The organism is Pseudomonas sp. RGM2987 (genome assembly GCF_022952855.1).
Classification (GTDB): Bacteria; Pseudomonadota; Gammaproteobacteria; order Pseudomonadales; family Pseudomonadaceae; genus Aquipseudomonas.
This window is the reverse complement of record NZ_JALJDX010000187.1, coordinates 1-51,296: the sequence shown is the minus strand read 5'-3', so window position 1 is coordinate 51,296 and position 51,296 is coordinate 1. Positions and strand designations below refer to the sequence as shown.

Annotated in this window: 52 protein-coding genes, 1 tRNA gene and 1 pseudogene; 38 read left to right on the top strand and 16 right to left on the bottom strand. The window is 59.8% G+C overall.

Annotated elements, in window-relative coordinates:
- Positions 1–536 precede the first annotated feature (536 nt).
- Positions 537–917 carry a Rho termination factor N-terminal domain-containing protein gene (locus tag RGM2987_RS12510; protein ID WP_245141442.1) on the bottom strand — a complete coding sequence of 127 codons (381 nt, stop codon included), beginning with the start codon at positions 915–917 and terminating at the stop codon, positions 537–539.
- Between the two features lie 32 nt (positions 918–949).
- Positions 950–1,288, bottom strand: coding sequence for a hypothetical protein (locus RGM2987_RS12505; RefSeq protein WP_245141439.1), 339 nt, complete (start codon positions 1,286–1,288; stop codon positions 950–952).
- A 188-nt stretch (positions 1,289–1,476) separates the two neighbouring features.
- On the opposite strand from RGM2987_RS12505, the gene RGM2987_RS12500 reads away from it, so the two are divergent.
- Positions 1,477–1,959, top strand: coding sequence for a GNAT family N-acetyltransferase (locus RGM2987_RS12500; protein WP_053150223.1), 483 nt, complete (start codon positions 1,477–1,479; stop codon positions 1,957–1,959).
- 5 nt (positions 1,960–1,964) lie between these two features.
- Here RGM2987_RS12500 and RGM2987_RS12495 read toward each other — a convergent pair whose 3' ends face one another.
- Positions 1,965–2,597, bottom strand: coding sequence for a glutathione S-transferase (locus RGM2987_RS12495; RefSeq protein ID WP_245141436.1), 633 nt, complete (start codon positions 2,595–2,597; stop codon positions 1,965–1,967).
- Between the two features lie 188 nt (positions 2,598–2,785).
- Here RGM2987_RS12495 and RGM2987_RS12490 point away from each other — a divergent pair, with 188 nt between their 5' ends.
- The 5 genes from RGM2987_RS12490 (at position 2,786) to RGM2987_RS12470 (ending at position 7,973) form a co-directional block, all read left to right on the top strand.
- On the top strand, positions 2,786–3,757 hold the full coding sequence (locus RGM2987_RS12490) for a 2-dehydro-3-deoxygalactonokinase (protein WP_245141434.1): 972 nt from the start codon (positions 2,786–2,788) through the stop codon (positions 3,755–3,757).
- Positions 3,758–3,776: 19 nt separating this feature from the next.
- On the top strand, positions 3,777–4,397 hold the full coding sequence (locus RGM2987_RS12485; protein ID WP_245141432.1) for a 2-dehydro-3-deoxy-6-phosphogalactonate aldolase: 621 nt from the start codon (positions 3,777–3,779) through the stop codon (positions 4,395–4,397).
- Between the two features lie 49 nt (positions 4,398–4,446).
- Positions 4,447–5,595 (top strand): galactonate dehydratase, encoded by a 1,149-nt coding sequence (gene dgoD / locus RGM2987_RS12480; protein ID WP_245141428.1) that lies wholly within the window; start codon positions 4,447–4,449, stop codon positions 5,593–5,595.
- 204 nt (positions 5,596–5,799) lie between these two features.
- A complete protein-coding gene (locus RGM2987_RS12475) occupies positions 5,800–7,110 on the top strand; it encodes an MFS transporter (RefSeq protein WP_245141426.1) in 1,311 nt (436 codons plus the stop codon).
- A gap of 59 nt (positions 7,111–7,169) precedes the next feature.
- Positions 7,170–7,973, top strand: coding sequence for an IclR family transcriptional regulator (locus RGM2987_RS12470; RefSeq protein ID WP_245141423.1), 804 nt, complete (start codon positions 7,170–7,172; stop codon positions 7,971–7,973).
- A 55-nt stretch (positions 7,974–8,028) separates the two neighbouring features.
- On the opposite strand, the gene RGM2987_RS12465 is transcribed toward RGM2987_RS12470, so the two are convergent.
- Positions 8,029–9,081: an NAD(P)-dependent alcohol dehydrogenase gene (locus RGM2987_RS12465; RefSeq protein WP_245141420.1), complete on the bottom strand. Its 1,053-nt coding sequence runs from the start codon at positions 9,079–9,081 to the stop codon at positions 8,029–8,031.
- 179 nt (positions 9,082–9,260) lie between these two features.
- On the opposite strand from RGM2987_RS12465, the gene RGM2987_RS12460 reads away from it, so the two are divergent.
- Positions 9,261–10,151 (top strand): AraC family transcriptional regulator, encoded by an 891-nt coding sequence (locus RGM2987_RS12460; RefSeq protein ID WP_245141418.1) that lies wholly within the window; start codon positions 9,261–9,263, stop codon positions 10,149–10,151.
- Between the two features lie 184 nt (positions 10,152–10,335).
- Here the strand turns inward: RGM2987_RS12460 and RGM2987_RS12455 are convergent, their stop codons facing one another.
- Positions 10,336–12,000 (bottom strand): electron transfer flavoprotein-ubiquinone oxidoreductase, encoded by a 1,665-nt coding sequence (locus RGM2987_RS12455; RefSeq protein ID WP_245141415.1) that lies wholly within the window; start codon positions 11,998–12,000, stop codon positions 10,336–10,338.
- Between the two features lie 544 nt (positions 12,001–12,544).
- Here RGM2987_RS12455 and RGM2987_RS12450 point away from each other — a divergent pair.
- The 14 genes from RGM2987_RS12450 (at position 12,545) to RGM2987_RS12385 (ending at position 23,984) form a co-directional block, all read left to right on the top strand.
- The gene (locus tag RGM2987_RS12450; RefSeq protein ID WP_007908338.1) at positions 12,545–13,294 is read left to right on the top strand and encodes an electron transfer flavoprotein subunit beta/FixA family protein; all 750 of its coding nucleotides are present in this window, start codon (positions 12,545–12,547) and stop codon (positions 13,292–13,294) included.
- A 2-nt stretch (positions 13,295–13,296) separates the two neighbouring features.
- Positions 13,297–14,226 carry an FAD-binding protein gene (locus RGM2987_RS12445; protein ID WP_245141413.1) on the top strand — a complete coding sequence of 310 codons (930 nt, stop codon included), beginning with the start codon at positions 13,297–13,299 and terminating at the stop codon, positions 14,224–14,226.
- 91 nt (positions 14,227–14,317) lie between these two features.
- Positions 14,318–15,142 (top strand): transporter substrate-binding domain-containing protein, encoded by an 825-nt coding sequence (locus tag RGM2987_RS12440; protein ID WP_245141411.1) that lies wholly within the window; start codon positions 14,318–14,320, stop codon positions 15,140–15,142.
- Positions 15,143–15,151: 9 nt separating this feature from the next.
- Positions 15,152–15,511, top strand: coding sequence for a DUF4398 domain-containing protein (locus RGM2987_RS12435; RefSeq protein ID WP_042732091.1), 360 nt, complete (start codon positions 15,152–15,154; stop codon positions 15,509–15,511).
- Positions 15,508–16,317 (top strand): OmpA family protein, encoded by an 810-nt coding sequence (locus RGM2987_RS12430; protein ID WP_245141408.1) that lies wholly within the window; start codon positions 15,508–15,510, stop codon positions 16,315–16,317. The genes RGM2987_RS12435 and RGM2987_RS12430 overlap by 4 nt, the downstream gene beginning before the upstream one ends.
- 197 nt (positions 16,318–16,514) lie before the next feature.
- Complete coding sequence (locus RGM2987_RS12425) at positions 16,515–17,957, top strand: PLP-dependent aminotransferase family protein (protein WP_245141405.1); 1,443 nt, start codon at positions 16,515–16,517, stop codon at positions 17,955–17,957.
- Between the two features lie 85 nt (positions 17,958–18,042).
- On the top strand, positions 18,043–18,516 hold the full coding sequence (locus tag RGM2987_RS12420) for a translation initiation factor 2 (RefSeq protein ID WP_245141445.1): 474 nt from the start codon (positions 18,043–18,045) through the stop codon (positions 18,514–18,516).
- 147 nt (positions 18,517–18,663) lie between these two features.
- A complete protein-coding gene (locus RGM2987_RS12415) occupies positions 18,664–18,918 on the top strand; it encodes a YkgJ family cysteine cluster protein (protein ID WP_245141403.1) in 255 nt (84 codons plus the stop codon).
- Positions 18,919–18,970: 52 nt separating this feature from the next.
- Positions 18,971–19,579, top strand: coding sequence for an START domain-containing protein (locus RGM2987_RS12410; RefSeq protein WP_245141401.1), 609 nt, complete (start codon positions 18,971–18,973; stop codon positions 19,577–19,579).
- A 138-nt stretch (positions 19,580–19,717) separates the two neighbouring features.
- Complete coding sequence (locus RGM2987_RS12405) at positions 19,718–19,954, top strand: hypothetical protein (protein ID WP_245141398.1); 237 nt, start codon at positions 19,718–19,720, stop codon at positions 19,952–19,954.
- Positions 19,955–20,158: 204 nt separating this feature from the next.
- The gene (locus RGM2987_RS12400) at positions 20,159–20,500 is read left to right on the top strand and encodes a ribonuclease E inhibitor RraB (protein WP_003179463.1); all 342 of its coding nucleotides are present in this window, start codon (positions 20,159–20,161) and stop codon (positions 20,498–20,500) included.
- 311 nt (positions 20,501–20,811) lie between these two features.
- Positions 20,812–22,221, top strand: coding sequence for a circularly permuted type 2 ATP-grasp protein (locus tag RGM2987_RS12395; RefSeq protein WP_245141395.1), 1,410 nt, complete (start codon positions 20,812–20,814; stop codon positions 22,219–22,221).
- A 12-nt stretch (positions 22,222–22,233) separates the two neighbouring features.
- Positions 22,234–23,184, top strand: coding sequence for an alpha-E domain-containing protein (locus RGM2987_RS12390; RefSeq protein WP_245141392.1), 951 nt, complete (start codon positions 22,234–22,236; stop codon positions 23,182–23,184).
- Positions 23,181–23,984 (top strand): transglutaminase family protein, encoded by an 804-nt coding sequence (locus RGM2987_RS12385; protein ID WP_245141390.1) that lies wholly within the window; start codon positions 23,181–23,183, stop codon positions 23,982–23,984. Before RGM2987_RS12390 ends, RGM2987_RS12385 begins: the two co-directional genes overlap by 4 nt.
- Positions 23,985–24,249: 265 nt before the next feature.
- Here the strand turns inward: RGM2987_RS12385 and RGM2987_RS12380 are convergent, their stop codons facing one another.
- Positions 24,250–25,062, bottom strand: coding sequence for a cytochrome c (locus tag RGM2987_RS12380; protein WP_245141388.1), 813 nt, complete (start codon positions 25,060–25,062; stop codon positions 24,250–24,252).
- Positions 25,063–25,661: 599 nt separating this feature from the next.
- On the opposite strand from RGM2987_RS12380, the gene RGM2987_RS12375 reads away from it, so the two are divergent.
- The 3 genes from RGM2987_RS12375 (at position 25,662) to RGM2987_RS12365 (ending at position 29,844) form a co-directional block, all read left to right on the top strand.
- Complete coding sequence (locus RGM2987_RS12375) at positions 25,662–26,867, top strand: acetyl-CoA C-acetyltransferase (RefSeq protein WP_245141385.1); 1,206 nt, start codon at positions 25,662–25,664, stop codon at positions 26,865–26,867.
- Positions 26,868–26,892: 25 nt separating this feature from the next.
- Positions 26,893–29,037 carry a 3-hydroxyacyl-CoA dehydrogenase NAD-binding domain-containing protein gene (locus tag RGM2987_RS12370; RefSeq protein WP_245141383.1) on the top strand — a complete coding sequence of 715 codons (2,145 nt, stop codon included), beginning with the start codon at positions 26,893–26,895 and terminating at the stop codon, positions 29,035–29,037.
- Between the two features lie 87 nt (positions 29,038–29,124).
- The gene (locus tag RGM2987_RS12365) at positions 29,125–29,844 is read left to right on the top strand and encodes an amidotransferase (RefSeq protein ID WP_245141381.1); all 720 of its coding nucleotides are present in this window, start codon (positions 29,125–29,127) and stop codon (positions 29,842–29,844) included.
- A 208-nt stretch (positions 29,845–30,052) separates the two neighbouring features.
- Here RGM2987_RS12365 and RGM2987_RS12360 read toward each other — a convergent pair whose 3' ends face one another.
- The 3 genes from RGM2987_RS12360 to RGM2987_RS12350 form a co-directional block, all read right to left on the bottom strand.
- Positions 30,053–31,024: a magnesium and cobalt transport protein CorA gene (locus tag RGM2987_RS12360; protein WP_245141379.1), complete on the bottom strand. Its 972-nt coding sequence runs from the start codon at positions 31,022–31,024 to the stop codon at positions 30,053–30,055.
- A 163-nt stretch (positions 31,025–31,187) separates the two neighbouring features.
- Positions 31,188–31,925 (bottom strand): 1-acylglycerol-3-phosphate O-acyltransferase, encoded by a 738-nt coding sequence (locus RGM2987_RS12355; RefSeq protein WP_245141376.1) that lies wholly within the window; start codon positions 31,923–31,925, stop codon positions 31,188–31,190.
- Positions 31,926–32,290: 365 nt separating this feature from the next.
- Positions 32,291–32,980 carry a crotonase/enoyl-CoA hydratase family protein gene (locus tag RGM2987_RS12350; protein ID WP_245141372.1) on the bottom strand — a complete coding sequence of 230 codons (690 nt, stop codon included), beginning with the start codon at positions 32,978–32,980 and terminating at the stop codon, positions 32,291–32,293.
- A 305-nt stretch (positions 32,981–33,285) separates the two neighbouring features.
- Between RGM2987_RS12350 and RGM2987_RS12345 the strand changes: the two genes are divergently transcribed.
- The 3 genes from RGM2987_RS12345 to uvsE all read left to right on the top strand — a co-directional run bounded on the left by RGM2987_RS12345 (position 33,286) and on the right by uvsE (position 35,162).
- A tRNA-Ser gene (locus RGM2987_RS12345) sits at positions 33,286–33,375 on the top strand.
- Between the two features lie 179 nt (positions 33,376–33,554).
- Complete coding sequence (locus RGM2987_RS12340; RefSeq protein ID WP_245141370.1) at positions 33,555–34,037, top strand: hypothetical protein; 483 nt, start codon at positions 33,555–33,557, stop codon at positions 34,035–34,037.
- 87 nt (positions 34,038–34,124) lie between these two features.
- Positions 34,125–35,162, top strand: coding sequence for a UV DNA damage repair endonuclease UvsE (gene uvsE / locus RGM2987_RS12335; RefSeq protein ID WP_245141368.1), 1,038 nt, complete (start codon positions 34,125–34,127; stop codon positions 35,160–35,162).
- Positions 35,163–35,222: 60 nt separating this feature from the next.
- Here uvsE and RGM2987_RS12330 read toward each other — a convergent pair whose 3' ends face one another.
- From RGM2987_RS12330 to RGM2987_RS12315, 4 genes are all read right to left on the bottom strand, one after another.
- Positions 35,223–36,038: a DUF1206 domain-containing protein gene (locus RGM2987_RS12330; RefSeq protein WP_245141366.1), complete on the bottom strand. Its 816-nt coding sequence runs from the start codon at positions 36,036–36,038 to the stop codon at positions 35,223–35,225.
- A 142-nt stretch (positions 36,039–36,180) separates the two neighbouring features.
- Entirely contained in the window at positions 36,181–37,257 is a 1,077-nt protein-coding gene (locus RGM2987_RS12325) for a hypothetical protein (RefSeq protein WP_245141363.1), read from the bottom strand.
- Between the two features lie 44 nt (positions 37,258–37,301).
- The gene (locus RGM2987_RS12320; RefSeq protein WP_245141361.1) at positions 37,302–38,528 is read right to left on the bottom strand and encodes a hypothetical protein; all 1,227 of its coding nucleotides are present in this window, start codon (positions 38,526–38,528) and stop codon (positions 37,302–37,304) included.
- A 96-nt stretch (positions 38,529–38,624) separates the two neighbouring features.
- The gene (locus RGM2987_RS12315; protein WP_245141358.1) at positions 38,625–39,557 is read right to left on the bottom strand and encodes an AraC family transcriptional regulator; all 933 of its coding nucleotides are present in this window, start codon (positions 39,555–39,557) and stop codon (positions 38,625–38,627) included.
- 561 nt (positions 39,558–40,118) lie between these two features.
- On the opposite strand from RGM2987_RS12315, the gene RGM2987_RS12310 reads away from it, so the two are divergent.
- The 6 genes and pseudogenes from RGM2987_RS12310 (at position 40,119) to RGM2987_RS12285 (ending at position 44,932) form a co-directional block, all read left to right on the top strand.
- Positions 40,119–41,468, top strand: coding sequence for an MFS transporter (locus RGM2987_RS12310; RefSeq protein ID WP_245141352.1), 1,350 nt, complete (start codon positions 40,119–40,121; stop codon positions 41,466–41,468).
- A gap of 111 nt (positions 41,469–41,579) precedes the next feature.
- Complete coding sequence (locus tag RGM2987_RS12305; RefSeq protein WP_245141350.1) at positions 41,580–42,272, top strand: fumarylacetoacetate hydrolase family protein; 693 nt, start codon at positions 41,580–41,582, stop codon at positions 42,270–42,272.
- 40 nt (positions 42,273–42,312) lie between these two features.
- Positions 42,313–43,071, top strand: a complete 759-nt coding sequence (locus RGM2987_RS12300) for an SDR family oxidoreductase (protein WP_245141346.1) — start codon at positions 42,313–42,315, stop codon at positions 43,069–43,071.
- A gap of 32 nt (positions 43,072–43,103) precedes the next feature.
- Positions 43,104–44,060 carry a 2-hydroxyacid dehydrogenase gene (locus RGM2987_RS12295; RefSeq protein WP_245141343.1) on the top strand — a complete coding sequence of 319 codons (957 nt, stop codon included), beginning with the start codon at positions 43,104–43,106 and terminating at the stop codon, positions 44,058–44,060.
- Positions 44,061–44,240: 180 nt separating this feature from the next.
- A complete protein-coding gene (locus RGM2987_RS12290) occupies positions 44,241–44,516 on the top strand; it encodes an antitoxin (protein WP_245141341.1) in 276 nt (91 codons plus the stop codon).
- Positions 44,506–44,932 (top strand): annotated as a pseudogene (locus RGM2987_RS12285) (XRE family transcriptional regulator). The gene RGM2987_RS12290 and the pseudogene RGM2987_RS12285 overlap by 11 nt, the downstream one beginning before the upstream one ends.
- Positions 44,933–44,969: 37 nt before the next feature.
- On the opposite strand, the gene RGM2987_RS12280 reads toward RGM2987_RS12285, so the two are convergent.
- Positions 44,970–45,395, bottom strand: a complete 426-nt coding sequence (locus RGM2987_RS12280; RefSeq protein WP_245141335.1) for a DUF3916 domain-containing protein — start codon at positions 45,393–45,395, stop codon at positions 44,970–44,972.
- Between the two features lie 282 nt (positions 45,396–45,677).
- On the opposite strand from RGM2987_RS12280, the gene RGM2987_RS12275 reads away from it, so the two are divergent.
- The 3 genes from RGM2987_RS12275 to dapF are packed head-to-tail and all read left to right on the top strand — an operon-like array spanning position 45,678 to position 47,673.
- Positions 45,678–46,253, top strand: a complete 576-nt coding sequence (locus tag RGM2987_RS12275; protein ID WP_245141333.1) for a hypothetical protein — start codon at positions 45,678–45,680, stop codon at positions 46,251–46,253.
- 47 nt (positions 46,254–46,300) lie between these two features.
- Positions 46,301–46,885: a GNAT family N-acetyltransferase gene (locus RGM2987_RS12270; RefSeq protein ID WP_245141331.1), complete on the top strand. Its 585-nt coding sequence runs from the start codon at positions 46,301–46,303 to the stop codon at positions 46,883–46,885.
- Positions 46,876–47,673 carry a diaminopimelate epimerase gene (gene dapF, locus RGM2987_RS12265; protein WP_245141328.1) on the top strand — a complete coding sequence of 266 codons (798 nt, stop codon included), beginning with the start codon at positions 46,876–46,878 and terminating at the stop codon, positions 47,671–47,673. The genes RGM2987_RS12270 and dapF overlap by 10 nt, the downstream gene beginning before the upstream one ends.
- An 81-nt stretch (positions 47,674–47,754) precedes the next feature.
- Here dapF and RGM2987_RS12260 read toward each other — a convergent pair whose 3' ends face one another.
- A complete protein-coding gene (locus RGM2987_RS12260; protein WP_245141326.1) occupies positions 47,755–48,276 on the bottom strand; it encodes an NUDIX domain-containing protein in 522 nt (173 codons plus the stop codon).
- 209 nt (positions 48,277–48,485) lie between these two features.
- Entirely contained in the window at positions 48,486–49,094 is a 609-nt protein-coding gene (locus RGM2987_RS12255; RefSeq protein WP_245141323.1) for a LysE family translocator, read from the bottom strand.
- Between the two features lie 111 nt (positions 49,095–49,205).
- Between RGM2987_RS12255 and RGM2987_RS12250 the strand changes: the two genes are divergently transcribed.
- Both RGM2987_RS12250 and RGM2987_RS12245 read left to right on the top strand, forming a co-directional pair.
- Entirely contained in the window at positions 49,206–50,069 is an 864-nt protein-coding gene (locus RGM2987_RS12250; protein WP_245141320.1) for a LysR family transcriptional regulator, read from the top strand.
- A 64-nt stretch (positions 50,070–50,133) separates the two neighbouring features.
- The gene (locus tag RGM2987_RS12245) at positions 50,134–51,159 is read left to right on the top strand and encodes a sterol desaturase family protein (RefSeq protein WP_245141318.1); all 1,026 of its coding nucleotides are present in this window, start codon (positions 50,134–50,136) and stop codon (positions 51,157–51,159) included.
- Positions 51,160–51,296: the final 137 nt, after the last annotated feature.

Here is a 51,296-nt window from a genome sequence, read left to right as displayed (position 1 = left end):
TTTGTCAGCTGACGCACCGCTTTCGCGAGCAAGCCCGCTCCCACAGGTTTTTTGTGCCAGCTACAGGACTGGCGTACACCGCCAATACACTGTGCGGGCTTGCCCGCGAAGGCGGCGGCACATCCGACATCTTTGCTGGCTGACCCACCGCAATCGCGAGCAGGCTCGCTCCCACAGGGTTTTGTGCCAGCTACAGGACTGGCGTACACCGCCAATCCACTGTGGGAGCGGGCTTGCCCGCGAAGGCGGCGGCACATCCGACATCTTTGCTGGCTGACCCACCGCAATCGCGAGCAGGCTCGCTCCCACAGGGTTTTTATGTCGGCTAGAGGACTGGCGTACACCGCCAATCCACTGTGGGAGCGGGCTTGCCCGCGAAGGCGGCGGCACATCCGACATCTTTGCTGGCTGACGCACCGCAATCGCGAGCAGGCTCGCTCCCACAGGGTTTTTATGTCGGCTAGAGGACTGGCGTACACCGCCAATCCATTGTGGGAGTGAGCCTGCTCGCGATTGCGTCCTTCCAAACGTCGACGTCACCCAGCCTTGCGCAGCGCCTCGACCAGTTCCTGCTTACGCATTTTCGAACGCCCGGGAATGTTCTTCGCTCGGGCTTCCTTCATGAGGTTATCCACAGTCTGGGCCCCATGGGACGCCTTGCTGCTGCGCGGATGACCTTCGCGGGTCTTGGCCGCGCGCCGGGCTGATTCCTTGCGATCGGTTTTCTTCTCGGCAGCCGGTTTTGCCTTCCCCGAGCCGCCGGAGCGTTCGCCGCCGCCGGACTGCTTGTTCACCGTCGCCCAAGCCCGCGCCTCGGCCTCGTCCTTTGACGCACCTTTGTCTTCGTAACTCTCTTCGATGTGCTCGGCCTTGCGCTTTTGCTCGGCGGCGTATTTGTCTTTGCTTCCACGAGGCATGGGACTTTCCTCCTCAGGTGTGTGAGCAGAGGCTATTGGCTGGCGCCACCTTCGGAACCCGAACCACCGGTGGTGGTTTTCGAGCCCACGCCGGTCTCGGCGTTATCGGGGGCGGTGGAGTCCGGAGTGGTCACGCCCTGGCGACCCGTGTCATTGCCTTGCACCCGCGGATCGGTGCCGGTAGCAGGCGGCTGCCCGTTGTTCAGCGTGCCGCCGGTGCCGTCAGTGTTCAGCTTGGGCAAGCCTTGGGTGGCTGGCGAGTTGGGCGCCTGCACCGGGTCGGTCGGGCCGGTGCCCGAGGTGGTTGCCGCCAAAGCCACTGAAGACAGCAGCGTGGCAAGAGTGAATGCAGTCAGCCTTGAAGTGATCATGGTGTCGCCTCCATTTTTCAGAATGCTTGCCTGATCTTGGGCCTTGTTCGCCTGGCGTTGGTGCCTCGGGGGCGACGAGCGGTGCTTTTGAGGGAATGGGCAGACACCCTCATCAATCTGAATTGAAATGTGACGAGCGCCCGTTCGCGGCTTAGTATGGCGCTTTCAATTGGCTACAAGGCCTGTTCATGTCGATCGAGATCCGTCCTGCGCAACCCAGCGATGCGCCGCAAATCCTTGCCTTTATCACCGAGCTGGCGGACTACGAGAAGGCCCGTCACGAAGTCATCGCCAGTGTGGCGGACATCGAGCGCAGTCTGTTCAGCGAGGGCGCGACCGCCCATGGGCTGATTTGCCTGCGTGACGGTGTGCCGATCGGTTTCGCGGTGTTTTTCTTCAGCTATTCCACTTGGCTGGGCAGCAACTGCCTGTACCTCGAAGACCTGTACATCACGCCCGAGCAACGCGGCGGCGGGGCGGGCAAGACCTTGTTGCGTCACCTGGCGAAGATCGCTTGTGACAACGATTGCGGTCGTTTCGAATGGAGCGTGCTGGACTGGAACACGCCGGCCATCGAATTCTACAAGTCCCTCGGCGCGCAGCCACAGGAAGAGTGGGTGCGCTACCGGATGGATGGCAAGGTGCTGCGGGATTTCGCCCAGGGCAACTGAGGGCCTCAGGAATACGCGGGCCCACCGTATTCGGCAAACCCCGGCCGTTGTTCGAGGCGTTTGCAATAAGCCGCCACGGCCGGGTAGTCAGGACGCTCCATGGGCGTCTGGCGCCAGCGGTGGACGGACAGGCCGATCAGCACATCGGCGAGGGAAAAATCCGCACCGGCCACGTAGGCGCCGGTGCGGCTCAACTGCTGCTCCAGCAAACCCATCTTCTCGTTCCAGCCCTTGACCCCGGCGGCGATGCGCTGCGGATCCTGGCAATCCGGATCCTTGCGCACCAGTGCGTAAAACGGATAACCCCATGACGGGTTGAGTTCGGTGGCCTGCCAATCCATCCACTGTTCGACCCGTGCCCGTGCAGCCGGCTCGGTGGGCAGTAGATCGCTGCGACCGTGTTTGCCTACCAGATAGCGGCAGATGGTGTTCGACTCCCAGAGCACACCGTTCTCGTCAATGATCACCGGCACCTGAGCATTGGGGTTTAGCGCCAGGAACGCCGGATCATGGGTGGAGGCAAAGCCGATGCCCCAGTCTTCGCGCTCGTAGGCGAGGTCCAGTTCCTGGCAGGTCCAAAGGACTTTTCTGACGTTGATCGAGGAAGTGCGACCGAGGATTTTCAGCAGTTGTCCCATTAACGTTTCCTTATGAGTTTCTTGACGTCCGGACAGGCAACTTAGCAGGCCTGCGATGCAATGACGATTAGCTTGCTGATTTTTGTTTTATCCCAATATATGGGAGTTATATTTATATATTGAGATTTTGCCGCGCTCAGGTTTATAGTCCGTTCCACTCACTGCCAAAAACAAAACAGGTGAAGCGGATGCAGGCGCAATTGATTGCGCTCGATTGGGGGACCACCTCATTACGGGCTTACAAACTCGCAGCCGATGGCGAGGTGCTCGAGCAGCGCTCGCTGTCGTCGGGAATCATGCAGTTGCCGTCGGGGCCACGCACCGTGGCCGGTCGGGTCTGTATCGACGGTTTCGAGCTGGCGTTCGATGAGGCCTGCGGCGACTGGCTCGACGCGCAGCCAGGCTTGCCGGTGATTGCCTGCGGCATGGTGGGCAGCGCCCAGGGCTGGCGCGAAGCGCCTTACTGCGACACGCCGGCCAACGTTGCCAATCTCGGTCATTCCCTACAAACCATTCGCAGTCTTCGCGGTGTCGACGTGCACATCGTGCCGGGCGTGATTCAGCGTTCTCGCTTACCCAACGTGATGCGCGGTGAAGAGACTCAGGTGCTCGGCGCCTTGCACAGCCTGCCGGACGAGACCGTGCTGATCGGCCTGCCCGGCAGCCACTCGAAATGGGTAGAAGTGGCCGACGGCTGCATCGTGCATTTCGATACCTTCATGACCGGTGAAATCTTCGCCGTGCTCAGCGATCACAGCATTCTTGGCCGGACCCAGCAGCGGGGCGCGACGTTCGACGGCGAGGCCTTCGACCGCGGTGTACACGTGGCGTTGTCCACAGACGGCGCGATCGGCCCGCTGTCCACAGTGTTCAGCGCCCGCAGCCTTGGCCTGACCGGCGCGCTCGGCGCCGCTGCCCAGGCCGATTACCTTTCCGGCCTGTTGATCGGCCACGAATTGACGGCGCTGGCCGTCGTGCAACGCCAGCGGCGCAACAGCGTCCACTTGCCGACGGTAGTGCTGATCGGCAATTCCCAACTTTGTGCCCGTTATCAACGGGCGCTCGACGCCTGCGGTTTCGCCCGGGTGACCTTGGCCGAACAGGCCACCGAACGCGGGTTATGGCAGCTGGCCCTGGCGGCCGGGCTGCTTGATCGCTGAATTTGACTGGAGGTCTGAAATGCTCACTCAAGCACTGGCGCAAAACGGTCTGGTCGCGATCCTGCGCGGTCTGCGTCCCGAAGAGGCGGCCGCCATCGGCGAAGTCCTTTATAGCGCTGGATTTCGCGTCATCGAAGTACCGCTCAATTCCCCCGAGCCGTACGAAAGTATCCGCATCCTGCGCAGTACCTTGCCCGCCGATTGCCTGATCGGGGCCGGCACCGTGCTCACGCCGGAGCAAGTGGAGCAGGTCAAGGCTGCCGGCGGCCAAGTGATTGTCATGCCCCACAGCGACCCGAAAGTCTTGCGTGCGGCGAAAGCGGCGGGGTTGTACCTGTCGCCGGGTGTCGCCACGCCTACCGAAGCGTTTGCCGCGCTGGCCGAAGGCGCCCATGTATTGAAGATGTTTCCTGCTGAGCAAATGGGCCCGGCAGTGGTCAAGGCCTGGCTGGCGGTGTTGCCGGCCGGGATTGTGCTGGTGCCGGTGGGCGGGATCACACCGGACAACATGGCGGCGTTTATCGAGGCCGGCGTCAAGGGTTTCGGCCTCGGCTCCGGGTTGTTCAAGCCTGGGCTGACCGCCGCTGAAGTGGCGGTGCGCGCCAAAGCCTACGTGGCCGCGTGGAATGCCTTGAACTGAAGATTTTTCCGGCGCTGCAGGCGCTGCATCCGATAAGAGAGACAACAAGATGAAAATCACCAAACTGACCACCTTTATCGTTCCGCCGCGCTGGTGCTTCCTCAAGGTCGAAACCGACGAAGGCGTGACCGGCTGGGGCGAGCCTGTAGTCGAAGGCCGTGCTCACACGGTGGCCGCTGCCGTTGATGAATTGTCCGACTACCTGATCGGCAAAGACCCACGCAACATCGAAGACATCTGGACCGTGCTCTATCGCGGCGGCTTCTATCGCGGTGGCGCGGTGCACATGAGCGCCCTGGCCGGCATCGATCAGGCGTTGTGGGACATCAAGGGCAAGGCTCTTGGCGTGTCGGTCAGCGATTTGCTCGGCGGCCAAGTGCGCGACAAGATCCGCGTGTATTCGTGGATCGGCGGCGACCGCCCGGCCGACACTGCCCGCGCGGCGAAAGAAGCAGTAGGGCGCGGGTTCACTGCGGTGAAAATGAACGGCACCGAAGAGCTGCAATTCCTCGACACCTTCGAGAAGGTCGACCTGGCCCTGGCCAACGTCGCGGCGGTGCGCGATGCAGTGGGACCGAACGTCGGCATTGGCGTGGACTTTCACGGTCGGGTCCACAAACCGATGGCCAAGGTGCTGATGAAGGAACTCGATCCCTTCAAGCTGATGTTTATCGAAGAGCCGGTGCTCAGTGAAAACTACGAAGCCCTCAAGGAGCTGGCGCCGCTGACCAGCACACCGATTGCCTTGGGCGAGCGGCTGTTCTCCCGTTGGGATTTCAAGCGCGTGCTCAGTGAAGGCTACGTGGACATCATCCAGCCGGATGCGTCCCACGCCGGCGGCATCACCGAAACCCGCAAGATCGCCAACATGGCCGAAGCCTACGACGTGGCCCTGGCGCTGCACTGCCCGTTGGGCCCGATTGCCCTGGCGGCCTGCCTGCAACTGGACGCCGCCTGCTACAACGCGTTCATCCAGGAGCAGAGCCTGGGCATCCACTACAACGAGAGCAACGACCTGCTGGACTACATCAAGGATCCGCAGGTGTTCGACTACGACAAAGGCTTCGTGAAGATCCCCAACGGCCCGGGCCTGGGCATCGAAATCAACGAGGAATACGTCATCGAGCGTGCGGCCATCGGACACCGTTGGCGCAACCCGATCTGGCGGCATGCCGATGGCAGTTTTGCCGAGTGGTGATTGCCTAGGCACCCCATTACCCCTGTGGCGAGGGAGCTTGCTCCCGCCCGACTGCGCAGCAGTCGCAGGTTGTTTGTCCATACATCGAAGGGCTGCTGCGCCCGAGGCGTCGGACCGTCCCAGCGGGAGCAAGCTCCCTCGCCACGACTCGGCTTGACTGCTCATTCGTTTCGCCCTCAATAACCATAAAAAGAGGCACCTCACATGCAAGCGCACACCTTGAGCGCGCAGGCGTCGTTGGTGACGCCCAGCCGCAAGCGTTTTTTCATCATGGTCCTGCTGTTCATCACCGTGGTGATCAACTACCTGGACCGCAGTAACCTCTCAATCGCAGCGCCCGCGCTGACTTCTGAACTGGGCATCGACCCAATCCACGTCGGGCTGATTTTCTCGGCGTTCGGCTGGACCTACGCGGCCATGCAGATCCCCGGCGGCTGGCTGGTGGACCGGGTGCCGCCGCGCATCCTGTACAGCGTGGCGCTGCTGTTGTGGTCGGCGGCGACGGTCATGCTCGGTTTCGCTGCCAGCTTCATCGCGCTGTTCATCCTGCGCATGGCAGTCGGGGCGCTGGAAGCCCCGGCGTATCCGATCAATAGCCGCGTGGTCACCACCTGGTTTCCCGAGCGCGAGCGGGCCACGGCCATCGGCTTCTACACCTCCGGGCAATTCGTCGGGCTGGCGTTCCTGACGCCGGTGCTGGCCTGGCTGCAACACGCGTTCGGCTGGCACATGGTGTTCGTGGTGACCGGTGCGGTGGGTATCCTCTGGGCGGTGATCTGGTACGCGGTGTATCGCGAGCCACGGGATTTCAAAGGCGCCAACGCCGCCGAAATCGAACTGATCCGCGCCGGTGGCGGGCTGGTGGATATCCAGGCCGACACGGCCAAGGCCAAGGCGAAATTCAGCTGGACCGACCTGGGCATCGTCCTGACCCAGCGCAAACTGTGGGGTATTTATCTGGGGCAGTTCTGCCTGAATTCCACGTTGTGGTTCTTCCTGACCTGGTTCCCGACCTACCTGGTGAAATACCGTGGCATGGACTTCATCAAGTCCGGTCTGCTGGCATCGCTGCCGTTCCTCGCGGCGTTTATCGGCGTGTTGTGTTCCGGGTTCTTCTCCGACTGGCTGATCCGGCGCGGCAGCAGCGTGGGCTTTGCACGCAAGCTGCCGATCATCGGCGGGTTGCTGATCTCCACTTCGATCATCGGCGCCAACTTTGTCGAATCGACGCCGCTGGTGATTGCATTCCTGGCCCTGGCGTTCTTCGGCAATGGCCTGGCTTCGATCACCTGGTCGCTGGTGTCCACCCTGGCGCCGGCTCGCTTGCTTGGACTGACGGGTGGAGTGTTCAACTTCATTGGTAACCTGGCCGCCATTGCTACGCCGATTGTGATTGGTTTCCTGGCCAACGGTGATTCGTTTGCCCCGGCTATCACCTACATCGCCGTTCTGGCGCTGGTTGGCGCGCTGTCCTACATCCTCCTGGTGGGGAAGGTCGAGCGCATCGAGTTGTAGTCCGACGGGGCGGGCGACCATAATGCCGCCCGTTCCCCGCTCACTGTTGAAGGCCGGATATGCAGCAAGACGATCCAAAAATCACCAAGGACGCGGCACCTACGGGCACGCAGACGTTGCTGCGTGGCCTGGGTGTTGTCCAGGCGGTTGCCAGTGGCGCCCGTGACTTGAAGGAAATCGCCCGGCTGATCGGCACTACTCGCAGCACCACACACCGGCTGGCCAGTTGCCTGGTGGACGAACGTTACCTGCGCGTGGTGCCGCAAGTGGGTTACCTGCTGGGGCCGAAGTTGATCGAGCTGGGTTTCCAGGCGCGGGAAGAGCTGCCGTTGGTGAGCCTGGCGGGGCCGTATCTGGACGAGTTGTCGGCGCTCACCGGGGATACCGTGCACCTGGCGATTCGCGAGGGCGACGAGGTCTTGTACCTGCTGAAGAATCCGGGACGCAATGGCCCGGAAATGCGTTCGCGGGTCGGCCATCGCATGCCGCTGGCGCGCACCGGGATCGGCAAGGCGCTGATGCTCGACGACACCCAGGAGCAATGGCAGCGACTGTACGAAATCAGCCTGCCAGCCGGTGGGAAGAATCAGTTCTGGCCCCAGCATCAGGAACAGTCCTGGGAGCAGTTCCAGCAGCGGATGGTGGAATATGTGGCCGGCGGCTATGCATTCGACCTGGAGGACAACGAGCCGTCGATTCGCTGCGTGGCGGCACCGATTCGTGACGCCGGCAAGCGGATCGTCGCCGGCATCAGCATCGCCAGCACCGTGCCGTACATGCCGCTGGAAAAAATGGCCGAGCTGATTCCTCTGGTCAAAGGGGTCACAGCCCGGCTGTCGGCGGAGTTGGGCGCCAAGGTCTGATTAGTGGCCTGTGTGGCTAATTCGTGTACTCGAATTAACCGTACAGGCCACTGCGTCAGGCCTTGAGCGTGGCCATGTCGATGACGAAGCGGTACTTCACGTCACCGGCGATCATGCGGCTGTAGGCCTCGTTGATCTGACGGATGTCGAGCATCTCGATGTCGCAGCTGATGTTGTGCTCGGCGCAGAAGTCCAGCACTTCCTGGGTTTCGGCGATCCCGCCGATCAACGAGCCCGCCAGGACCCGACGGCCCATGATCAGATTGGCCGCATGCACCGGCGGATCAATTGGCTCGACCAGACCCACCAGAATGTGCACGCCGTCGAAGCGCAGGGTGCTGAGGTAGGGATTGAGGTCGTGCTGCACCGGAATGGTGTCCAGCAGGAAGTGGAAGCGTCCGGCCGCGGCGGCCATCTGCTCGGCGTCGGTGGACACAATCACATGATCGGCACCCTGGCGACGAGCCTCTTCAGCCTTGCTGGCCGAGCGGGTGAACAGCGTGACTTCCGCGCCCATGGCCTTGGCGAACTTGATGCCCATGTGGCCGAGGCCGCCCATGCCCAGCACGCCGACCTTGTCGCCGGCTTTCACGCCGTAGTGCTTGAGGGGCGAGTAGGTGGTGATGCCGGCACAGAGAATCGGCGCGGCGCTGGCCGGGTCGAGTGCGGCGGGGATGCGCAACACGAAGTGCTCATTGACCACGATGCTGTTGGAGTAACCGCCCATGGTATGCCCGCCGCTGATACGGTCCGGGCTGGCGTAGGTCTGGGTCATGCCCTGGTAGCAATATTGCTCCAGATCAGCATGGCATGCTTCGCACTCGCGGCAGGAGTCGACCATGCAGCCAACACCCACCAGGTCGCCGATTTTATAACGGGTGACATTCGCACCAACGGCGGTAACCTTCCCTACGATCTCGTGGCCGGGCATCAGCGGGTAGACAGCGATGCCCCATTCGTTGCGAGCCTGGTGGATATCGGAGTGGCAGACGCCACAGTAGAGAATCTCGATGGCTACGTCGTCGGCCTGCGGGCTGCGGCGTTCGAACTTAATGGGAGCGAGAGGAGCGGTGGGCGATTGGGCGGCGTATCCGATGGCGGTGTACATGATGGACCTCGCTAAGCAGTGAACAGTGAGGCAATCTATTCTGGGAGCCATCGCGGCATCCGGCGATGGCGATTCCTACGGGTGTCATGCCTAATCCTCCGGCCTTGGCCTGGGATTGCTTCTATCTGACGCCAGACCTGCGATGATGTTCCCGTCCCTTTTTCCGTGAAGTTTTTCCCATGTTGCTGACCCGTCATCTCGATGCCAACGCGGCGCTGGTTTCGCTGATCGAACCCCTGGCGACCCGTGACGGTTTTATCCCTACACGCCTGCCGGGCGTGCAAGTGCTGCGGTGTAGCGAGGATATCGCCCGTGGTCCGCAGCTCTACGAGCCGAGCCTGGTGATCATCGCCCAGGGCAGCAAACTGGCGTACCTGGGACCGCGTACGCTGGAGTACGGCGCCGGGCATTATCTGATCCAGGCGCTGCCGGTGCCCTTCGAGTGCGAAACCTACGCCATGCCCGATGCTCCGCTGCTCGGGATTTCCGTGGCGATCGATCGGGCGCTGTTGGGCGAACTGGTGCTGGCGATGGGGTTGATGCCGGGGCGAAGCCTCGCAGCCCAGACGCCGGAATCCATGACCAGCGCCGTGCTCGATGGCGCCATGCGCGGATGCGTCGAACGTCTGTTGCAGTGCTTGCACGACCCGCTGGAATGCCAGGTCATGGGCCAGGCGCGACTGCGTGAGTTGCTCTTCGCTGCCTTGCGCGGGCCCCAGGCCGATGTGCTCCGGGCGCTGGTGGAACAGCACGGGCAGTTCGCCCGGATTGCCGCGGCCCTGAGCCATCTGCACGCGCATTTCACCGAGCCGCTGAACGTCGAGACGCTCGCCAGTTGCGCCAACATGAGCGCTTCGACCTTTCATGAACATTTCAAGCGCAGCACTTTGCTCTCGCCGGTGCAGTACCTCAAGCGCTTGCGTTTGCTCAAGGCTCAGCGGTTGTTGCTCGTCGACGGCATGGGTGTGGCGCAGGTGGCGCATCAGGTGGGGTACCAGAGCTCGTCGCAGTTCAGTCGGGAGTACAAGCGCTACTTCGAGCGCAACCCAGGGGAAGAGCGCGCCGCCTAATGTGTGACAGCCCCTTGTGGGAGCGGGCTTGCTCGCGAAAGCGGCGGCACATTCAATATTGATGCTGCCTGACACACCGCCTTCGCGAGCAAGCTCGCTCCCACATTTTGCACGGTGGAGTTCTTTAAATCGCAGGCAACAAAAAGGCCCCCATTGCGGGAGCCTCTTTTTTCAGCGAATCGGCTTACATGTTCGGGTAAGTCGGCCCACCGGCGCCTTCCGGCGTTACCCAGGTGATGTTCTGCGCCGGATCCTTGATGTCACAGGTCTTGCAGTGAACACAGTTCTGGGCGTTGATCTGGAAGCGCTTCTCACCGTCCTCCTTCGTCACCACTTCGTAAACGCCGGCCGGGCAGTAGCGTTGGGCCGGTTCGTCGTAGAGCGGCAGGTTCTTGCCGATCGGGATGCTCGGGTCGGTCAGCTTCAGGTGGCAGGGCTGTTCTTCTTCGTGGTTGGTGCCGGAGATGAACACCGAGCTGAGTTTGTCGAAGCTGAGCTTGCCGTCGGGTTTCGGGTAGTCGATCTTCTTGCAGTCGGCTGCCAGCTTCAGGCACGCATAGTCGGGCTTGTTGTCGTGCAGGGTGAACGGCAGCTTGCCGCCGAAGATGTTCTGGTCGAGCCAGTTGAAGCCGCCACCGATGATCGCGCCGTACTTGTGGATCGCCGCGCCGAAGTTGCGGCTGGCGAACAGCTCTTCATAGAGCCAGCTGGCCTTGAACGCGTCGACGTAGCTGGTCAGCTCGTCGGTGCCCTCGGAGCCGGCGAACAGCGCGTCGGCTACGGCATCGGCGGCGAGCATGCCGGACTTCATCGCGGTGTGGCTGCCCTTGATCTTGGCGAAGTTCAGGGTGCCGAGGTCGCAACCGATCAGCGCGCCGCCCTTGAACACCATCTTCGGCAGCGAGTTCAGGCCACCCTTGCAAATGGCGCGGGCGCCGTAGCTGACGCGCTTGCCGCCTTCCAGGTATTGCTTGAGCACCGGGTGGTGCTTGAGGCGCTGGAACTCGTCGAACGGCGACAGGTAGGTGTTGCTGTAGGACAGGTCGACGATCAGGCCGACCACCACCTGGTTGTTTTCCAGGTGATAGAGGAACGAGCCGCCGGTGTTCTCGGTGCCCATGATGTCCAGCGGCCAACCGGCGGTGTGGACCACCAGGCCCGGTTGATGCTTGGCCGGGTCGATTTCCCAGATTTCCTTCAGGCCGATGCCGTAGTGCTGGGCGTCGGCTTCGCTGTCCAGGTTGAAGCGCTTGATCAGTTGCTTGCCGATGTGGCCGCGGCAGCCTTCGGCGAACAGCGTGTACTTGGCGCGCAGTTCCATGCCGGGGGTGTAGAGGCCTTCTTTCGGGTGGCCTTCGCGGTCGACACCCAGGTCGCCGGTGATGATCCCGCGCACCACGCCGTTCTCGTCGAACAACGCTTCCTGGGCGGCGAAGCCGGGGTAGATTTCCACGCCCAGGTTCTCGGCCTGTTGGGCCAGCCAGCGGCACAGGTTGCCCAGGGAAATAATATAGTTGCCTTCGTTGTGCATGGTCTTGGGCACGAAGAAGTCAGGGATTTTGCTCGCGGTCTCGGCGTTTTTCAGGACATAAATGTCATCGCGCTTGACCGGGGTATTCAGCGGTGCGCCAAGTTCCTTCCAGTCGGGGAACAGTTCGTTCAGGGCACGGGGTTCGAACACCGCGCCGGAGAGAATGTGCGCACCGACCTCGGAGCCTTTTTCGACCACGCAGACGCTGATTTCGTTACCGGCTTCGGCGGCCTTCTGTTTCAGTCGGCAAGCGGCAGACAAACCAGCGGGGCCGGCACCGACGATGACCACGTCGAATTCCATGTATTCGCGTTCCACAGGCTATCTCCTACTCAAGGCTCACGATTTTTCTAATTGGAGGTTTGGCGTTGCATCCGTTGCTTCCTTCACGAAGCGGGCGAAAGCGACAATGGATGACACGCGGGTCTCTCTTGGCGGCGCATTATATCTACACCACTCTCAGGGTCCAATACAAACGTTTGTTTGAAATTGCCGCAGCCCAGATAAATCACTGACGTACGGCTTATGACTGACCATTTTGCCGTATTGACCGGAATAGGTGTTCCGGTCAAGATACGGGCGGTTTTGCGCTCGCCGTAGGCTGACTGTTGGTTTCAAGAGCACCTCTAAAGACAGGGCGAAGGCAGCACAAAGTGACGTAATGCGTGGTTTGGACGCGCAGTTTACACGCCGCGATAATGAATGACTCATCGGTCATCACTGACGAATGGTCTTCACTCCCGTGAGCAGGGTCATGTGTGGTTCATGCCGGCGTTTTTAGAGGTGCCCTTGCGCCCCATGAGCATCAACCGCCAGGTTCGCCTAGGCGACTTTCTTTTCACCGGAGAGTAACGAGGAATCCATGAAGGTTCTTGTAGCTGTCAAACGAGTGGTCGACTATAACGTCAAGGTTCGCGTCAAGGCGGACAACTCCGGCGTCGACCTCGCCAACGTCAAGATGTCGATGAACCCTTTCTGCGAAATCGCCGTAGAAGAAGCCGTACGCCTGAAAGAAAAAGGCGTGGCGACTGAGATCGTCGTCGTCTCCATCGGCCCGACCACCGCCCAGGAACAACTGCGCACCGCGCTGGCACTGGGTGCCGATCGCGCCATCCTCGTCGAATCCGCCGAAGACCTGACTTCCCTGGCGGTGGCCAAGCTGCTCAAGGCCGTCGTCGACAAGGAACAGCCTCAGCTGGTGATCCTTGGCAAGCAAGCCATCGACAGCGACAACAACCAGACCGGCCAGATGCTCGCTGCATTGAGCGGCTACGGTCAGGGCACGTTTGCCTCGAAAGTCGAAGTCAGCGGCGACAGCGTTGCCGTGACCCGCGAAATCGACGGCGGCGCGCAGACTGTCTCGCTGAAGCTGCCAGCCATCGTCACCACCGACCTGCGTTTGAACGAGCCGCGCTACGCGTCCCTGCCGAACATCATGAAAGCCAAGAAGAAGCCGCTTGAAGTGCTGACTCCTGATGCTTTGGGCGTTTCCACCGCCTCCACCAACAAGACCCTGAAAGTCGAAGCACCGGCTGCACGCAGCGCGGGCATCAAGGTCAAGTCGGTGGCTGAATTGGTCGAGAAACTGAAAAACGAAGCGAAGGTAATCTGAACATGACTATCTTGGTAATCGCTGAACACGACAACAAGGCCGTGGCCCCGGCCACGCTGAACACTGTTGCCGCCGCGGCCAAAATCGGCGGCGACGTTCACATCCTGGTTGCAGGCGCAGGCGTGGGTGCCGTGGCTGAAGCCGCTGCAAAAATCGCTGGCGTGGCCAAAGTGCTGTCGGCCGACAACGCCGCCTATGCGCATCAGTTGCCGGAAAACGTTGCACCGCTGGTGGCCGAGCTTGGCAAGGGCTACAGCCACATCCTGGCTGCCGCGACTTCCAACGGCAAGAATATCTTGCCGCGCGTGGCAGCTGCCCTGGATGTCGACCAGATCTCCGAGATCATCTCGGTAGAAAGCGCCGACACCTTCAAGCGTCCGATCTACGCTGGTAACGCCATTGCCACCGTGCAATCGACCGCTTCGGTCAAGGTCATCACCGTCCGCGCCACCGGTTTCGACCCGGTTGCCGCTGAAGGTGGTTCGGCTGCCGTGGAAGCTGTGGGCGCTGCTCACGACGCGGGTATCTCCAGCTTCGTCAACGAAGAACTGGCCAAGTCCGATCGTCCTGAACTGACCGCTGCCAAGATCGTCGTTTCCGGCGGTCGTGGCATGCAGAACGGCGATAACTTCAAGCACCTGTACGCCCTGGCCGACAAGCTGGGCGCCGCCGTCGGCGCTTCCCGCGCCGCAGTGGACGCAGGTTTCGTACCCAACGACATGCAGGTCGGCCAGACCGGCAAGATCGTTGCGCCACAGCTGTACATCGCCGTCGGTATCTCCGGCGCGATCCAGCACCTGGCCGGCATGAAAGACTCCAAGGTGATCGTTGCGATCAACAAGGACGAAGAAGCGCCGATCTTCCAGGTGGCCGATTATGGCCTGGTGGCGGATCTGTTCGAAGCGGTCCCTGAGTTGGAGAAGCTGGTCTAATCCGGCGTCTTCACTTATAAAGAGCCCGGCCTTTAGGCCGGGTTTTTTATTTCTGCACCACGGATATTTATCGCAAGGGGGGCGTATGGCCATGGATCTTCGCCGTTTGGCCGGTTGGTCATTGTTCTGGGTTTTGGCCGTTGTGCCAGGCCTGGCCGCCGCTGCCGGCAAATGTGAACGCCTGATCGCCACCGGCAGCCCGGACGCACCGCCGTACCTCTGGCAAGATCCCCAGGATCCCAAGCACCTGATTGGCGCTGGCGCCGATCTGCTGGAGAAAGTGGCAGGGGAGTTAGGGATCAAGATCGAACTGCTTTACGCCGGCAAGCGTGCCCAGGCCCTGGATGAAGTGCGCAGCGGGCGCATGGACCTGCTCACCGACGCGCCATTGACCAGCGCGGGTCTTGAGGCCCTGGACTACGTTCATCCGCCGCTGCTGGAAAATGATTACCTGGTCTGGACCCGCAAGGGTTCGACGCTGGTCATCAACCGACCCGAGGACCTTCACGGACATCCCGGCGCCTTGTCGGAAAAGTCTCGTATGACAGCAGAATTCGGCGTTTTTGCGGAGCAGCAATTGTCCCTTACCCGCACGCCCAACCTTACCCAGGCCTTTCAGAAATTGCTGCTGGGGGAGGTGGAATATGTCCTGGCCGGGCGCTATTCGGGCCTGGCGATGGCGCAAACGCTGGGGATGGCCAACGACCTGCAAGCCGCACCGCAACCGGTGGATAAACCGGGGCTGTTCCTCGCGGTTTCCCATAACTCCGCCTGCAATGACCCATGGTTACGCGGACAGCTGGCGCAAAAGATGACAGAATTGGCCGCGTCCGGCCTGACGGAGGCTGTGTTGCAGCGCAATCTGGAGCGTTGGAGAACACAGTTGCAGCCACCCGTCAGTGCCCCAAAACAGTAGGGAACATTAGTGACTATTCGACCTCTTTTCGCTGCCCTGGCCGTTCTGGCTCTGGCGGGCTGCGCAGCCGATCCGGCGCCGAATGAACAGATCCGCCTGACCGAACAGGCGCTGGAACAAGCCCGGGCCGTGGGCGCCAATGCCGACGAAGTGCCTGAATTGAAACTGGCCGAGGAAAAATTTGCGCGGGCCAAATCGAACATGGCTGACGAATCCTACAAAAAGGCCCGCATGCGCGCCGAACAGGCCGAGCTGGATGCACGCCTGGCGGAAGCCAAAGTGCTGACGCTCAAGAGCCAAGAGCAACTGAACGTGCTCGATACCCGTATCAAGCGCCTGCGCAAACAGCTGCGGGAGGATGCCCAATGAAGCACTCCCATGTACTGGGCGGCCTGGTCCTCGTTGGATTGAGCGGTTTGTATGGCTGCGCCGGCCAGCGTAGCGAAGCGGCGCTGGAGCAGGCCAGCGCAAGCTTCCAGAAGGTCAAGGAAGACGCCAATGTCTTGCGTGCCGCGCCCAAGGACGTGATTCGTGCCGGCGAATCCCTGGCCCGTGCCGATCGCTTGTCCACGTACTGGGGCAGCGGTGAGGATGTGCAGCACTACGCCTACCTGAGCCAGCGCTACAGTGAGATCGCCCGAGAGCACAGCAACCAGGTGCTCAACGAAGAGCGTGCGGCGAAGCTGGAGCTGGAGCGCCAGCGCTTGCAATTGGCCCTGCGTGAATCCAAATTGCTGAGCGTGCAGCAACAGGGCAAGTGGCTCGAAGAACAGATCATGGCGATGGCCACCACCCAGACCGATCGGGGTTTGGTGATGACCCTCGGCGACGTCCTGTTCGATACCGGCGAAGCCGAGTTGAAGAACTCGGCCAATCGGGTCGTGCTCAAGATCGTCCAGTTCCTGCAGCTCAATCCCAAGCGCGTCGTGCGCATCGAGGGCTACACCGACAGCACCGGCGGAAAGCAGGAAAACCTCAAACTGTCCCGCGACCGTGCTCAGGCGGTGGCGGATGTATTGGTGGACCTGGGGATTGACGAAAAGCGCATCCACGTCGAAGGCTACGGTGACGAATATCCGGTAGACGTCAACGCTAGCGAGCGTGGTCGGGCACAAAACCGCCGGGTTGAAATCGTGTTCTCCGACGAAAAAGGCCAGCTCGGCGCGGCCCGCTGAGGGGTGCGTCACTGGAAAACCCGGCCCTTTGAACGGCGCCGGGTTTTTTTTCGAACTGGCGTTGGACAATGGGTACAGTTGGGGCTGTCACTGCACTGTACGGTCGAGTAATCTGGCAACTGTCCCAGTACACTTCTAAACTGTTCCGGTATCGTTTCCGACAAGAATAATATGCCCGTGAAATCGAGTGCTGCGTCATGACCAACCTCCTGCTCTATCAACGTATTGCACAACAGCTGGCTGAAGATATCCGGCGCGGTGTGTATCAGCCCGGCGAACGCGTGCCTTCGGTGCGCAAGATGAGTTCGCAGCTCAACGTCAGCCATGCCACGGTGTTGCAGGCCTATGCGAACCTTGAAGACCAGGGGCTGATTCGCGCACGACCGCAATCGGGCTACTACGTGCACCAGACACCGGCCCTCACGGCGCCGACACCGGACATCGCACGGGTCGAGCGCCCGGGGCTGGTGACGCGCAGCAGCATCATTCAGCAGGTACTGGTCGAGTCGCGGCGCGAAGGGGTGTTCCCCCTGGGAGCGGCGGTGCCGAGCGTTGACTATCTGCCGGTGCGGGCATTGCATCAGCAGTTGGCCAAGGTCACTCGTTTCCACAGCCCTCGGGCATTCAGCTACATGTTCAGTCCGGGCTTCGAGCCGTTGCGGCGCCAGGTGGCGATTCGCATGCGCGATGCCGGCGTGGTGGTGGACCCTTCCGAAGTGGTGATCACCCACGGCTGCGTCGACGCCCTGCAAATGTCCCTGCGCGTGCTGACCCGGCCCGGAGACCTGATCGCCGCCGAGTCACCGACTTATTACGGCTTGCTGCAACTGGCGGATCTGCTGGGCCTGAAGGTCATCGAGATCCCCAGCGACCCGGTCACCGGTATGAGCCTTGAGGCGCTGCAGCTTGCAGCCAACCAATGGTCGATCAAGGCGTTGGTACTGACCACGCGCCTGAGTAATCCCCTTGGCGGCACCATGCCGGAAGAGCGGCAGAAGCAATTGCTGCGCCTGGCTTCGGACTTCGACATACAGATCGTCGAGGATGATATTTATGGCGAGTTGATGTTTGAGCAGGGGCGCACCAAGGCCCTCAAGGCCTATGACCGGTTGGACCGGGTCATCTACTGTTCGAGCTTTTCCAAGACCTTGTCGCCGGGTGTGCGCATCGGCTGGATGATCGCCGGCAAATTCCAGCAGGAAATCCAGCGGCTCCAGACCTTCAGCACGCACTCGGCATGCAGCGTCACCCAGATGGGCATTGCGGCGTACCTGGAAAACGGCGGCTATGACCGGCATCTGCGCTATATCCGCCAGGAATACCGCAAGAACCTCAGTGCTTTCCAGTTGGCGGTGCAGCAGTACTTCCCTGAAGGCACGCAGATGAGTCGTCCCACCGGAGGCTTCATCCTGTGGGTGAGCCTGCCGGGGCGGGTCAATACCCAGGAGCTGCACGTGCGGGCATTGCAGCAGGGCATCAGCATCGCGCCCGGGCTGATTTTCAGTAATACCGAGCAGTTCAACCACTGTATCCGCTTGAACTGCGGCACGCCCTGGAACCGCGAGGCAGAGCGGGCGCTGATGACACTGGGGTTACTGGCCACTCAGTTGTGCCAGGAGACGGCCAACGGAATTTTTTAAGAATCAGAGGCTTAGCCCCAGGTGCTTGTCAGCGCCTCATTATCAGGCGAGCATGGGCATCTCTGTCATGACTGCCGTTGTATTTATGAAAGCCATTGCTCCCGCCGCCTGGGTTTTGATCGGTTTATTGACTGCCTTCCATTGCGCAGGTGTCTCGGCCGCTGCAGCGCAGGAAAAACCGACCGCCAGCGCCACGAAGGAGGCGCCGAAAAAAGCGACAACGGCCAAAAAGACGCCCGCTAAGAAAACCGCCCCCGCGAAGAAAAAACGCGCCCCCATTGCCTCCAAGAGTAAATCCGCCCACGAGGTCGCCAAGACCCCGTTGCCCCCGGCCAAGCTGGACTTGAGCCTGCCCCACGATATGGTCGAGGAGCTTGAGCCGCCGGGTAAAGTGCCCTTGCCCAAGCGTGAACCCCTGTTACCGTCCATGTTCGGCCAGAAGCCCGGGCCATTCCAGCTCAACGGTCGGCTGCTGAGCAACGAGATGCAGCTGCCCCTGCGCAATCAGGAGCGCAACGAGGTGGAAGGGGCGGCGCTGGATTTCGAGTTCAAGCAGTAAAGCTTCAGCATGGATGCAGCTCGTCGCTGACTGTTCGGTCACCGGGCCTCAAGCGAAAAAACACCCGGGCGGTAATTTAAAACGAGTGTTTTAGCCGTTACTCTGTGTCCCGTTACTAATCGTACCTGTCGTGAGGATGTCGTCGTCATGAAATGCCGTGAAGGCTGTGGCGCCTGCTGCATCGCCCCTTCCATCAGCTCGCCCATCCCCGGGATGCCCCAAGGCAAGCCGGCGGGAGAACGTTGCGTACAGTTGTCGGTCGATAACTTGTGCCGGATTTTCGGCCAGCCGGAGCGTCCGGCGGTGTGCTCGGCATTCGAGGCCGACTTTGAGGTCTGCGGCAGCAGCAGTGAGGAGGCTATCCGATTGATCGGCTGGTGGGAGCAAGTCACGGCGGCATGATGGTCAATGACCGCAATTGAAATGATCGAACTTGGACAATAAGGAAAAAATTATGGGTTCGCTGCATCGTATGGCTGTGTTGTGTGGGTTGACCGTGCTATTGGCGACGGCCACCGCCCAGGCAGAGGACTGGCAGGTCGCGAAGGAGAAGGACGGTATCAAGGTATCCCTCACTGAAGTGCCCGGCTCCAAGTACAAGGCTTACCGTGGCGTGACGGTCATGAAGACCACCATGGAAAAGCTGCGGGCATTGCAAGAAGACGTGCCTGGCGCCTGTGCCTGGATTCATGAGTGCAAGAGCCAGAAGCTGCTCAAGCACGAAGGCGACAAGAGCTGGACCTACACTCAATTCAACACACCCTGGCCGGTCACCTCCCGGGACTCGGTGCTGGAAGTCACCACCGAACAGGGCGCCGATGGCAGCCTGACCCGCCACCTCAAGGGCGTACCGACCTACCTGCCGGAGGAGAAGGGATTCGTGCGGGTGACCCAGGTTGACGGTTTCTGGAAGTTCGCGCCCAAGGGGGCGGACCAGATCGAAGTGACCTACCAAGTCCATACCGAGCCCGGTGGCGATGTACCGTCCTGGCTGGCTAACAAGTTCGTCGTGGATGCCCCGTTCAACACCCTGAAAGAGCTGAAGGAACGTGCCGAAAAATAAACGGCCAAGTCAGTATCCGAGACCGCCCGCGAGGCGGTCTTTTCATGTGTGCCGTCCGCCAACCCGGCGGAACGAATAATCAGCCCTCAATGTCGAGATAAGGGTAAGCCAGGCCCTGAATTGATCAAGGAGACACCGATGCAGAAGTGGGAAATCACTTTCGTGGATGATCACGGCGAAGCCATCGCCGAGCAATTCGACTATGACCAGGAGCCCACGATGGAGCAGGCGGCACAATTGATTCGTGAAAGGCTCCTGCCGGTGCCCGCCAAACTGGATCTCAATGACCTGGAGGGTCGGACCGAAGAGCCGACAGTCAAGAATCTCAAGGCCCAGCACAGCATCGAGATCATCAGCATTACACCGATTTCATGAAAACCTTGGCTGGCCTCGCTTGGCAGCAGCGATCACTTGCGGCTACTCTGCAGTTGAGATCAGCGAAGAGGATCGCCAAGGTCCGGTCTTGTCAGCTACATGCTTGTGTCCCGACGGTCATTTGATGCCGTATCGCGTGCAGCCCACCGGTTGCCTGCCCGGGAAGAAGGAAAGTCTATCCATTGGGTTTTAGGAGGACGTTTCATGAGCACAGCCTATCAAGAAGACATCAGCACCAGCGTGTTGCGCCGCATGAAAGAAGGCGGGTTCGATTTTTCCAGATTCCATCCCATCGAGTTCTACGCCATTTTCCCGGACGAGGAGCGGGCGCGCAGGGCGGCAGGGCATTTCCGGGGAGAATCGCTGAATGCGCAAATCAGTGCACGGGACGACGGGGCCTGGTCGCTGGAACTGAGCCGGGTGATGTACGCCACCTACGACGACATAGGAGACTTTGAGCAAGACTTTGAAGCCGTCGTCGAACCCCTGGGTGGCGTCATTGAAGGTTGGGGTGTCAAGCAAGAGATCCGGCGCCTGCAGGCCTGACGTTCACCTTCGCCACACCGCAACGGCTGACCCTCGGGTCGGCCGTTTTCATACATGCCAGATATACCCCGCAAGCCCCCAGCTTTTGTAGCTAACTGTATCCAAATCCGCCTGGGTCGTTTTTCCGTGACTATGCTCAGGGAAGCGACTCCCCTGCGTCGCAATGAAGCGGGGGCGGCGGAGTGGGGCATTGGCTGCACAACAAGGGTGCGTAGCCGATCAGTAGAAAAACCAACCCGTTGATCATAAAGCGTTTATGCCGATGGCACGGGCCTTGCGACGGCTGCTGCCAGGGTGACAAGGAGTACGGCATGATCCGCACGGGTTTTGATGAAATGTACGATGCCAACGGCCAGGTCCGTCCGCATTACCGAGCCTTTGCCCGTTGGTTGGCGGAGACGCCCGACGAGCTCCTGGCCCAACGCAGGCGCGAAGCCGACCTGTTGTTTCACCGCGCCGGCATTACCTTCACGCTCTACGGGGACGAACAGGGCACAGAGCGCCTGATCCCGTTCGATACGATCCCGCGTAGCATCCCTGCCAGCGAATGGCGGGTGGTCGAGCGCGGCTGCATCCAGCGGGTCAAGGCGCTGAACATGTTCCTGGCCGACCTCTACCACGAACAACGGATCATCCGCGCCGGGGTCATTCCGGCGGAGCAGGTGCTGGTCAACGAGCAATACCAGCTGGCGATGCAGGGGCTGGATCTGCACCGGGACGTCTACGCGCACATTTGTGGGGTCGACCTGGTGCGCGATGGCGATGGCACGTACTACGTGCTCGAAGACAATCTTCGTACCCCCAGCGGCGTCAGCTACATGCTCGAAGACCGCAAGATGATGATGCGCCTGTTTCCCGAGTTGTTCGCCGCCCAGCGCATCGCGCCGATCGACCACTATCCGAACCTGCTGCTCGACACCCTGAGAAGCGCCAGCCCGCTGGATGACCCCAGCGTCGTGGTGCTCACCCCCGGGCGCTTCAACAGCGCGTTCTTCGAGCACGCCTTCCTGGCTCGTGAAATGGGCGTGGAACTGGTAGAGGGGGCCGACCTGTTCGTGCGCGATGACAAGGTGTTCATGCGCACCACCGACGGGCCAAAAGCAGTGGATGTGATCTACCGTCGCCTGGACGACGCCTTCCTCGATCCACTGGCCTTCAATCCGCAGTCGATGCTCGGGGTGCCGGGGCTCCTGGCGTCCTACCGCTCCGGCAACGTGGTGCTCGCCAATGCCATCGGTACCGGCGTGGCGGACGATAAGTCGGTGTATCCGTTTGTCACCGACATGATCCGTTTCTACCTGGACGAAGAGCCAATCCTGAAAAACGTCCCGACATGGCAGTGTCGCAACCCCTCTGAACTTTCCCACGTGCTGGCGAATCTTCCGAGTCTGGTGGTCAAGGAAACCCAGGGCTCCGGCGGCTACGGCATGCTGGTGGGGCCTGCCGCGACGACAGCGCAGATCGATGCCTTCCGCGAGCGGATCAAGGCCAAGCCACACGCCTATATTGCCCAGCCGACGCTGTCACTTTCGACATGCCCGACTTTTGTCGAGAGCGGCATTGCCCCGCGCCATATCGACTTGCGCCCGTTTGTGCTGGCGGGCCGGGAAACCCGAGTGGTGCCCGGCGGCCTGACCCGCGTGGCGTTGCGCGAAGGCTCGTTGGTGGTCAACTCCTCCCAAGGTGGCGGCACCAAGGATACGTGGGTGGTCGAGGATTGAAGGAAACAAGCGATGCTGAGTAGAACCGCCTCTGACCTGTACTGGATGTCGCGTTACCTGGAACGCGCGGAAAACCTCGCTCGCATGCTCGACATCAGCTATTCGCTATCGCTGATGCCTCAGGATGGGCGTGGCGACGGTCTGCACGAACTGGCGATGCCACTGCTGATTACCGGCACGCTGGAAGACTACCGTGAACGACACGGCGACTTGCACGCCGAGCGACTGCTGCAGTTCTTTGCCCTGGAAGCCGCGAACCCGGCCAGCATCTACAGTTGCCTTGGCGCGGCGCGAGCCAGTGCCCACGCGGTGCGCGGGCGAATCACCGCCGACATGTGGGAAAACATCAATGCCACCTGGCTGGAAATCCGCGACATTGCCGAGCAGGGCTTGAATCGCTACGGCATGAGCCGTTTCTGCGAGTGGATCAAGGAACGCTCGCACCTGTTCCGAGGCGCCACCTACGGCACCATCATGCGCAACGACGCATTTAGGTTCATTCGCCTGGGCACTTTCATCGAAAGAGCCGACAACACCCTGCGCCTGCTCGACGCCCGTTACGAAATGGCCGGTGACCAGGCCGACGCCGTCAGCGACGGCACGGCCCATGCGTATTACCAGTGGAGCGCCTTGCTGCGAGCCTTGTCATCCTTCGAGGCCTACACCGAGATCTACCGTGACGCCCCAGGTGCTCGCCATGTGGCTGAGCTGCTGCTGTTGCGCGCTGACGTGCCGCGCTCGCTGCGCGCCTGTACCGAAGAAATCGACCAGATCCTCGCGAGCCTGCCGGGCACCAATGGCCGGCAGGCCCAACGCCTGGCGGCGGAAATGGACGCACGCCTGCGCTACACCGGTATCAACGAAATACTCGACGGTGGCCTGCACGCCTGGCTCACCGAATTCATCCCACTGGTCCGCGAACTGGGCAATGCCATTCACAGTTCCTACCTGGAGGTCATATGAGACTCTCGATCAGCCATGAAACGGCCTACCACTATGAAGACCAGGTTCGCGCGAGCATCCAGTACCTGCGCCTGACACCCCACGACAGCGAACGCCAGCACGTGCTGAGCTGGCAACTCGATTTGCCAAGGCCGGTGCGGGCGCAACTGGATCCGTTCGGCAATATCCTGCATGTACTGACGTTGGACGAGCCCCATGAGACGGTCATCATCGGCGCCCGGGGACGGGTGGACATTGATCCGTCCCGGGAAGCCGAGCATGAAAGCCAGTCGGCGCTGCCGTTCCTGCGCTTTACCCATCTGACCGAGGCAGACGAGGCCCTTCGGGCCTTCGCCAACCAGCAATGCAGGCAGCGTTGTGACCGCACGGCACTGATCGACCTGATGCATGGGCTCAACCAGCACATGGTCTATACCCCCGGCGCCACCGACGTCGAGACCAGCGCCGCCCAGGCTTTTGCCGGCCGTCGCGGGATCTGTCAGGACCATACCCACGCATTCCTGGCCTGCGCCCGCAGCCTGGGAGTGCCGGCGCGCTACGTGTCGGGCTATTTGTTCAGTGAGCAGAGCGAGCACCTGGCCAGCCACGCCTGGGCTGAAGCCTGGCTCGGTGACGCCTGGTACAGCTTCGACGTGACCAACCAACTGGCCCGTCCGGAGCGCCACCTGAAACTGGCCGTCGGCCTGGATTACCTTGACGCCTGCCCGGTGCGTGGCATGCGCCGCGGCGGTGGTGGTGAGCAGATGCACGCCAAAGTGGTCGAGACACCGGCTCCGGTGATCAAGGTGCAGCAGCAATAATCTCCTGAACAGGGCGCTTATGTGGCGAGGGAGCCTGCTCCCGCTCGACCGGGCTGGCGCTTCAGGGCCGAAGCACTTGCAAGGTTTCAAGGGGCTGCTGCGCAGCCCAGCGGGAGCAAGCTCTTATAGAACAAAATTTATCTCATTGATTTTAAAGATAAATTATTTGCCGATTTATCGGCATGTTCTCTGCGCGACAGCGCAGCCTCATCGCAGGCTGCGGGATCTCCCTCGCCACAAAAAGCACGGGCCACAACCAGCACGGTCATTGCCCCAACGGCTGCTTGCGCCCCGCCATATGTTTCAAGTACCCCACCAGCAGATCCAGCTCGGCATCTGGCAGCACGGCTTCCGAGAAACCTGGCATCTTGCCTTGGGGCCAGTGGCGCAGGCCTTGCGGATCACGAATATAACGCTTGAGGAAGTCACCGGAGAAATACTCGGTGGGATTGAACGGTACGTTCAAGTCGGGGCCGAACTGCGCGTCGCCAGCGCCATTGAGCCGATGGCAGGCCAGGCAGTTTTTCTGAAACAGTGCGAAGCCTTTGTTGACCGGGTCGTCCTTCGCCATGTTAGGAGCCGGCAATAGGGCAGGGAAGCGTTCTGCCACCGCAGACAAGCGCTTGATGCTCGCCACGGCGTAGGGCCATTGTTCCGGGCTGATATGCCCTGCCTGAGGATCGGTCCAGACCAGATAGAACGGCCCGGCGCTTTGCTTGCCTTCACCGAGGGACGGCCAGGGCTTGGCCGGGTCCTCGATTGCCAGCCAGGCACGGGCGCCGCTTTTGTTGAGCAGCGGCGCAGCGGGCATCTCGGCGGCGAAGCCGTCCAGCGCAACGGCTTGCAGGTGTTCGTTCGGCTGGACGCCCGCCAGCAGTGCCGTCAGCGGCACGGCGCGATAGGTCATCGGCTTCTTGTAGGAAACGTCATCAGCGATCCGGACCGTTCGGGCTTCAGGATGTTTGAGCAGTTCCTCGGTTTGCCAGGTACGCGTATTCGCGCCCAGCTCCATTACCAGCTGTGCGGCAGACAAGGGCGCGCTGAGCAGCAGCGCCCCGAACACAATGAGAGCTTTCAAGTAGTTTGCCTTCCATGTCTTGGGAGTGCCGCAAAGGTTGGCACAGCCACCTCGGCTCGAACAGCAGACCCGTTACATTTTTGAAGGCACCCTTTCAGTGCTGGCGCCCGCGCGCAGTTTTCAGCCGATCACTTTGGGAATATTCGGCAAAATCAACAGCAGCGTCGTGGCGAAGAGAATGAGTCCGGCTTGGCGAACTTTCGAATGTTTGAACATGGCTGACCCGCCTTTATTGTTATTTCCTGAGGCCAGCCTGCATATCCGTGATGGCTGGCGTTGCACTTCCTGTTCGACAAGCGCCTCGGCAAAACCCGACGACTTTTCTTGTACTAGGAATACATTAGGGGCCCCAGCCGCATTGGCTTAGAACCAATTCATATCAGTATCGAACTTATCTCCATGAAAAAGGCATGAGGCCTATTGCCAGCTGCTTGGAGTCCCTTTTGCTAGACAGCTTGCCCTCCTGAAACGGTTAACCCGATAGCTCGCTACCGTTCGTCTGAGTGTGGCTGTCAATGTCATTGAGCACTGCGGTCATTGAACCCAACGCCGCTGGGCTTATGGTTGGAGGCATGCATTACCCCAGGTTCGAGGACGTCATGACCCAAGCTTTGATTTTCGATGCGCTACGCACTCCCCGGGGCAGGGGCAAGCCTGATGGCGCGCTGCATAGCGTCAAGCCGGTCAGCCTGGCGGCCGGTTTGCTCAGCGCCTTGCAGCAGCGGATGGACCTGGACACCAGCCAGATCGATGACATCGTACTTGGTTGTGTAACGCCAGTGGGCGAGCAGGGCGCCGATATCGCCAAGACTGCGGCTCTGGTGGCCGACTGGGATGTCAGTGTCGCGGGCGTGCAGCTCAACCGGTTCTGCGCCTCGGGCCTGGAAGCGGTGAACCTGGCGGCGATGAAAGTGCGCTCCGGCTTCGAGGACCTGGTGGTGGCCGGTGGCGTCGAATCCATGTCCCGGGTGCCCATGGGCAGCGACGGTGGCGCGTGGGCGCTGGATCCGCAATCGAACCTGCACGGTCATTTCATTCCCCAGGGCATCGGTGCCGACCTGATCGCCACTCTGGAAGGCTTCAGTCGCGAGGACGTCGACGCCTATGCGCTGCACTCCCAGCAGAAAGCCGCACGCGCCCGGGCCGATGGATCGTTCGACAAATCCCTGGTCGCCGTACGGGACCAGAACGGCATCGTTTTGCTGGAGCACGACGAGTTCATTCGTGCCGATGCTTCACTCGAAGGCCTGGGTAAGCTCAAGGCGAGTTTCGAAGCCATGGGCCAGATGGGGTTCGACGCCACGGCGCTGCGAGTCTACAGCCATGTCGAACGGATCCATCACGTGCACACGCCTGGCAACAGCTCCGGCATCGTCGATGGTGCGGCACTGATGTTGATCGGCTCCGAAGCCAAGGGCCGTGCGTTGGGCCTGCAACCCCGGGCCCGGGTCGTCGCCACGGCCGTTACCAGTACCGATCCGACCATCATGCTTACCGGCCCTGCGCCCGCCACGCGCAAAGCCTTGGCCAAGGCCGGGCTGCGGGTGGAGGACATCGATCTGTTCGAAGTCAACGAAGCCTTCGCTTCGGTGGTGCTCAAGTTCATCAAGGACATGGCCATCGACCCCGACAAAGTTAATGTCAACGGTGGTTCCATCGCCCTGGGCCATCCCTTGGGCGCTACGGGATGCGCGATTCTTGGCACCCTGCTCGATGAGTTGGAGGTGCGTGGCCTGCGCTATGGCCTGGCGACGCTCTGTGTCGGCGGCGGCATGGGCATCGCCACCATTATCGAACGCCTCTGAGCCCGCACTTGAAGGAAACTATTTGATGACCGATGCCATCCATTACCACATCGACCAGGACCGGATCGTTGTCCTGACGCTCGACATGCCGGGGCAGAGCGCCAACACCATGAATGCGCTCTATCGCGAGGCCATGGCGGCCTGCGTTGCCCGTCTGCAGGCAGAAAAGGATTCGCTTGCCGGTGTGATCATCACTTCGGCCAAGAAGACTTTTTTCGCCGGCGGTGATCTCAATGAGTTGGTCAAGGTCGGCAAGCCCGAGGCGCAGACGTTCTATCAAATGGTCCTGGGCCTGAAGGCGCAACTGCGCGCCCTGGAAACCTTGGGCAAACCCGTAGTAGCGGCGATTAACGGCGCGGCTTTGGGCGGTGGCTGGGAGATCTGCCTGGCCTGTCATCACCGTGTGGCGTTGGATCAGTCATCGGTGCAGATCGGGCTGCCGGAAGTCACCCTGGGCCTGCTTCCGGGCGGCGGCGGGGTGGTGCGAATGGTGCGTCTGCTGGGTCTGGAAAAAGCCTTGCCCTATCTGCTCGAGGGCAGGAAGGTCGGCCCGCAACAGGCGTTGCTGGCGGGGCTGGTGGATGAACTGGCGCAGGACCGCGATGAACTGCTGGCCCGGGCCCGGGCCTGGATCCTGGCTAACCCCGGCGCCGTGCAACCGTGGGATACCAAGGGCTACCGGATTCCGGGCGGCGGACCTTCCGATCCGAAAGTGGCGCAGATGCTGGCGATTGCTCCTTCGATCCTGCGTAACAAAACCCAGGGTTGCCTGCCGGCTCCGGAGAAAATCCTCTGCGCTGCGGTGGAGAGCGCCCAGGTGGATTTCGACACCGCGCATTTGATCGAGACCCGCTATTTCACCGAGTTGACCACGGGCCAGGTGGCGAAAAACCTGATCGGCACGTTCTGGTTCCAGCTCAACCAGATCAAGGCCGGCGGCTCTCGCCCACAGGGCCTGGCGCCTTATCTGACAAAGAAAGTCGGCGTCCTCGGTGCGGGCATGATGGGGGCCGGGATTGCCTACGTCAGCGCCGTGGCCGGCATTTCGGTGGTGCTCAAGGACGTCGATCTGGCCGCCGCCGAGAAGGGCAAGGCGCGTGCGGCAGCGCTGTTGGACAAGAAGGTCGCCCGCGGCCAGTTCAACGCCGAGCAACGTGAAGCCATCCTGACTCGGATTCACCCTACCGACAGCGACGCCGACCTGGCTGGCTGCGAGCTGATCATCGAAGCGGTGTTCGAAGATCGCGTCCTGAAAGCCAGGGTTTCGGCTGCTGCCCAAGCCGTGGCAGGCGCTGAGGCGGTGCTCGCCTCCAACACCTCGACCTTGCCCATCACCGGTTTGGCCGAGGCGGTGGCGGACCCGACCCGGTTTATCGGCCTGCACTTTTTCAGCCCCGTGGAAAAAATGCCCCTGGTGGAAATCATCAAGGGCGCCCGCACCAGCGACGAGACGTTGGCCCGGGGTTTCGATTTTGTCCTGCAGATCAACAAGACGCCCATCGTAGTAAACGACAGTCGTGGCTTTTTTACTTCGCGAGTCTTTGGCACGTTCATCAACGAAGGCATCGCCATGCTCGGCGAGGGTATCAGCGCACCAATGATCGAGACCGAAGCGCGCAAGGCCGGGATGCCGGTCGGACCTCTGGCGGTCTCTGACGAAGTTTCTCTCAGCCTAATGAGCCATATCCGCACACAAACGTCCAAGGACCTACAAGCAGAAGGGAAACTACCGACCGAGCACCCGGCGTTCGCGGTGATCGACTTGCTGCTCAATGAATACAAACGCCCAGGCAAGGCAGCGGGCGCGGGATTCTATGACTATCCGGCCGATGGGCAAAAACATCTTTGGCCGGCGCTCAAGAGCCGCTTCGAGAAGGCTGATGGACAAATCGCACCGCAGGATATCCGTGATCGGCTGCTGTTCATCCAGGCCTTGGAGACCGTGCGCTGCGTGGAGGAGGGCGTGCTCACATCCACGGCCGATGCCAACGTCGGCTCGATCTTCGGCATCGGCTTTGCGGCCTGGACCGGTGGTGCGTTGCAATTCATCAACCAGTATGGCCTGCGGGACTTTATCGCCAGGGCCCGGTATCTGGCCGAGCAGTACGGCGAGCGCTTCCTGCCGCCGTCCTTGTTGCAGGAGAAGGCTGCGAGGCAGCAATTGTTCTGACCGCTTGGGAGGGGCTTGCCTTGGGACCGTGTTTCAAGGCAGGCTCTGGGGTGTGCAATATTCCCATCATCGTGTCAGGTATTTTTTATGTCGCTACGCATCTGCATTTTGGAAACCGATATTCTGCGTCCGGAACTGGTCGATCAATATCAGGGTTACGGGCAGATGTTCCAGCGGCTGTTTTCCCAGCAGCCCATCGCCGCTCAATTTGAGGTGTACAACGTCATGCAAGGGCACTACCCCAGCGATGACGAGCAGTTCGACGCCTATCTGATCACCGGCAGCAAGGCCGATTCATTCGGCACCGACCCTTGGATTCAAACCCTCAAGACCTATCTGCTCGACCGCTACCAACGGGGCGACAAGCTGTTGGGCGTGTGCTTCGGTCATCAACTGTTGGCGTTGCTGCTGGGCGGCAAGACCGAGCGCGCCAGCCAAGGCTGGGGCGTGGGCACCCATCGCTATAAAATGGCCGCCAAGGCGCCATGGATGAGCCCGGTGATGGAGGAGCTGACCTTGCTGATCAGCCATCAGGACCAGGTCACCGAATTACCCGAAAACGCCACGGTCATCGCCTCCAGCGATTTCTGCCCGTACGCCGCCTACCACATCAACGACCAAGTACTGTGCTTCCAGGGGCATCCGGAATTCATCCACGATTATTCCAGGGCCTTGCTGGAAATTCGCCAACAACACCTCGGCGAACAGATCTACAGCCAGGGCGTGGCGAGCCTCGATCAGGAACATCACGGTGCGACCGTAGCCGAATGGATGATGCGCTTTGTCGCCCACCAACCACAGGCCTGAACAAACCTCGCTCCCCTGTGGGAGCGGGCTTGCTCGCGAAGGCGGTGGATCAGACATATTTATACTGACTGACCCGACGCTTTCGCGAGAAAACCCGCTCCCACAAGGGCGAGCGAGCGTTCATAACGGCTGCATTCGCCACAAATCCCTGTGGGAGCGAGTCTGCTCGCGATAGCGGTCAACGCAACGCCAGCAGGCTCAAGTCCACCTACAACCATCCCGACCGCTTGAAACTGGCCCACAGCGCGGTGCACCCCACGGTAATCACCCCCAGCACCGTGAAATACCCGTAGTGCCAACTCAACTCCGGCATGTCCTGGAAGTTCATCCCGTAGATCCCGGCAACAGCCGTCGGAAACGCCAGGATCGCGGCCCATGCGGCAAACTTGCGTTGCACTACGCTCTGGCGCGACGCCTCGAGCAGCACGCCGACTTCAATGGTCTGGCTGGCGATGTCCGCCAGGGTCGTCAGGTCTTCCATCTGCCGCGTGACATGAATCTGCACGTCGCGGAAATACGGGCGCATGTTCTTGTCGATAAAGGGGAAGTTCAACTTCTGCAGTTCTTCGCTAATCTCCACCATCGGCGCTGCATAGCGGCGCAGGCGCAGTACATCCCGGCGTAGGCTGTGCAGATTCTGGATGTCCCGTTCGTTCAAGGCGCTGCACAGCACGTGATGCTCCAGCTCATCGATCTCGGCATGAATGGCTTCGCCCATCGGCTGGTAGTTTTCAATCACGAAATCGAGGATGGCATAGAGTACGAAATCTTCCCCATGCTCCAGCAGAAGCGGACGCGCCTCACAGCGTTGTCGGACATGGGCGTAGGACGCGGAGTGGCCGTTGCGGGCGGTGATGATGTAGCCCTTGCCGGCGAAGATATGGGTTTCAATGAATTGCAGTTTGCCATCCTTGCGGATCGGCGAGTACGTGACGATGAATAGCGCGTCGCCAAAGGTTTCCAGCTTGGGACGGCTGTGTTTCTCCATCGCGTCCTCAATCGCCAGTTCATGCAGATTGAACTGGCGCTGCAGGTTGGTCAGCTCCTGGGCGTTGGGCTCCTCAAGGCCGATCCAGACAAAATGTCCAGGTTTGGCAGCCCAGGCGCTGCCTTCGTCGAGGGTGATATTGGTGACTTTCTTACCGGCGCTGTAAACCGCAGCAGCAACGACTCTACCCATGGTGGTGATTCACTTCTTCTTGGAAATGGCAGTGACAGGCACGGTTCAGCTTAGCGTGCCCTGCTGCTTGAGAGTCAGCAAAATCTTTGGAGTTCGTCGGTAAAGGCGACCGGAATCAACCCGTGGCGAGGGAGCTTGCTCCCGCTGGGCTGCGAAGCGGCCCTTATGAGTGGCTCGTATTGATGCCCAGTAACTGCCGATCCATCGCCTCAATACATTCATGCATCTGCTCGCGGCATTGGGCCATAAGCTGGGGCATGTCATCCACGGTCAGCCCCGCTGTAGGAATAGCCGGCAACGAGCGTATGAGAATGTCGCCGCTGCGCCAGCGATTGAGTCGCATGTGTTTGATGTAATTGCTGGCACACACCGGAACAATCGGCACGCCGGCGGCAATCGCCATTTGGAACGCGCCTTTCTTGAACGGCAACAGTTCCCCGCCTAGATTGCGTGTGCCTTCGGGGAACACCCAGATCGAGGTGTCCTCATGTTGCAATGTATGCGTGGTAGTCAACATCGACCGGCGCGCCTTGATCGCATTGCCCCGGTCGATCAACACGTTGCCGGCCAACCAGAACAGTTGCCCAAACAGCGGCACCCATTTCAGGCTCTTCTTGCCGATGCAGACGGTGCGGCGCGGCACCACGTTGCCGAACACGAACAGGTCATAGTTGGACTGGTGATTGGCAATGACCACGCAGCTCTGGGGCATATTCTGCAACGTGCCGACGTCGGTCTTTACTCGCAGGCGCAAAATCCACATGGCGGGCAGTGCGTACAGCCGTGCGCATAAACGGCTGTTGTCCGGATTGAACGGTCGGCACAGACCCAGGATGATCCCCAGCACACCCGCTAGTACAAAGTGCAGGCCCATCAACGACATACGCAGTACAAACAGCATCTACAGGCCCCATCGGGACAAAAGGTGGCGCAGTGTACGGATGTGCACTGTTTTCGGCAATTGTCCCTATAGAGGTAGGAGATGGACGATGTTTAAGCGTATGTTTCGCAGTGACGTGTCAGAAGCGAGCTAGAGCGGTCGCTGATTATTACACTCTACTTGTAGGAAAGTGCCGCCACCGAGACCTGACTTGGTAGCACACTGAGCCCGTGGCGAGGGAGCTTGCTCCCGCCGGGCTGCAAAGCAGCCCTGAAATCATCCACCGCGATATCAGGCCAAGTCTGCTGAAGCCTTATGGGGCCGCTGCGCAGCCCGTGGAGAGAGAGCAAGCTCCCTCGCCACGGGGTTCGTGCCAGTCTTGGGCCTCAGCCCATATGTTCCTGATCCAGCAAAATCGCGTTATCCAGCGTCTCCAGCAGGGCTTTGCGCACTTTCAGCTTGGTGTTCTTGTGGGCGGTCATGTTGATTTTCTTCAACTGCCGCGCGGCTTCCAGGGCTGCATCCTGCAACTCTTCGGCCGCCACCACTTTGTCGAGGAAGCCGGCATCCACGGCGGTCTGCGGGTTGAACATCTCGGCGTTGATTACCGAGCGATGAAACGCCGATTTGCGTAGGCGATCACGGGCCAGTTCGATGCCTGCGTGGTGCATGGTCATGCCGATCTGCACCTCGTTCAGGCCGATGCTGAACGGCCCGTCCGCACCGATGCGGTAGTCTGCCGAGAGCAGCAGAAACGCGCCCTTGGCCACGGCGTGTCCGGGGCAGGCGACGATAACGGGGAAGGGGTGTGACAACAGGCGGCGGGCCAGCGTCGAGCCCGCCGTGACCAGGTTCACCGCTTCCTTGGGGCCGGCAGTCATGACCTTCAAGTCGTAGCCGCCGGACAGAATCCCGGGCTGCCCGGTAATGATCACCACCGCCCGATCCGCCGTCGCCTGGTCCAGCGCAGCGTTGAACGCGGCAATCACATCCGGCGAGATGGCGTTGACCTTGCCATTATTCAAGGTCAGGGTCGCGATACCGTCTTCGAGATGGTAAGCAATCAGGTCGCTCATGACGCTATTTCCTTCTAGAGAATTGACGCAGACGTTACCCACCACCGCAAGGCAGGTAAAGCACCGTGACTGACTCATCGGTCAGCCCGTGCCTTCCCAAACGGCTTGGCCCGCCCATCCCGCCACGCCTCTATCCATAAGCGCAGCGCCAGAGTCACCGAAGATTGGCCGGTTTGCCATGCCCCGGCTCGTTTGAAACGCTGGCTACCTTAACCGCATGAAAATTCTGAAAAAAACCTTTGCCATCGGAAAAGCTTTCGACTACATTAGCGCGCCTCGACAGACTGAACAGTTTGTCGAGATACGGTGAAGTGTCCGAGTGGCTTAAGGAGCACGCCTGGAAAGTGTGTATACAGGAAACTGTATCGAGAGTTCGAATCTCTCCTTCACCGCCACATTCTGCAAACACAAACCCCTGATTTTCCTAGAGAAAGTCGGGGGTTTGTGGTTTTTGGTGTCTGAAAAAAGGCTGTATGGGAACATTGGGCCGTTGGCTAGCTGGCGCGTGCAAGTGGCGCAGCTCCACCCATGAATCTAAGCTAAAACCCATCGCTTCCCCGTTTGGAATGAAGAAATGAAAAGGATTTCGTCCGTCGTCGCATTCACCACGCTTATCGCGTTTTCCAGCCTCGGTCTGGCCGACGCGTCGCCGCTTGATGATGCTCGTACATTGGTAACCCAGGCACACTTGGGTAAAAAACTTGCGTCCCTTGCGCTTTTGGCGGCAAAGGGCACCGCTACCTATGCCGCGATTGCCGCAAAGGTGGGCAATGCCAGTGCCAACAGCGCCGTCTCTGACGAAATCAATGCGCTGTTGCCAAAGTACCAGCCCAAGTGGGATGAGAGCCTGGCACGAGCCTATGAAAGATCGTTTTCCGAAGAGGAACTGGCATCCCTGGCCTCTGAAGGGCGTCGCTCGAAATACGCACCCAAGGTGAAGGAACGGCAAGCGGAAGTGGGGGGCTACATGCAAAAAAATGCCGGGCCTATTCTGGTGGCGTTGGTTTCCGAGGCGCTGAAAGAGACGTTGTCCCAGACTGCCAGAACAGACAGCTGACTCAATAACGAGCAGTCCCTGACGCGAAGGGACGACTGGCCGCCCCTGGGGTCTATCTCCCATATCCCATCACGGCCAGGACCTCCCATGACGCATCCCCGAATCGGCTTCGCTTGCCAATACCGGCATCCCGAGCGAGGCCTTTCCATCAGCGAACTGAAAGTGATCGAGGGACCGTTCAACCCTCGTACTACCACGTTGCGCTGGATGGACAGTGTGGCGCCGCACGTTGCCGGCGATAAGTTGAATGAGATTGTCACGCACAACCTCGACGCCCAGTTGCGCTTGATCGCCTATGTTGCCGATCTCCCGCCTACCCTGCGCATGTTGCGATTGAGCAGCGATTTGCTGCCGTTCTATAGTCATCCCAAAGTGCGTGGGTTCTATCAGGATCCAGTGGTCCGGCAACAACTGGAGGATCGCTTCGCCGCGATTGGCGACTTGGCGCGTTCGGCGGACGTCCGGTTGTCGTTTCATCCGGGTCAATACTGCGTACTGGGTTCGGATAAGCCGGCAGTGGTGGAAAACAGTATTGCCGAGTTCGAATACCACGCCGACATGATCAGAATGATGGGCTTCGGCCGGCGCTTTCAGGATTTCAAATGCAACGTACATATCGCCGGGCGCTTGGGCGGCGAGGGGATCCGTTCAATCTGGCCGCAGCTTTCGGAAGTGACGCGTAATTGCATTACTTTTGAGAACGAGGAAAAAACCTATGGCGTGGATGACTGCCTGCAACTGGCAGACCTCGCGCCCGTGGTGCTGGATATTCACCACTGCTGGATCAACGAGGGCGACTATATTGCGCCCGACTCGCCACGGATCGAACGCATCCTTGAGAGTTGGCGCGGGGTCCGGCCCACCATGCACTACTCACAACCGCCAGAGCGCCTGCAAGCGTTGGGGTTCGACGCCGACCAGCCCCTGGAAATGGACGCCTTGCTTAAGGTGGTCTCCAAGCGCGATCTGTATGGCCACAGTTCACAAATGTGGAATCGTTGGACCAACGAGTACGCGCTGCTGTTTCTGGACCGTTTCGACATCATGCTCGAGGCCAAGGACAAGAACCTGGCCGCGCTGGCGTTCTATGACCAGTTTGTCGCCGCCAGTCGCCACCTCACGTGAGCGGCAATCGTCAGTCCGTGTAAAAGCCGTGGGGGCAGTTCTACCCGAAACGTGCCACGGTTACGTCCCTGGCACTCCCGGGATGTCCATGTTTATTCTGCGCCAGGCGGCCTCGGCGAAGCTGTACACGGAAAACGCGATCAGCCCCAACGCCATCAGCATCAACACCACGCCGCCCGCCGGCAGATTCTGCAGCGCATCGAGGGCGTCTTTCAGGCCGGGCGGGTCCATGGCTTTATAGGCTGAGCCACTGACCGTCAGCAGCACGGCGATTTCGATGAAGACCACGCCGCGGGCAATGAGACCGAACCGGGAGACCGGGCGCACGTAGCGCATGACGTCCTCGTCGGCCTCGAAGTATTTCTCGAAGGTGGCTTTCCAGCCTTTGATGATGTGTGCGATCCCCACGCCGAAAGGAACCAGGGCGATGAGATAGAGCAGCAGGTTCGAGTGATCCCAGGACAGCAGGCGCGCCAGCAGGTCTTGAGTCTGCCCACCGCCCGAGCCGCCGGAGCTTTTCAGGCCGCTGATGAGCAGGCTCAATGCAAAGAACGCCAGTGCGCCGTTGATCAAACCGCTCGCCAGCAAACCTGCGCGAATCACCAGCCCCTTGAGTTCTTTGCCGTGATGGTCCACATCTCGGGTGGCCTGCAAGACACGCCACCCGGCGAAGGCCAGTAGCCCGGCCACCACCAGTCCAACCAGGGCATGCCCGAACGGTTGGCTGAGCAGCAGCTCCAGGCTGCTGTGGCTGTCTTTCGGCTTGCTGGAATCGCGGGCCGCCAGCAAAGCAAAGAGGCCAATGATCAGGTAAATGACGCCTCGGGCGGCGTAACCGCCCCGTGCAAGCAGGACGAGGCTCTGGTGGGGTGACATTGACTAGCACTCCAAACAAGACATACAGCACAGACCTATGGCATTGCGAGGGGTTCGATTGGCATCTGCCTCGTTATGTTGATCCGTGCTGCATTCGAATGTGGTTTGGAAGGTCATCAACGTAGCTTGTAGAACACCGTGATTAAAGTGCTGGAAGATCTCCGAGTCCGCCTGATGGCCAATCCAGGTCAGCTAGTTTGAAGGCGGCCTTTCCCAACGTCTCCGCGAGTTTTACGGACCGGCGTTGGATTTCGTATTGGACAGCGAGTATTTTCTGCTGATTGGCATCGGCGATGTGATAGGCGGCCTTGGTTGCCAGCGCGACATCGTATGCCGTTTTGTAATTATCGAAGGCCTTGGCGGCTTCGGTTACTCTGGGTTGGGCGGCGGTAGCGGCTACTTGATCCGAAAGTCCTTTGATTTTGTTTTCCACAGTGTCCTGGATGGCTCCCTTCTGTGCCTTGACCGCTGCCGCCAGAGCTTTGGTAAAGGCGTTCGGTTGCGAGGTTTCGATGAGTTCGAAACGGACGTTGATCGGGCCTTTCAGCTCGCTCGAGGTGGTCCAAGGCAGCGTGACTACGCCCCCCTTTTCGAGCTGAACTGCTTTTTGTACCTCTTGCGCCGTTGCGTTCAAAATCGTAAAACCGAACGGCTCCGATGTATGAGTAGTATTGTTGGCACTGGAGGTAGGCAGCATGAAGCCCAGCTTCATGACAATGTCACGCTTCGAACATTGGCGAAGAAAAGGGCAATTATCGCTCAGAAAATTTTTATATTGCCACGCCAAGATCCCGGCCCGTAATGGGTGGGTGCCCGATGCACTAGGCGTGCTCGATTTTGAAATCTGAAATTTTATGAACAGGTCAACATTCGCGAGAGAGGAGCTTTCATACAGCGAGTTCCCCTTGATCCTGCCATCAGGTGTTATTCGTTCTGAACTGATGAAGATACATTTTGTACCGTCAGTCAGGCTGTCTGCGTCGTCGACCGGAACGATAACTTCATAATTGGAAACCTTTGGATCGTCCAAATACGCCACTGCAGTATCTATGGCTGTTCCGACCAGTGTGCGCACTACTGCGGTAGCTATATCGGCGCCGATGGTTTGAATTAAGACTTCATCTTTCTTACAGGGTAGAATCGCGCCGGATAACCCTTGCGCGTATGCAGGCGAACCGATCAGGGCAGTCAGGACCAGTGAAGCGATATATGTTTTCATGTGTATCCCCTTTTTCCTTGTTGTCCAGGTAGCGCTGCGCAGATCTAACCGGTTCCCAAGTAACACTCAGGATCACCCGTGGTCGGCAGTTTTTCCGGGAATGCCAGAGGGAAAATTTCGTTGCTCAGGAAGTCCTCTACTTCGCCCTCCCAAGGAGCTTTTCTGAATGAAAATTGGATTATTTTTGCGGAGGCCCAAAGCGGATTGTTTTTCCCGAGGTCACCATGCTTCAACCATTCGGGGTGCCCATCGGCGATAGCGTGATCCGTGCTGAGTTGAAATACATAATCGCGAAATGAAATTATTTTGGCACGCTCTTTACTCAGAGGATTACAGCCTCCTTGTCGCTCTGTGTGCGCGTCCGAGTAGGAGTCCTGAATCATGTGAAGCAGTGAGCCAAGCGCTATGTGTTTGATGCTGGATGGCTGGATGTTCTTTTTATACTGAACCTGCGCCCTGGGAACACCTGATGGCTGGTAGCGACCTAAACCCGTCATTCCGAAGGACCGTATCCACTCGCCGCCAGGCACCGGATCGAAAAGAGCACCGACGGTCCAGCCCTGCCGCTTCAAAAGAGAGGATACATTGGAGAATGACGAGACTATCGGTCCATCAATCGTTTCTTTACCGAGGCTGTTGCTGGAAATCGAGAGGGTATAAGCGAACCTGGCCCACTCCATCATCTTGTCTTTTGTCTCTTGGGCAGTTTCCGATTGATGTGAAGCCATTGCATGGAGGAACTGAAAGTCTCCGAAATGACTCCTGTATAACATCATCGGAGTGTCTGTAATTTTTACGCCTTCGCACATCTTCTGACTGTTGTCATGGACGCACTGTGCCTGGACTTGAGCGTCCTTGAATAATGCATACCATTGCTTGGCTCGCACTACGTTCTGCCTTAGCAGCGAGTCCGGGTCGTCATTCCACTCGCTGCCAAGGACCAGATCTCTGAGGACGCCGCGTTTCCTGGGATCCTCAGCCGATGTGTCGGCTTTCCCTCCCTGGGTCCTTTCAGGATTCAGGTAATAATCGTAGGCCAGAAGTGTCATGGTTTCATGTACTGGCTTTTTCATCTCGGCCGTTAGCTCTGTCAACGAGCAGAGGGCAGCCAAGTCCCAGCAATCCACATCAATGGGATTCATGTCATAGGCCGTCACTTGTTCAGAGGCTGTTCCTAAAGCCACGACTATAGATAGAAACAAAAAATTCCGGAGTTTTATGTAGCAGGTGAGAATTGGATGTAAGAGCCGTCCCAGCGCTGTATTGTTCATTATTAGATCCCTCTGGAGTGAGGGATGTATAGCTCAGCTAGCAGCATTGTGCCAGCAGGTGCGAGAGGCCATTGGAAGAGCCCCCCTTCGCGTTGGCTAGGTATTCAACGGCGACTGCGGTGTATCCGGATTAAGCTGCTGGCGCCTGAATTGTCCCGGCGGCTGTCCATGGATCTGGCGAAAACGCCGGGAAAAATAAGCCTCATCGGCAAACCCGCACAACCTCGCAACTTCACCAACGGGCCGCGTCCCATTGAGCAGATAATTGCGCGCTGCATGCATCCGCCGTTCGAGCACCAGTTCGGTGAAGGTCTTGCCGATTTCCTTGCGCAGCCAGTGGGTCAGGTAGGTTGGCGCCAGGTAGGTGGCGGCGGCTACTTTGATCAGGTTGAGGTCGGGATCGGCGATGTTCTTGCGCAAGTATTCGGACATCCGGCTCAGCGCATCGCGCCGGCTGACCTCGGCGGCGTTTTCCTCGGCCAGCCGCTTGAGCGGTTCGGCATACAAGGCGCAGACACTGCCGATCAATTGCAGCAGCAAACCCTTGAGCATTTCCCGGGTGCCAAACTGGCGATTCACGTCCAGCACTCGCATCTGTTCGATCAGGGCACAGACCTTGCTGAAATCCTCGTCGCCCAGGATGAAGTCCAGGTGCTCCTGGAAGCGGAACGGCGACAGCTCCGGTGCCAACAGGATCGAGACTTCTTCCAGGTCCATCGGATCGCACTGCAGGTGTGGCAACAGGAAGGTCTGGGAAAAGTTGATCACCATGAAATTGCTGTCCGCCGGGTGCGGGATCACGTGCACCCGATGGGGCAGGATGAAAGCCAGGGTGTTTCGCGGAAACGGACGCTCGACGTTGCCGATGTGTTGCACAGTATCGCCACCGAGGTTGATCTGGATCTGGAAGTACTCGTGGCGATGGGGGCTGGTTTCGGCGCGCCGACCCTTTTTGTCGCGGATGTAGAAGTCAGTCAATTCGCTGCGTTGCTGCATGACGTAGGTGGGGACGCGGCTCGGTGATGACATCTCCTGGAATCCTCTGTGGGTGCAGGGTGATGACGGGATTGTGACGGCGCATCTCGCCGATTATCAAGGGGTTATACGATGATCAGGCCGGCGGTGGGATTTTCTTCTGTCAGTGGGTCAACGGGCCATGTCCAAGAAAGGCTGGCAGCCACTCAATAAAAATTTATATAAAAAACAATAAGTTATGTTTGTTTTAAAAAACTCTAAGAATTAATCTCGCTTTAGAATTTTTTGGACAGGTTTCTCCCTCACTGTTTTCACGGGAAAAAATGATCTAACGCCTTGGTTGATTTTGGAGGGTTGTACGACCACTGTGGGGCCACGCAACCCGGCTCCACCCCAAAAACAATCCAAAGGTGCGCACATCATGATTCCTTTCCCGCTCGTGGCTGACCCTCCCGACCGCTCCCTTGGCAGGCCCTGTTGCAAGGCGTTTTCCTACGCCTGACAGCGCCGTTCGCGCCGCTCATTCCAGTAGCAAATGTTTTGCCCCGGCATCGAGGGCAATGGCTTCGGCTGCTCGTAGACATTTCGACGTCCCTAACAATAACGAGGTTTTTCATGTCGAATTCCCACACCTCCCAGACCACCGCAGCACCGGCGATTGCCGGTGCCCTCGATGCGGTAGTGCCAGCGCGGCTGCCGTCGCGTCGGCGCTGGTTCATGCTGTCGCTGCTGTTGATCGCGACGATCATCAACTATATCGACCGGGTAAACATCTCGATTGCCGCGCCGTTCCTGGCCAAGGACCTGGGTCTGGACAAGATCGAAATGGGCCTGATCTTTTCCGCATTTGCCTGGACCTACGCCATCGCGTTGGTGCCCGCCGGGTTCATCGCCGACCGGTTCGGTTCCCGGTTCACCTATGGGGTGTCGCTGATCAGCTGGTCGACGGTCACCGTATGCCAGGGCTTCGCCACCGGCTTCGCGTCGCTGTTCGGGCTGCGGCTGGCGGTGGGTGCGATGGAAGCACCGGCGTTCCCGGCCAACAGCCGTGCGGTCACGGTGTGGTTCCCGGCGCGGGAGCGGGGCATGGCCAGCAGTATTTATGTTTGCGGCCAATACCTGGGCACGGCGCTGTTTACCGGTGCGCTGCTCTGGCTGGCGACTACCTACGACTGGCGCCATGTGTTCTACAGCACCGGTGCGCTCGGTATCGTTTTCGGGGTGGCCTGGCTGTTCCTGTATCGCGACCCGATGAACTGCAAGAAGGTCAGCAAGGAAGAGTTGAAATACATCGAGGCCGGGGGCGGGCTGGTCAAGAGCAGCCAGGAGCGCACCCGGTTCAACTGGCGGCAGATCGCCGAGCTGTTCAGCTATCGGCAGGTCTGGGCGATTTGCATCGGCAAGTTCGCCAGCACCTCGGCGCTGTATTTCTTCCTCACCTGGTTCCCCACCTACCTGATCGAAGAGCGCCAACTGACCACCATCAAGGCCGGGATCTTCGCGGTCATGCCGTTCGTGGGCGCGACGGTGGGCATCCTGCTGGCGGGGATCGTTTCCGACTTGTTGATCCGCCGAGGCTACTCGCTGTCCTTCGCCCGCAAGTTGCCGCTGGTGGTCGGGTCGATGCTGGGCATGTCCATCGTCCTGGTGAATTTCACCGACTCGAACGCGATCTGCATCGCCGTGTTGACCATTGCATTTTTCGCCCAGGGCATCGCTTCGTCCTCCTGGGCGGCGGTGTCGGAAGTGGCGCCCAAGGAACTGATCGGCTTGACCGGCGGCGTCACCAGCCTGGCGGCGAACATCGGCGGCATTGTCACGCCCATCGTGATCGGCGCGATCGTCCACAAGACTGGCTCGTTCGCCTTGGCGTTCTGGTTCATCGGTGGCGTGGCGCTGATCGGCACCTTGTCCTACTCGTTGCTGCTGGGTCGCCTGTATCGCATTGAGCTCAAGGTGCGCTGAGCACGAGAAGCTGAACAAAAAAGCGGATTAATCCAACACGAGGCGGCATTCCTCCAACTTCACCCAGGCTTGCCGCCGTACGCTGATATTTCCAACAGGACTTTTACCAGGATGAACATGCTCGAATACGTCTTTACTCCGGACCTGCCAGTGACCTTGCCCGTAGTCGGCACCGAGCAGCGTTTTCCCGTCGGCCGGGTCTTTTGCGTCGGCCGCAACTATCCATGGCCAGACACCCAGGGCCAGACCCGACAACCACCGGTGTTCTTCATGAAACCGGCAAGTTGTGTGGTGGACGCGGTCGGGGAGGTGGCGTATCCGCCGGTCAGCGAAGAGTTCGTTCATGAAGTCGAGCTGGTCGTCGCCATCGGCGAGGGCGGCGCCAACATTCCGGAAAGCCAGGCGCTGGCTTACATCTGGGGCTACGCGGCTGGCCTTGATCTGACCCGACGTGATGTCCAGCGCCTGGCCAAGCGCAACGGCCTGCCCTGGGAGGGCGCCAAGGTGTTCGACGGCGCCGCGCCGATGACGCCCATCGTGCCGGTCTCGCGAGGCGGCCATCCCGAGGGTGAGTTGTGGTTGAACGTGAATGGCGAAGAGCGCCAGCGCGACGGCCTCGACAGCCAGATCTGGTCGGTCAGCGAAATCATCAGCCGTATCTCGCAATCGGTGGCGCTGCGGGCCGGCGACCTGATCATGACCGGCAGCCCGGCGGGCGTCGATCTGCTGTTGCCGGGAGATGTCATCACCGCAGGCATCGACGGCATCGGCCAATTGGAAATGCGCGTCGGTCCACGACCTTGAACCCGACGCGGGACTTACTGAATTGAAGAAGGAAAACAACATGTCCGACACATTGAAAGTGGCACTGGTGACCGGTGCCGGCAGCGGGATAGGTCGCGCCGTGGCCCTGGGTCTGATGGAAGATGGCTACACCCTGGTGTTGGCCGGCCGCCGGCCTGAGCCGTTGCAGGCGCTGGTCGAGTTGGCTACCGGGCAGGGCCGCGAAGCCTTGGCGGTGCCCACCGATGTGCGCGATCCGGCCAGTGTCGATGCGCTGTTCGCCAGCATCGCCGAAGTCTATGGACGCCTCGACGTGGTGTTCAACAACGCCGGGGTCAATGCCCCCGCCGTGCCGCTGGATGAACTCACCTTCGAGCAATGGCGCAACGTGATCGACACCAATCTCAACGGGGTTTTCCTCTGCGCCCGTGGCGCCTTCGGCCTGATGCGTCGGCAACAGCCCCAGGGCGGGCGCATCATCAATAACGGCTCGATCTCCGCGCATACGCCACGACCGTTCAGCAGCGCCTACACCGCCAGCAAACACGCGGTGCTGGGGCTGACCAAATCCCTGGCCCTGGACGGGCGTGAATACAACATCGCTTGCAGCCAGATCGACATCGGCAACGCCCTCACCGAAATGTCGGTGCGCATGACCAAAGGCGTGCGCCAGGCCAACGGCACCATCGCGGTAGAGCCGATGGTCGACGTCAAGCACGTCGCCGATGCGGTGCGCTACATCGCCGGGCTGCCGTTGTCAGCCAACGTCCTGAACATGACAGTCATGGCCACGGCCATGCCTTTTGCCGGCCGCGGTTGAGCCGGCGTTTTTATTCGCTACATGAGGTCCCTATGAAGCCAGAAGTCTTGCAGCTCAGCCCGATCCTGATCCCTGAAATCAACACCCGGCTCAATGAGCTATTCACCATCCGCCGCTATTTCGAACAGGCCGACAAAGCGGCCTATGTGCAGGAGCACGGCGCTAACATCCGCGGCGTGATCACCGGCGGGCACACCGGCATCAGCCAGGCGCTCATGGCCCAACTGCCGAAACTGGAAGTGGTCGCGGTCAACGGCGTAGGCACCGATGCGGTGGACCTGGCCTACGCCAGGGATCGCGGCATCCGCGTGACCGCCACCATTGGTGCGCTGACCGAAGACGTCGCCGACCTCGCCATTGGCCTGCTGATCGCCGTGTGCCGCGGTCTGTGCACGGGCGACCGCTACGTACGCTCCGGCCAATGGCCCCAGAGCCCGACTCCGCTGGCACCGCTGCCATTGGCCCGCCAAGTGTCCGGCATGCGCATCGGCATCGTCGGCATGGGCCGGGTCGGCCGCGCCGTGGCCACCCGCGCCGCCGCGTTCGGTTGCCCCATCAGCTACACCGACCTGCAACCGATGAACGACTTGAACCACACCTTCGTCGCCGACCTCAAGCAACTGGCCCGCGACAGCGACGCCTTGATCCTGGCCGCCGCTGCCGACAAGGGCGAAGCCATCATCAACGCCGAGGTCTTGCAGGCCTTGGGTAGGGGCGGATACCTGATCAACGTCGCCCGGGGCAAACTGGTCAACGAGACCGACCTGGTGGCGGCACTGACCGCTGGCGACATCGCCGGGGCGGCGCTGGATGTGTTCGTCGATGAGCCGAACGTGCCCGAGGCGTTGTTCGACAACGAGCAAGTGGTGCTGCAACCGCACCGCGCCAGTGCGACGTTGCAGACCCGCACGCGAATGGGGGAGATGGTGGTGGCGAGTCTGGTGGATAGCTTTGCGGGGAAGGTGCCGCAGGGGTGTGTGGTGGGTTGAGTGACTGGCCATTTGGGGCGGTGATTTTTGCAATCAGAGGCTTGTGCCTTCGCGCGCAAGTCGATGACCTCGCCGTGTTGAGATAGGCGCTGCAGTAAGGTTGAGCTGTTGCGATGAATTGCGCTTGCTCGTGCAGCCAGGAAAGACCAAAGTAACGGTCCATTCAGGATGGAGCCGCCCATGCGACTCGTTTTGGCTGATGTGGCCGTCAGCGTATCCGAACTCAAGAAAAATCCGTCATCTGTCCTGTATGGTGCTGCTGGCGCGCCAGTAGCCGTGTTGAACCATAACCGGATCATGGGCTACTGGGTCCCGGCTAATGTCTACGAAGCGATGGTTGAGCGTTTGGCTGATCTGGAGCTGGCGCAAGTGGTAGGGGCACGGCTCAAGGCCAACGAGACGCCCATCCGGATGTCTCTTGATGAGCTCATCAGCGAGGCTGAAAATGGACATTAAAACCGGCGTGGAACGAGTGCATGGCATCAGGACCCCCCGCTGACTATGAGCATGCGACCGATCTGCTCGATGAACTCACCGACGGGCGTGAACTGAGCAAGACCGAGGAGAAAACTCTCATTGAACTCGAGGAGGAGATCCTGGCCTACCAGAGCGACTCGGACCAGTTCCGCGAATCGAATGCCGCTTTCGAGGTGAACTGCACGCCTGTGCAACTGATCCGGGATCTGATGGAGACGCTCGGGTTTACCGATTCAGACCTGCCTGAAATAGGTGATAAAACGGCTGTGTCCGAGGTGCTCAATGGGGATTGGCCCATCAGCCATAAGATGGCGTATACGCTGGCAGAGCGGTTTGCGATGGAGCCTACCTCTTTCCTGTCGGCGGTCCCGGGAAAGGTCGCTCATATCGGGTAGGGCAATCCGGCGATAAGGTTTGAGCGGGGCTCCACCATCAAGCGGGCTCCCCGATACACCACCAATGCACATCAACCTCGTCATCACTCTGGGTTGCATCATGCCCATGCTCGATGAACGAATCGGGCACATCCAGCGCGAGCCTGTCGCTCAAGCGCAGTGGGGCAAGGGAGTTGTGCTGTCCCAGGAAGCTCAAGTAATAATCACGGTCATAAAACACAGTGACTTCGCTCTGGTGTAACCAAGGCCACACCAGCAGACAGGCGACGCGGTAATAACCTTTGTCGCGCTCAGCGGCGCGGGAAAGATGCGCCGCTGCTTCAAGTAATTGCTGGACACAGAAGGCCTGCACTTCGATGAGTGCGTGGGGGCCCTGGACGAGTGATGTGATGACCGGGATTTTCCAGTGCGTGTAGCGCTCGCCTTTATGGATGTGCGGATAGAACCTGCCGTTGAATTTCATCGCCCAGCGCTCCAATGCACGGAGACGACGGGGGATACCTCGGAGTTTTTTGTCAGTCAGGGCCAATCTACGCAAAGGGACGTCCTTATGTTGTCCGGTTTTTCCGAGTATGAGCTTGCAATGCAGGTAGCGAAAAGTCAGCTATCTCGATTGATTGGCAGTTGCTCCGCTTCACAACGGGCATTGCAGCGTGTTCCGGAATCTTCTATAAAAACCGCGCTGACACAGAGGCTTTTTCAATCGTCGTTGGCCCAGGATATCTGACCCGCATGGAGCATCATCGTGAGCGAATCGCCGCACCCTCTCATTAACTTCTGCTCATGTTACACACCGACCCGCGTGCTGCATCAGGCCTTGACCCTCAGCGTCCTTGCTTTGCTCGGCGGATGTGGCGCGCTGAGCGATGTCCGTTCTTTTTCCACACCCTACTCATCGCCCGACGATGGCGCGACAGCACGCTTGCGGGTGGTCAGTGACGGCATGGTCAGGGCTGTGCCCAAGTCCGATTGCCTGGACTTCCGCCTGCCAGGTGCCGGCGTCATGGTGGCGTACCGGGATGGCTACGCCAATCGCAACGCCGAAAGCCTTGGAATCCCACCGCTCGACGAGCCTCCACCCACCACGGTCGCGACTGAGCTACGGGTGCCTGCCGGTCAACCCATCGCCTTTCATTACATAGGTGCACGCTGCTACAACATGTTCAGCTTCGTCCCCAAGGCAGGCGCGGATTATCAACTGGACGCCGTAGGGCTTTATAAGTGTGGGGTGACACTCATGGAATTGCTCGCAGGAGGGAAGACGTTTTCGCCTTCACCATTAAAGGAAAGCAAACTGTGCAGGGTTACAGATAACCTTTAGAGCGGACCTTCGCCAGGGCGCCGTTATGTTTGAAAAGGATCTTCACAATGCAAACCCTCCAAACCCGACGCCTCATGCTCACGCCCTTGGCGTTGACGGACGCACCGGCTATCCAGCAGTTGTTTCCTCATTGGGAGGTGGTTCGTTTCTTGGACAGCCGCGTGCCCTGGCCTTACCCGGATGACGGCGCGCTGACCTATATCCGTGATCACGCGTTGCCCGCTATCGCCGCGGGACGTGAATGGCACTGGATGATCCGCCGGTGCGAAGAACCGGCGCAAAGCATTGGAAGCATCAGCCTGTACGACCAGCCCGGGAATAATCGCGGCTTCTGGCTGGCGCCTCAGTGGCAGGGAAGGGGATACATGCGCGAGGCGTGTGAGGTCATCAACGCTTACTGGTTTGAAACGTTGGAGTGCCCGGTCATGCAGGTGCCCAAGGCTGTGGGCAATCATGCTTCGCGTAGGGTTTCGGAGCGTGAGGGCATGCGCATGATCGGGACGCAGGAGGGGGAATTTGTTTGTGGGCGATTGGTGAAGGAGATCTGGGAAATGAGGCGTGAGGATTGGTTGCAGAGAAAGCCTGACGGGAACTTCATTTCGATCTTCGGTGGAGTGCCCATATGCCGTTGAACTTCCAAAAAATGCACGCCAATGGCGACGACTTCGTCATCGTCGACTCGCGAAACGCAGCCAACCCAATAACGAGTGCCGTGGCGCGGCGGATGGGAGACCGGAGCCGAGGCATCGGTTTCAATCAGCTCGCCGTGTTGCTCGATTGTGACGATGCCGACGCCCGTGTGCTGTTCTGGAACGCCGATGGCTCTGCGTTGGATGTGTGCGGCAGCGCAACGCGTGGGGCGGCGGACAGGCTCATGCGTGAATCCAATGTCACGTCGATAACACTTCGCACCAACCGTGGGCTGCTCCGTTGCGAGCGAACTTCAACCGGCGAAATATCTGTCGACATGGGACAACCGCTTTTCGGCTGGCGGGACATTCCCTTGGCTCGGGAACTGGACACTGCGGTCTTGCCACTCGCGGGCGGCCCGGCAGCGTGCAGCATGGGAAATCCGCACTGCACTTATTTCGTGGATGACCTGGCAACCCTCGATATTGCGGCAATGGGAGCGTCCATCGAAACCAACGCGTTGTTCCCCCACAAGACCAACGTGCATTTTGTCCAGGTGCTCAATCGCGGTCACATCCGGCTGCGCATCTGGGAACGAGGTGCGGGTATTGCACTTGGCTCGGGTTCTTGCTCATGTGGCGCGGCGGTTAACGGGATCCGGCGTGGCTTGCTTGATAGCTGTGTCGAGGTTGAGTGCGATGGTGGAAGCGTGACGGTTAGATGGGACGGAGTGGGCCCGGTCTTCCTTAGCGGGCCGGTGGAGATGAGTTTCTCCGGGAGGATGACTTGAGAGCGAGGTGCGCGATCCGCACTCGCTGACCGGTATGCTCATGTACCCGGGAATGTCCCGGATCTGGACGCCTTGAACGCCTCAATAATCATCTAGATCGGCAGTCTCATAGGGGTCATTGAAATACAGATCCAGTGGATCTGCGAACCAGTCCGTATGATGCGCTGCCGTCATCTGCGTGTTGTGATGCGCGTTGAAGTCCGTGGCGCTCACCCAGATCACGTCGTTGAATGGCTCGTCGAGCGGGTGGCCCGGGCGCCTGATGGACCTCATGAGGCGCGCCCGCTGAGCAAAACTCGCGTCAATTGCCGTGTGATGCTGGGCCAAGGTCAATATCAGGAACGAGCGGTTGTTATTGGCATTATGCTGATCATAGTAAGAGGCGTGCTGTACAGGTCCATTCACATGGGCTTTGGGCAGCGTCTTGATGGGATAACCGGTTTCTTCGGCACACTCGCGCAAGGCAGCTTCCGCCGCGGTCTCGCCCGGGTTGATTGTCCCCCCTGGGAGATGCCAACCCTGGCGTTGCGCCCCGGCGCTTGAGCCTCCCCGGCCAATCATTACGTGTTGGCTGTTGTCCAGGACAATCAGATAAGCTTTCATGCCAGCTCCAATTTCAGGGTAGCCAGACCAACCCGCTCGCTTCAATTGCAAAGCGAGTGAATGAATGTGACAGGCAAAGGGAATTCAGGATCAACTGGAATCTAGTACAGTCTGGATAAAGTTCAACCTCCGATCAGCCGCCCGTGCCTCGGCGCACTGCAAAAGCATGACGGACAGGCGTTGCGCATCGTATGAGGTCGTCCAGCACGTCAAGAATGCACGGGCAACGCCAAGCCAAACGCTATGAAGAACCCGCCACAAACCTTATTGAACCGACGCCCAACCCGAGCCAGCCAAGGCCTGACCCGATACGCGGCGCTGGCCACCAGGTATTCCACGACGAACTCCACGACTGCATAAGTCAGGGCGATGGCCGCCGTCTGGGCGATCAGGTTTCTGCTCGGGTCGAGGAACGGTGGAATAAACGCTGTGAACAGCAGCAGCGCTTTAGGGTTGGAAATTGCTGATAGCAGACCTTGGCGAAAGAGTGACCACGAGTTAGAGCCCGTGGCATCAGTCATCTCCAACGAGACAGGCGCCGACCGCCACAGCCCCAGCCCCAACCAGATCAGGTAAAGCCCGCCGACGACCTTCAGGACGGTGAACCAGGTCAGTGACGCCTGGATCAACGCCCCCAGTCCCAAGGCGCAAAGCGAGAGCATCACGACGAAACCCAATACGCCGCCGCTGATAGTGAACAGGGTCTTACGGTTTCCATGCAGCGCGCCGTGGGTCAGGACCAGCAGTGCGTTGGGCCCTGGCACCACCGCGATGCCGCAGCATGTCAGCAGGTAAAGCAGCCAGGTATCGAAAGGCATGGTGTTCTCCTGAAGAACGGTCGGTAATGCCTGATGTTGCTAATGAAACGGAATAAAGAGAAGCGCATAATTTACGCCGTGAGGATTCGATAATCGAATAGAGGTCAGCTGATGCCTGCCGGCGATCTGCAAATAGATTGGCTCAAGTGCTTCGTCGCAGTCGTGGACGCAGGATCGCTTTCAGGCGCATCCCTGGAGATCCACAGGTCGCAATCCGCTGTCAGTATGCAAATGAAGAAGTTGGAAGCCGCGCTTGGCCGACAACTGCTGAGCCGTGGCCCGAGGCACTTGCAGCTTACTGCGGATGGGCAGACGCTTCTGGGGTATGCACGCCGCATGGTTGCGCTGCATGCCGAGACCCAAGCTGCATTTCATGGTGAGGAACTGTCCGGACGTATTCGTCTGGGTGTTGCCGAGGACTATGCGGCCAAGTACCTCACACCCGTCCTCAAGCGCTTCGCCCCTCGCTACGCGGGGGTTGAAATAGAACTGGATTGCGAGCAGTCGACCGCGTTGATTCCGCGTGTGGCCAGTGGTGATCTGGACCTGGCGCTGATCTCCCGAGACTCGACCCAGCGCGGCACCTTTCTTTTCAAGGAACCCATGGTATGGGTAGGGTCGCCTCAGTTCGAGCTTTGGCGGCGCGACCCGATACCGATTGCCGTTTATGAAAGCGCCAGCCTGGCCCGGCGCTATGCGGTCAACTCGCTGGTGCTGTTGGGGCGCGAGTACAAGGTTGTCTACAACAGTTCCAGCCTTGCCGGGCAAATCGCGGCGGTTGAAGGCGGCATTGCGATTGCGGCAATTACCCAGTGCACCGTGCCGCCTTCACTGCAGGTTCTGGGCAGTGATCAAGGGCTGGGGCAGATAGACCCGATGGATGTTTCGGTGCTCCGAAGCCGCGCATCTCGCGGCTCCAAGGCGGTCGATAGCCTGCATGCCTTTATCATCAGCGCATTGAGGGGCGCTCGTTAGGTAAGTGGGAAAACCCCTGCCAGACTCATCTACAATGGTGCTCCTTCGGCGGAGGCTGGTGTTCATGGATCCATTTCCCTTTGTCCTGCAACAGTTGTTCGAGTGGGTGATTACGCCCATCAGCGAGCAATTGCTCGGCATTTTCAACTTGAACGGTCGCCTCGGGATCCTGTTTCTCTTCGCCTCCTACAGTGTCGCCTATGGCCTGTTCCGTTTCAGAAAGCACCGTGGCCTGACCGACGCCCATACGTTCTGGCAATTCATTGGCGGCAGCCGAGTGTACTTGCACCGTTCGGCGCTGCTGGATTATCGCTACTACTTCGTTCGCGCCATTCTCAAGATTGCCTTGGTGTTGCCCATCGTTCACCTGGTGGACCCGTACATCCTGCGCTCCGGGGATTACCTGGCGTTCTTCAGCAACCTCTGGGGCGCCCGTCCGCGTCTGGGGGATAACCTTTCGCTTGCTTTGTTCTATGGCTTGGGCGTGTTCCTGATCAAGGACTTCATCCACTACTGGGCGCACCGGGCGTTTCATTCGCGCTGGCTCTGGGCGTTTCACAAGGTCCATCACTCGGCCCCGGTGCTGGTGCCGGCCACGGCGAGTCGGGTGCACTTTGTGGAAAAGATTGTCGAGAAACTTGGTATCACCGCTGGCCTCGGCCTGTTTGCCGGTGGCTTCTGGTACGCCTGCGGCGGTGAGGTCAGCCGCTATACGCTGTTCGGTGTGACTTACCTGGTGTTCATCTTCAATAGCCTGGCGGCGAACCTGCGTCATACCCATGTATGGCTGTCGTTCGGGCCGCTGGTGGAGCATGTGCTGAACAGCCCGGCCCAGCACCAGATCCACCACAGCGACGCGCCCCGTCATTTCAACCGCAACTTCGGCATCAACCTGTCGCTGTGGGACTGGATGTTCGGCACGCTCTACGTCACCGACCGGCAGCCCGAAGACCTTCGCTTTGGCACGGGTGAGCAGGACTCGCATCGGTACATGACGGTGTACAGCTTGATCGTCATGCCTTTTGTTGAAACGGCTTATAAGCTGTTGGCAAAGCGTGTGCGCAGGAGGATGCCGTCGGTTGACGGGTGATTTCTATAAATCGCACGACGCAAAACTTTGGTAACGCAATCCCTGTGGCGAGGGAGCTTGCTCCCGCTGGGGTGCGAAGCAGCCCTCGAGGATCTGATACGCCAAAATAAGATGGGGGCGCTGCACGCCCCAGCGGG

Bases quoted from the DNA above. Each gene is read 5' to 3' on its own strand.
- RGM2987_RS12510 (WP_245141442.1), bottom strand. From the start codon at position 917: ATGCCTCGTGGAAGCAAAGACAAATACGCCGCCGAGCAAAAGCGCAAG.
- RGM2987_RS12505 (WP_245141439.1), bottom strand. From the start codon at position 1,288: ATGATCACTTCAAGGCTGACTGCATTCACTCTTGCCACGCTGCTGTCT.
- RGM2987_RS12500 (WP_053150223.1), top strand. From the start codon at position 1,477: ATGTCGATCGAGATCCGTCCTGCGCAACCCAGCGATGCGCCGCAAATC.
- RGM2987_RS12495 (WP_245141436.1), bottom strand. From the start codon at position 2,597: ATGGGACAACTGCTGAAAATCCTCGGTCGCACTTCCTCGATCAACGTC.
- RGM2987_RS12490 (WP_245141434.1), top strand. From the start codon at position 2,786: ATGCAGGCGCAATTGATTGCGCTCGATTGGGGGACCACCTCATTACGG.
- RGM2987_RS12485 (WP_245141432.1), top strand. From the start codon at position 3,777: ATGCTCACTCAAGCACTGGCGCAAAACGGTCTGGTCGCGATCCTGCGC.
- dgoD (WP_245141428.1), top strand. From the start codon at position 4,447: ATGAAAATCACCAAACTGACCACCTTTATCGTTCCGCCGCGCTGGTGC.
- RGM2987_RS12475 (WP_245141426.1), top strand. From the start codon at position 5,800: ATGCAAGCGCACACCTTGAGCGCGCAGGCGTCGTTGGTGACGCCCAGC.
- RGM2987_RS12470 (WP_245141423.1), top strand. From the start codon at position 7,170: ATGCAGCAAGACGATCCAAAAATCACCAAGGACGCGGCACCTACGGGC.
- RGM2987_RS12465 (WP_245141420.1), bottom strand. From the start codon at position 9,081: ATGTACACCGCCATCGGATACGCCGCCCAATCGCCCACCGCTCCTCTC.
- RGM2987_RS12460 (WP_245141418.1), top strand. From the start codon at position 9,261: ATGTTGCTGACCCGTCATCTCGATGCCAACGCGGCGCTGGTTTCGCTG.
- RGM2987_RS12450 (WP_007908338.1), top strand. From the start codon at position 12,545: ATGAAGGTTCTTGTAGCTGTCAAACGAGTGGTCGACTATAACGTCAAG.
- RGM2987_RS12445 (WP_245141413.1), top strand. From the start codon at position 13,297: ATGACTATCTTGGTAATCGCTGAACACGACAACAAGGCCGTGGCCCCG.
- RGM2987_RS12440 (WP_245141411.1), top strand. From the start codon at position 14,318: ATGGATCTTCGCCGTTTGGCCGGTTGGTCATTGTTCTGGGTTTTGGCC.
- RGM2987_RS12430 (WP_245141408.1), top strand. From the start codon at position 15,508: ATGAAGCACTCCCATGTACTGGGCGGCCTGGTCCTCGTTGGATTGAGC.
- RGM2987_RS12425 (WP_245141405.1), top strand. From the start codon at position 16,515: ATGACCAACCTCCTGCTCTATCAACGTATTGCACAACAGCTGGCTGAA.
- RGM2987_RS12420 (WP_245141445.1), top strand. From the start codon at position 18,043: ATGAAAGCCATTGCTCCCGCCGCCTGGGTTTTGATCGGTTTATTGACT.
- RGM2987_RS12415 (WP_245141403.1), top strand. From the start codon at position 18,664: ATGAAATGCCGTGAAGGCTGTGGCGCCTGCTGCATCGCCCCTTCCATC.
- RGM2987_RS12410 (WP_245141401.1), top strand. From the start codon at position 18,971: ATGGGTTCGCTGCATCGTATGGCTGTGTTGTGTGGGTTGACCGTGCTA.
- RGM2987_RS12405 (WP_245141398.1), top strand. From the start codon at position 19,718: ATGCAGAAGTGGGAAATCACTTTCGTGGATGATCACGGCGAAGCCATC.
- RGM2987_RS12400 (WP_003179463.1), top strand. From the start codon at position 20,159: ATGAGCACAGCCTATCAAGAAGACATCAGCACCAGCGTGTTGCGCCGC.
- RGM2987_RS12395 (WP_245141395.1), top strand. From the start codon at position 20,812: ATGATCCGCACGGGTTTTGATGAAATGTACGATGCCAACGGCCAGGTC.
- RGM2987_RS12390 (WP_245141392.1), top strand. From the start codon at position 22,234: ATGCTGAGTAGAACCGCCTCTGACCTGTACTGGATGTCGCGTTACCTG.
- RGM2987_RS12385 (WP_245141390.1), top strand. From the start codon at position 23,181: ATGAGACTCTCGATCAGCCATGAAACGGCCTACCACTATGAAGACCAG.
- RGM2987_RS12375 (WP_245141385.1), top strand. From the start codon at position 25,662: ATGACCCAAGCTTTGATTTTCGATGCGCTACGCACTCCCCGGGGCAGG.
- RGM2987_RS12370 (WP_245141383.1), top strand. From the start codon at position 26,893: ATGACCGATGCCATCCATTACCACATCGACCAGGACCGGATCGTTGTC.
- RGM2987_RS12365 (WP_245141381.1), top strand. From the start codon at position 29,125: ATGTCGCTACGCATCTGCATTTTGGAAACCGATATTCTGCGTCCGGAA.
- RGM2987_RS12360 (WP_245141379.1), bottom strand. From the start codon at position 31,024: ATGGGTAGAGTCGTTGCTGCTGCGGTTTACAGCGCCGGTAAGAAAGTC.
- RGM2987_RS12355 (WP_245141376.1), bottom strand. From the start codon at position 31,925: ATGCTGTTTGTACTGCGTATGTCGTTGATGGGCCTGCACTTTGTACTA.
- RGM2987_RS12350 (WP_245141372.1), bottom strand. From the start codon at position 32,980: ATGAGCGACCTGATTGCTTACCATCTCGAAGACGGTATCGCGACCCTG.
- RGM2987_RS12340 (WP_245141370.1), top strand. From the start codon at position 33,555: ATGAAAAGGATTTCGTCCGTCGTCGCATTCACCACGCTTATCGCGTTT.
- uvsE (WP_245141368.1), top strand. From the start codon at position 34,125: ATGACGCATCCCCGAATCGGCTTCGCTTGCCAATACCGGCATCCCGAG.
- RGM2987_RS12330 (WP_245141366.1), bottom strand. From the start codon at position 36,038: ATGTCACCCCACCAGAGCCTCGTCCTGCTTGCACGGGGCGGTTACGCC.
- RGM2987_RS12325 (WP_245141363.1), bottom strand. From the start codon at position 37,257: ATGAAAACATATATCGCTTCACTGGTCCTGACTGCCCTGATCGGTTCG.
- RGM2987_RS12320 (WP_245141361.1), bottom strand. From the start codon at position 38,528: ATGAACAATACAGCGCTGGGACGGCTCTTACATCCAATTCTCACCTGC.
- RGM2987_RS12315 (WP_245141358.1), bottom strand. From the start codon at position 39,557: ATGTCATCACCGAGCCGCGTCCCCACCTACGTCATGCAGCAACGCAGC.
- RGM2987_RS12310 (WP_245141352.1), top strand. From the start codon at position 40,119: ATGTCGAATTCCCACACCTCCCAGACCACCGCAGCACCGGCGATTGCC.
- RGM2987_RS12305 (WP_245141350.1), top strand. From the start codon at position 41,580: ATGAACATGCTCGAATACGTCTTTACTCCGGACCTGCCAGTGACCTTG.
- RGM2987_RS12300 (WP_245141346.1), top strand. From the start codon at position 42,313: ATGTCCGACACATTGAAAGTGGCACTGGTGACCGGTGCCGGCAGCGGG.
- RGM2987_RS12295 (WP_245141343.1), top strand. From the start codon at position 43,104: ATGAAGCCAGAAGTCTTGCAGCTCAGCCCGATCCTGATCCCTGAAATC.
- RGM2987_RS12290 (WP_245141341.1), top strand. From the start codon at position 44,241: ATGCGACTCGTTTTGGCTGATGTGGCCGTCAGCGTATCCGAACTCAAG.
- RGM2987_RS12280 (WP_245141335.1), bottom strand. From the start codon at position 45,395: ATGAAATTCAACGGCAGGTTCTATCCGCACATCCATAAAGGCGAGCGC.
- RGM2987_RS12270 (WP_245141331.1), top strand. From the start codon at position 46,301: ATGCAAACCCTCCAAACCCGACGCCTCATGCTCACGCCCTTGGCGTTG.
- dapF (WP_245141328.1), top strand. From the start codon at position 46,876: ATGCCGTTGAACTTCCAAAAAATGCACGCCAATGGCGACGACTTCGTC.
- RGM2987_RS12260 (WP_245141326.1), bottom strand. From the start codon at position 48,276: ATGAAAGCTTATCTGATTGTCCTGGACAACAGCCAACACGTAATGATT.
- RGM2987_RS12255 (WP_245141323.1), bottom strand. From the start codon at position 49,094: ATGCCTTTCGATACCTGGCTGCTTTACCTGCTGACATGCTGCGGCATC.
- RGM2987_RS12250 (WP_245141320.1), top strand. From the start codon at position 49,206: ATGCCTGCCGGCGATCTGCAAATAGATTGGCTCAAGTGCTTCGTCGCA.
- RGM2987_RS12245 (WP_245141318.1), top strand. From the start codon at position 50,134: ATGGATCCATTTCCCTTTGTCCTGCAACAGTTGTTCGAGTGGGTGATT.